This window comes from Sulfurimonas sp., assembly GCF_041563035.1.
Classification (GTDB): domain Bacteria; phylum Campylobacterota; class Campylobacteria; order Campylobacterales; family Sulfurimonadaceae; genus Sulfurimonas.
This window is the reverse complement of sequence record NZ_JBFFNS010000012.1, coordinates 1-57,671: the sequence shown is the minus strand read 5'-3', so window position 1 is coordinate 57,671 and position 57,671 is coordinate 1. Positions and strand designations below refer to the sequence as shown.

Here is a 57,671-nt window from a genome sequence, read left to right as displayed (position 1 = left end):
TGTACTATATCTATTAATATCGTTTTATAATCTTGACTAAATGAAGCATGTTCTAAAAATAATATTTCAAACAGTTGCTTATCATCTATGAAATTTGCTATAAATATATCTTCTTCTTTAAAGAGTAGATCATCAAATGATTTGATTTTATCATTTACATTTCTTAACTTTTCTATATTACTATATATGGTCTCTTTATTATTACTTCCTTTATCAAATGATCCAGAATGTAAACTAAAACTACTTTGACACATATCTTTCTGCCCTACTTTTAAACAACTCTCCAACATCCATTGCTTGCTGATCAAAAAAACCTCTTGGCCAGTCTGTTAGATCACTCATAATATCTATTTTTATACAATTAATATTTGGTTCAATCTTATCTTCATTAGACTCGAAGAAATTAATAGTTATTTCACCTTGATCTACATCATCTTCTAGTGTAGCTAATCTAATACCATTTATAATATGCTCACTATGCGTTTCAATTATTATTTGTACATGATTAGACATTTTTGCTAAGAAATAACCTAGTTTAGATTGTGCTGCTGGATGAAGATGAGCTTCTGGATTTTCTATTATTACCATTTCATTTTCTTCTTCTGTTGGTTCATAGTCATCAAATAATCTATCTTTAGGTATTTGTCTTACTAAGCAACTTACAATAATTGGGAGCAAGTAACTAACTCCATAAGGCATGTTTACTGGGCTTTCATGATTATCTAACAGTGGATGATTCTTAACTTTTAACATAGCAATATTTGCTTCTTTAATAAATGTTGTATCAATGTCAACATAACCAAAGATTTTACATAGCCAAGAGTTTACATTTACTATTAAACTACCTTTTCCTAGTCCTAAAGTTTTAAACTTATGATTATGTAAAATTAGAGCTGTATATTCTCCTAGTTTACCGACATTTATTCTTGAAAAGTTACTATCAGTATGATGAAATGATTTTGGTCCAAATCTATCAGCACCAATAAAATCAAAATATTCTACAAAACTCAATGCACCTGTAGTTGATGAAGGTGATCTAGTATCAAGTATATCTTCTATATTTAATATATTAAGATCATTTTGATCTTGACTCATAGTAAGTTTTACTGAGCTTCCATGTTTATCAGTGAATTCAAACTCTATAATATCGTTATCTGCACCATAATGAAGTAATCTATCAGAACTTCCTAAATTGCAGTAATAATCATTTAAATAGAGTATTCTTGGAATGTTCTCAAGATCTTTTTCATCGATACTTTGTGCAAGAAGTAAAAAAGTTTGGATCACGGTTGACTTCCCTGCTCCATTTCCACCTGCTAAAACAGTTAAGTTTGTAAAGTCTATAGTTTTATCTTCAAAACATTTGAAGTTTTTTATTCTTAATGATCTCATTTAGTGTCCTATTACTTCTTTAAAAATTTCTTTAAACTTATCAAATCTATATTTTACTTGAGGAGGATTATTTGTTGCAAGTGAAGTTTTTAAAATAAATTCATCATTTTTATATATTTCATAAATTTTTTCTAATAATAAAGCTTGATTTTTCTCAATTTCATTAAAACTATATTTATCTAGTGTATAACAAATAGATTCAAAAAGTGTTTTACTTATTTGATTTGTATTTTTTTCTCTTTTAGATGGTTTTAAAAAATGTTCTTTATCAAATAGAATCTGTGCTTTTTTCATACAATCTAAAAATGTATTTTCTAATGATTTAATTTCAAGATCACCCATATTATTTATTCTATCCATAGTATCTTCTAAAAACTCATTCATATCATTTTTTCTGTACTCTAGATAATTAGTAATTTTAAATGATAGATATCTAAGGATTATGGCATGATCTTCCATTCTATTGGAATAGCCTTTGATTCTTTTTCTAGTAATTATATTAATAAATTCGTTTGATTCGGCCATTTTTTTCAACAATTTAGTTGACTTACCTCTAAACATTGCATTTCTAATTTCTTGAACTTCTAATTTTGTTCCTAATGTATTGATTCTTTGAAATATATTGGAAGCTATTTTTGATGGTGTATTAGGTCTTACTAGATTGCATAATAATGAAAATTTTTCTATTTTTCTTTGATATTTTCTATCTAAATCTTTCCATTTTTTTCCATTTAGATGAGTCAGATATTGTAAATTTATTAATTTATATTCATTATCAATATAGGTAAAGATTGAAGTCAGTCTCTGTAAACCGTCTATTACTATCCATTGATCTTCGTTTCTAGTATCGATATAAAAAGTTGGTAAAGGAATCCTTATTAAAATTGATTCTATTAACTTACTTCTTTGTCTTGGTTTCCAAACAAAGTTTCTTTGATAATCTGGTGATAGTTCTAGCTCTTTTGGTTTTAGCTTGTACATTCTATAAAGAGATTCTATTTCTAAAGGTTGGTTTATGATATCAATCTTAGATATATCATATGGTTCATTACTCTCATTTTCTCTTTCTTTATTATTATCATCTTTATATTCTGTTTCATCATAAAGCCAATCAGGTAGTTCTTTTTTTAGAAAAAGATATATTATTTCTGCTTGCTCTAGAATATCCAATTTATTAAAAGTACTAGAATCATATAAAAATTCTTCATAAAGTTCACTAGCATCCATTAAAAATATTTTTAAGAAATTCTCAATATCTTCTATTTTAATATTATACTCATTTTTCTCATCTATCAATTCATTTATATATTCCTTTGTGCCTGCAAATATAAATGTAATTTCTGGCTCTTCAAGTATTTCTTCCGCAAGTTTATAGTACTTATCTATTGGTAGAATATCTATATCTTTATATTTTACTTTTAGACGAGTTAATTCAAGATTACGCTTTTCTTTTTCTTCTGTTAATACTTGTTCAAATATGCTCATATAACTCTCCCCTACTTCAACTTAAACTTACCGCTACTAGCTTTCGCTTTTATAGCTTTCAAGTTTTCTAAATGTCTTTCTGTCGCTTCTATACTTTCATCAAGTGCAAATCCTTGATTTATTAATCTAACCAGTTCTGGTTTATCTTTTTCCCAATTTGCTAAAGTGTTTCTACTTACATTTAACAGCTCTGCTAATTCTTCTCTTTTCATATATTGAGCCTTTTTATACTTTTTTGCATAATTATTGATATATTTAAGTTTTGTTTAATATCAACTGTTGTATCATTTTTATTAATTAAGCACAATTATTGTGCAAAAGGAAGTGGCAAATGCAGATTCGAATTATTCAAAGACCAGCTTTATTTTCTGATTTCTTCAATTTGGAAATAGACTATAAAAACGATTTTTTAGAATACATAAACACAAATAATCATAAATTTGACACTTCTTTGCTAAATACTACCAAAAAAAGACTTAATAAAGAACTATTAGAACTATTTAAAAAGTTGATTTTGCATAGAGCATATAGGAATATAGACAGAGATAAGAAGCATTACATTAGGGTTGATAATCAAATGAGCCTTTTTGTGCCACGTGAACATATCAAACCTCTTGTAAAAGCTATATTTAGCATACAAAAAACCGCAATCACGTAATGATATATCAAGTTTGATGTAAGGCGGGGACGTCCTAAAGGGAGCATTGAGTTAGAACTCCACTAAAAAAATTAAAGCTAATCTCCCCTCTTTCAGTCACTTCTAAGAGGGTCAAAAAAAATAGTAAGTGAAAACAAAGGATTTATAGATGTTAACAAACCCTTATCTTTATATTTTTGCTTTTTTGTTCATGATATTTATGAATTTAGTAATAAAAAATTCTGTAAATAGAGATAAATAGTTAAGTTCATAGAGCATAAACAGTTATGTTTTTTAAACTTAATTAATGACAGTTGGTTAAGTAAAATTTTCTTCACTGAGGAGTGACACAATGAGTATTATTAAACAAGGTTTTTCTATTAAGAATGAGGTTTTAGAAATCTCTTCTATTAAGCCCGGCGGTAGTGGAAATATAAATGGAACTGATTATTCAGCTTCTACTAAATTTAGAACACTGAACATACTAGAAGAACCTTTTGAGGGTACTGTTAAAGAGATTGAAGAAATAGTGGAATATCAAATTCCTTGTTCAAGTAATAAAGAGGCTGAGGATGTTGCTAATCTTCTTCGAGGTCTTCGTTCTAAAAAACAACCAGTTTTTGTAAACACTTCAATTCCTAAACTTTATAGTGGTAGTCAAATTTATACTGCTAAAAGTCTAGATTTGGGTCATGTGTTTTTAGAGCTTAACGGTTTTAAAGCAAAAGCTTAAAGGTGTAGAAGATGTTGATCAATAATCTAAAAATACTACAAGCAAATATCACTTATCTAGCTAGTCAAAAAGATACACATAACAAAGCTAAATTAGAGTGCTTAAGAAATACAAGAGATTTCATGCTTAGTTGTTTAGGTTAACGGTTCAACATCTTTCCAAGCCTCGTCATAGTGAAACGATAGAGGTAACAAACGATAGAGCGTTAGATTCTTCCGTAGTAGTTCTGCACTAAGTAGTCGTAATATTATTTAATGCAGAGTTATTACGGACTCTAGCTCATTTTAAGGGGAATGACGATGAAAAAGTTATTTCAAGGAACAAAAGAAAAAGTAGTTGCGTTAGGTACTGCGGGTGTAGTATTAGCGGGTGATTTAAGTGCTGCGGTTATTATGCCTACTGCTGACTATACAGATATTGAGGGTGCGGCGGTTATCGGTTTTGGTATCGCTATCACGGTCGGTCTGTTAATGAAAGCAAAAAGATTCTTCGCTTAGAAGTTCAACCTAAAAGAGGTTTGATTTATTCTTTCCTCTTTTAATATTTCAAAGGTTTAAAAAATGAGAAAATTATTTTTATTGTCTTTTTTATTTTTTAGCTCTTTAGTTTCTCTTCAAGCTTCTGGCACTTATAGCGGTATATATTTTACTGATTATGAGGAGCAAGCTAGTTTATATTTTTGTAATTACTACTCTGAAAAAGATTTTTTAGACATTGGTTTAAGCAATACAGATATCACTTCTTTAGTAAATAATAGAATCAATCTTTTTATTTCAATAACTGAAATTGATAATTTATCTGCAATAGACAGTTTAGATTTAGACAAAATCAAAAAACAAAGTCATTTGATTGATTGGAATGTTTACAGTGATGATTTTGGAATGACACTACATCAAACTAATTTTCTTTATGGTCTTACTGGTGTGCTAATTGGCTTTGTATTTCTTTTCGGTTTTATACAAATCATAATAAGCGAGGAACACAAATAATGAGATTAATATTAATGCTAATAGCTTTTAATATATCGGTTTTTGCAATGGAATGTCTGCCGGTTTTAAATATCCCTAGCTTTGATTGTTTCTTTTCAATCTTCATATATTTCACTCTATTTTTAATGGGAATCTTCGGAGCTGGAAAGCTTCTTAGAGGATAAGAATATGCGTCTAAAATCCCTTCTACTATATAGTTTACTACTTAGTTATTCTTCTCTTTTTAGTGCTAATGTATCAAATGTTAATGGTTTTGTTCATTATGGCGGTATATATTTTCAGGATGATATGAAAGTAACAACTTTTATTGAACATTATGACAGTTCTGGCGGATATTTAGCAAATATAGGAAGTTATCCCTCTAAGTATTATAGTATGGCTTCTTCTAATATAATTCAGTTTACAACAAAAGGTGAATGTGGTGGAAGTTATTGCCATTATACATATGATAAATATGTTGTTACTACTGGTTCATGTCCTGTTGATACTGTTTTAAATCCTGAAACATACCATTGTGAAGCACCTCCTGCTCCTTCATGTAATCCTGATACTGAATATCTTAATGAAAATAATGAGTGTGTGCTTTTAACTTCTGCTATACCTCCTGATTTTCCTGATAATAATACTTCAAATGGTGTTACTTCTTTTGGTACAGTTCCTACAACTGAACAAGGTTGTAAGGATATGGAGCGTTATAACTCTTCATTGGGTATTGTTGAAGTTATTGGATGGGATTATGGAACTCAAACTTGTAAGGTTGTTGCTTTTAAATGTAACTCTGGTCGTGTATTCGACCAATCTACTAATAAATGTATTATCCCTCCTGATAATACTAATTTTGGAAGTAATAGTGGTTGTATAAATGATAATTGGGCTAGACGTTGGACTCATGATTATTGTGAGGATTGTGTTGGTCAAGCAGGAATTTGGCTTCCTCCTATTGGTCATGAAGAATCTGGTATGGAATGTAATAAAGCATATATAGAGTATCAATGTGTGAAAGATTATAGAATTAAAAAATATGTAGAAGTTTCATGTGGTGAACCAGTTCCAACTGATCCAGAGAATCATAATATTGATATGGATAATCTTACTCCATCGGAAGTAACAGACCAAAATTTATCTAATCTTCCAACTATAGACCCTACAAATGCCAATCTATCAACTATAGAGGGTTTAAGAGCTATTGAGTCTGCTATCAAAGATAATCTAAATCCTAAAATTGACACTATTAATGAAAATTTATTAACTACTAACAGTAAGCTTTCTAATATTGACAATAAGCTTACTTCTTCCAATACTAAACTAGATGGTATTAAATCAAGTTTAGACAATATAAATGGTGTTTTAAATACTACTGGTGATGGTATTGACCCTTCAAACATGGATATAGATGTAACTCCACTTGATACAACTAAAAGTATTATGGATAATCTAACGGACAATGTATCAGAGCTTACTGATGGTATGACATCTATTAAAACTAAATTTGATGAAACAAAATCTTTATTAAGTGGTCAGCAACCAGTTTTAAATATTGGTGGTGGTTCATGTAATGATGAACACTTAGCAAAGTTTGCAGGTTATATATCTCCTTATTCTTCAATATTTTCTCTCGTTGTTTATGTTGGATTTATGATTTCAATTTTTAAAATGATATTTGCTTATTTTGCTAGAGGAGAATAGAGATGCCTTTAATTATAAATTTAGTTACTGCTATTGGTACTGGGTTAATGTTTATAATCCAAAAGTTTTTCCCTTTTCTTATAAAAAAGTTTGGCTTAGGTGCTGTTAAGTTTGGTCTTCAAAAGACTGCTTCTGTAGCTGTTGTACTAATATATGTTGCTTTCTTTGGTGCAGTTGTAATATTTATTTCTGAGACATATACTCAATTCAATGTTGTTATTGATTTGATAAATAATCCTACATCTAGTATGAGTGGAGATTCTGCAAAGTATTTTAGTTGTTTTTTATATCTTTTAAATGTCAGTGGTATAGCTTCTGGTTTCAATTCTGCATTTAGCTTTTTTATATCTGTAATGATTTTCTTTTTCACTCGTGGACTCTACTCTATAGCTACAAAGTCTATGAAAGCTGTTTCAGATGAACTAAACAAAGTTTGGAGAGTAGTATGAGTGATTTAACAAATACTACAGAGTTTATTATAGGTGGTACTGGTGTTGGTAAATCATACTTAGCAAGTATGTTTATGAAAGAGTCATATGATAAAAAAGAGCGTTTAATATACACAAATGTAAATCTAAAAAATGGTTTTAATGATTACATAAAAGACTTTGACAAAGATGATTTATACAACTTTGCAAAAGCAGAGCTAGAACTATATAAAAAGTTTCAAAAACTATCTAAAGAATATAGAGAAAAATTAGAAGCTAAAGAAGATGATATTTTTCCAATAGTTCATGAAGACGAAGATAATACTAAAGAAATAGAGACAGATAATGATATATCAAAATATCATGGTAACTATGATAATTATTTAAAATCTTCTGGGCTTCTTGATAAGTTTGGCGGTTCTATGATTGTATGGGATGAGTGTCAAGAAGATTTAGTGGATGAAGATGGTAAAGCTTATTTTGATTTAGTTTGGGGTCGCTTTTTCTCTTATCGTAGACACTTTGGAATTTATCTTATTATGATTACTCAGGATTTAGATTTAATACACCGTAAATATAAAAAACATGGAAATAAATTTTATTTTGGTCAAAACTCGGCTAGAAGATATATTTCAAAAATGCTTCGTTATGAGGTTTATTTTAAGTCTCAAGAATTTAAAAAATATCATATAGAAACAAAAAATATTTTAATGAAAAAAGATATACAAGACTTCTATGATACTGGTGAAAAGAATGTTGGTAAATCTGTATTTGCTAAATTACTATTTATTCCAGTAATTCTTATTTTTGTCGTTTATTTTGGCTTTCAAATTTTCAACTCTAAATATTCAAATGACTCACAAACTATCTCTTCTTTAGAAAATAATGATACTACACAAAGCAAACAATCTAAACTTTTAGATAATGACAAAGAAGATTATTCAAGAGAGGATAGTGAACATTTAATATTTTTCAATTGTAATTTAGACAACTGCACTATGAAAAATAGTTCTTTTACTGTTCCGCTTAAAAAAATGCAAACATTTGCAACTGCTGTCAATATGGAAATATTGTTTAGCTCTAAGATTAATGATTATTACTCTTTGGTTGTTGTTAGTGTTGAAGAGTCTTTATACAACGATTTAATGAGTTTCAATTTAGAAAAAAGAGGTGACAAACATGATAAAGGCAAAATGGACTTTACTGCTCCTGTTTCTTTTACAAAGTAATATTTTAGCTGTTGATATGAGTGGGACATCATTCGTAGATTACATACGATTTGTATCTAACACTTCAAATATCAATATTATTATAGATGAAGAGATTGATACTAAATTTAGTTTGATACTTCCAAATGATTACAAGTCTAAAGACTCTTTCAAAGTATTAAAATCTATTCTTCATAAGAATGATATGTATTTAGTTCGTTATGGTTCTGTTTATTATATCAAGAAAACAAGTAAAGATAAAAAGTATCATAGTGTTAAATTAAAGTTTCTCTTACCAGATAAAATAATTCCTATTATAAAGATGTATCATAAAGACATCATAGTCTCAAAATCTAAAAAGACTATTATTTTTAAATCTGACAACAAAGAGTCTAAAGAAATTAAAAATCTTATAGATCTCCTGGACAAATCTACTAAGAGCAAAAAAGTAAAAATTACTTTGATTAGTTTTCAAGATGATGATTTAAAAGAGTTTGGTTTAAATATAGATACTAAAGCTTCTGATGGTCTTAATAGTCTTGAATATAAAACACTTATCAAAGGTCTTTCTAGTTCACAAACTCTATTTTTAAATATTCCAAGTTTTTCTTTAGATATGTATCTAAGTGATTTAAAGACTAGCTCAATTATAGATTTTAAATTTTCCCCTATTCTCTCATTGTTTGATAATGAAAAAACAGATTTTCAGATTACAAGTAATATTCCTTATCTTAGTGAAGATAGAGCTATAAATGGAACTAACGACATAGAATCAAATAGTTTTCAATATAAAGATGTAGGCTCAAAAATCAATATAGATAAAGTAGCTGTAACAGATGAAGATGTTTATTTTCATATAAATATGCAATATGAAATCATACTAGATAAAACTCTTACTCCTACTACTGCTAAACGCTCCATAGATAACTATATAAAGCTTAAAAACGGTGAGTCTATCATGATAGCAGGGTTAAAAGGTACAGAGGCTAGAACACTCCATAGAGAGATTCCTATACTCGCTGCAATTCCATTACTTGGAGAGATATTTAAATGGGATTCTGATTCTATTAAAAAAGAAACATTCGCCATATTTATATCAAATGTAGACAATAATGAATCATTTACTGAGCCGACGAGTGAGCCGACACTGGGGGTACCCCCACGAAGTGGGGGAAAAGTCGGCGAAAAGAAGTAGGCTCCTTGTCTATTTAACAAAAGTTTACGGACATTTTAAAATTAGGAGTGACACATGTTTGGATTAACCAAAAACGATTTGAAAACAGTACAAAATAAACTTGACAATCAAAGTAGTTATTTAGATAATAATTATTTTACTACCTCTTCTGGTCAAGTAAAGACACTTAAGGATGTTAGCTATAGTGCGAATCATTCAGTTAGGTATTATGCTCAACTTAATAATAAGATTGACACTATGACTAAGATTGCTTCTACTCAGGGTCTTCACAGTTGTTTTTTAACTATGACACTTGATGGTTATTTTAGAGATTTATTACATGGTGATTATACTAGGTTTGACAAACTATCCGATAAAGAAAGATTTATAGCTTTGAGAAGTACTCCAACAAGTGAGAAACTTGGAGAAGTTCGTCAAAAGATAAAAGCTAGAAAAACTTTAACAATTAAAGACTTATACAACATACTTAATCATCAAACTGCAAGATATCAACAAAGTTACGCATTTAAAAAATTAAAAAAAGAAAATGCGAACTATATGTACATCAGAACTGTAGAGCCTCATAAGGACGGTGTACCTCACTTTCATGTTATGTTATATATCCCATTTAAGTATATTGAACAGTTTAAAAAGGACTTTATAAAGTCATACCCTGCTCCACAAAACAGACGTATAAAAGACAGTAAAAAATTCATACAAGATTATAAAATTGATAATCAAGAATTAGAGTCTTTTCAAACTGATATAAAAGATACAACTGCATACGTTATGAAGTATATTCTTAAGTCTTTTATGGATGTTAAAAACCAAAAACAAATTGATTATATTCAGGCTTGGTACATTAAACATAGAATCATGCGTTGTGTCACTTCTAAGTCTATAGTACCGCAATGGGTTTACCAAAAGGCTTATGCATTTGAGAATGATTGGTATCACTTGACTGATCTAATGAACGATAGCAATAATCATGTTGAGTGGTCCAGAGAAGATAATTATTTTTATTTTATTGATAACTATACGGGTAGAGAATTAATCTATCAATATGGTAAATATCAGGTAGTTTATCAAGACAGGGTTATTAAAGAGATTGGTGAAGTAAAAGAAAAAAATATTAACGTAAAGGTATACGATAAAACTCCTACCAAGTGGACTAAAAAAGAAAATCCTATTCCTACATATCAAGATTATAATTTAATCGGATATTTTGTTAAATCAAATGGTTTTAAACAGATAGATAAAAAACCATACCAAATGAAAAATTATCAACTAAGACAATATTTTGAAAGTATCACTATTGAAAGTGTTAACCCTGCTCACTATGCAGTTACACACAACTTGATGATTGATAGAGGTTTAATTAAAAGCGAATACATGATTCCATCAGATAGCTATGAAGCTATGGAGGTGTTCCAATGAGTATAGAAAAAGAATTTTTAGCATATATGGACAAACACGAATGTAACGGTCAATATGAAATAGGTTTAGAAGTGCTTCATATTTCATTAGCATTAAATGAAAAAAAGTATTCAAGAATAAAGAGTGAAAAGATATATAACGTTGATATGCTTGATATACACAGTGATAAATATATTTACGAAAGAAATTTCATAAAGTACAGACATGCAAAAAAAGCGTATAAAAAACTTAAGAGAGGTATCTTAAAATGACACAATCAAATATTACTAATGAAGCTAAAAACAAAGCTAAAGAATTTAATTATTTTAGTCCAAATATATTTAGTTGTACTATTTCTAAAGAAACTAATTCTATAAATTTTATTACTATCAGATATGTTGGTAATGATTCTATTAGAGGTGATGTAGTCTTTTTATTAGATAGTAAAAAAGTTTTACGTATATCTCCATATGAAAAACAATATTTAAAGGGTTTAAAATGAGCATATGTCATACATGTGGTAATGATTTCAATGATGATAGTACATCAAAGCCTAAATCATATTGCTCTTTAAATTGTCGTAACTACATGAAGTTTAAAAATGCTTTAGAAAGAGTTTTATTATCACTTAAACCTACTCAGGAAGCAAAGAAGATAATTAAGGGCGACATGTTCGCATTATCTAACTTATTAAGAAACGGTACCGTTTTACCGGAAGCAAAAAAAAGAGGTTTAAGATGAAAGAACTACCTATGTATTTAAAACCAAGTCAAGTTCAAAGTAATCTAGGTATCTCTACAAACACGCTTAGAGACTTAAAAGACAAGGTATTCAAGAAAGGTATACACTATTTCATTCCAATTGGTCTAACACATCCATTGTGGAATAGAGACGCTCTTTTAGAATGGATAAACGGTAATGAAAGCGATGAAATCTCAACGCTCGTAAATGATATATTAAACAATTGAGTATAATAGCAATCGCTATAAATATTGCTGATTGTATAAAGGAAAATATATGATTAGTATTGTCAAAAAAAGTACAAGTAAGAATCTGTATGTACAGTTCTACTTAGACGGAAAGTGCGTCCAACGTAGTACCAAACTCGAAGACACACCAACAAACCGTAAGTTCATTAAAAACAGTATTATACCACCCATGACAATCAAAATTTTAAACGGTGAGATAGATACTAAAAAACAAAACAAAGACTTTGATTTCTTTTCTAAGAAGTATCTTGCTTCTAAAGATAAGCTAAAGACTTATGACCAAGTGTCTAATATAGTCTCAAATCAGATTTTACCCATCTTTACTAAAAGAGATGTGACATCTATAAAAAGATATGAGATTAATCATTTTGCTGAGTCTAAGATAGCTAATAAAGTAACTCCAAAGAGGGTTAAGATACTTACGAACACTATAGCAGCTATATTGGATATAGCTATAGAATATGAAGTAATTACAGACAATATTGCTAAAGGTATTAAACTACCTAAACATGTCAAAAAAGACTTAGAACCATTCACTCAAGAAGAGGTTAATTTAATCCTATCAAATGTAGACTTTATTTGGTTTAGAACATTTCTTGCTATTAGTTTTTATACGGGTATTAGAACAGGTGAAGCATTAGCACTTAATTGGAATGATATCAATCTTGATGATGGTTTTATATCTATTACTAAAAGCCTTAGAAATGGTAAGATAGATACACCAAAGACTAAAAGCTCTGTTAGAGATGTACCAATATTTGAACCACTGTATAAAATCTTGAAAGAGTATAGATCTATTAGTAAAAGTATTCCGCTTTTTCTAAACCCTCATACGGGCAACATGTTCTATAAATCAGCGAAGCTTACACAGTTTTGGAAAGAGTTACTTACTAAATGTAACATTCAGTATAGAATATTATATAGTACAAGACATACTTTTATAACTACTATGCTAAAATCCGGTCAATTTAATATGCTTGAAATTGCACAAATGGCTGGTCACTCAAATACTGAGATGATAGTAAGAAATTATGCGAAATTCATCAAAGGTGAACACCTTAAAATAAACCGTAGTTTGAACATCTTTACTGATGATTCTACTGATAGTAGCTCGAAAGAGTCCACAAATTAGAATGACTGTGAGTATCCCCTCTCTGGTACCACACAACCCATAATACCCTACAAATAGGGCTACAGATGATACATATAGACTTCACGCTTAGCTACTTAGAAATATATTTAATATTAATCAACTTAATCACTTTTATGCTCTACTCTTACGATAAAGTACAAGCAGTTAAAAATTTAGATAAAGTACAAAGAGTATCCGAGAAGAAGCTGCTATTTTCTACCCTCATTGGTGGTACACTTGGTTCTATAATCTCTATGCTTATATTTAGACATAAGATTAAGAAAGCATCATTTGTGATAAAGTTTACTATTGTAGCAATAATACAAGTATTAGCAATATTTTTTTACAACTAATGATTTAGCTTTTTCTTCTAAATCATAAAAATCCAATGTATCTATTAATGTTGTAACTTCTGTTTGAAATTTATTCTTTGCTGTCTCAGCTAAACGCGTATACTCATCTATATTGCAATCTTCAACATTTTCCATTTCTTCAATGCAAGAGCTAAGGTCATTTTCTGATTCTTCTAGTAAGCTGACAAAATCGTCTGAACTATGAAAATTTTTCACATCATGCAGTGCTCCACTTCTAGTAGCATTCAGTCTATCGTGTAATGTTTGCTCAAGCTCTTTTAGTAAATCTTGTAATTCTTCCAATTTCTTACCTTTTAAGTAATGTAAAATAGATTTTATCAAAAAGCACTTGAAAATCTTGTGCTATAATCCGATAAAAAGAGAAGGAATATTTTATGGAAATAGCTAAAAACAGACTTGTGTACCTCCAATACACACTACATAATGCTGATGGGGAGCATCTTAATCCAAATGAGGGAGAACTTATCTATCTGCATGGAGGATATGGCCATATATTTCCAGAACTTGAAAATGCTGTCGAGGGCAAGGTGGTTGATGATACTTTTAAAGTAACATTTTCCCCGGAAGAAGCTTTTGGCGAGTATGATGAAGAACTTATTGTAAAAGAACTACTTAGCGATCTTCCAAAAGACATTTACGTTGGGATGGAGCTTGATGGAAGTACCGATGTAGCTCCAGACGAAACTGTAATATTTACAGTCATAGATATCCAGGATGACCATGCTACACTCAATGGAAATCACCCACTTGCTGGAAAAACACTCACTTTCGAAGGGGTTGTCAAGAAGATTCAAGAACTAGAAGAAAATGCAATTAACAAAATTCTCGAACACGGCACTCAACACCTCGACTAAGTCTAAAGAGTAATAACACAAGGAAAAGAATGCAAATAGTTACAGAAATATTATTAAACTTAGGTGTAGATGAAGGCAAGGAGATAAACGAGTCTCAACTTGTTTTACTCGACATCAAAGAAGATGAAACATCTCTATGGAGAGACTTATCAATGAATAAGCAACTCTCAGATGCCAGAGCTGAACTATTTGTTTTACTAAACGGCGTTGAGAACAAAGAGATTCAAGACAAAATCATTTTTAACTACAAAGCTTTGCAAAAGTTCCGAAAAGAAGAGAGTGACAAAGAGATAACAGTTGAAGAGACAAGAGGTGATGTAACAATATATTGTGATGGTGGCTGTACTCCTAACCCAGGTAAAGCAGGTTCTGGAGTAGCCGTTTATAGAAATGACAAACTATCAGAACTTTGGTACGGACTATATGAAGAGATGGGCACGAACAACACAGCCGAACTTGGAGCACTTTATAAATCTCTGCTACTCGCTCAAAAAGAAGCAGAAAATGGAAACACGGTTGAAATTAAATGCGACTCTATGTACTCTATAGACTGCATAAAAACATGGGCCATATCGTGGGAAAAAAAAGGATGGACAAAAAAAGGTGGAGAGATTAAAAACCTAGAAATCATCAAACTCGCATACCATTTATATAATTCCATAAAAAAAGATGTAACACTCTCCCACATAAAAGCGCATGCAGGTTTTGAGGGAAATGAGTTAGCTGATAGAATGACAATGTATACAATTCAAAAAAAATGTCAATCTTTTGTCAAGTATGACAAAGAGATAATTATTGAAGATATTTTGAAGATGAGAGCTGGATAAAATCTTAAAAGAGTTACAACAAAGTATAACTTAGAGTATAGAATATAATAGTACTAGACATACTTTTATTACAACTATGCTAAAATAGACAAAAAGTGTTTATATGCCTACAAAATTTATATTTTTTATCCTACTTTCTGCAATGCTCTATGCAAACAACACCCTAAGAGACACTTATTATATAACTTCTGATGACATCTACATTTCCCACATTATAAAAGATGCTCCAAATAACAAACAAATATATAAAATTGAACTAGGTAAATATACAAAAAGAGTAAAATCAAAAGAGTTAATTGAAATACTTAAAAAGAATGGATACAGGGGATATACTTCCAAAAGCAGGTATATAAAGTTTATAAAGAAAAGTCCAATAGATACTTCCAAAATTGCTTCTTATATTAAGGAATACTATTTGAAAAGTTATGATCAAATAGATATACAGAGTGTTACAGTTGAAACTAGAGGGTACATAACATCCTTACCAAAAGAGTATGCTATTGAAATTAACAATAAGAACTATCTCTCAAGAAGTGGTATTGTAAATATAAAAACTCCAGATAACAAGAAGATATTCTTCAACTATGATATAGTTGCGAATATTTGGATATATCTTTCAAGAAAACAAATCAAAAAAGATGTTGAGCTATCAAGTGTAAACACCCTAAAAAAGAGTATAATTTTAGATAGATTCATGTCAAAACCTATTGAAAATCTAAATGCTAAGAGTCTTCAGGGCAAGCATCATATAAAAGAAGATAAAATTATAACAACAAGAGATGTTGAGATTCTAAGTGTTGTTAAGAAAAACTCTTATATAAATATTAGTCTAAATAACCAAAATATGTCTATTAGCTTTAGTGCGAAAGCTTTACAAAATGGAAAACTTGGTGATACTATAACAGTTCAAAAAGCAAGTGGGAAAAGACTAAAAGTAAGAGTAACAGGTAAAAACAGAGCGGAGATAAGATGAAGATAATTATTGCCACTAGTGGTGCTAGCGGAGTAAACTTGGGATTAAAAACTCTTAAGTTACTTCCAAAAGAGATAGATAAACATTTTATTATGACGAAAAACTCTGAGATTGTTTTAGATAAAGAGAATAATCTGACAACTCATGATAATGAAGATATATCTGCCAGTATTGCATCTGGTTCATTTGGTACAGATTCTATGATAATAGCGCCATGCAGTATGAACACTCTGGCTAAGATCGCCTGTGGCATCTCAGATAACTTAGTTACAAGATGCGCGAGTGTAATGATTAAAGAACAGAAGAAACTTATCATCGCTCCAAGAGAGATGCCTTTTTCTGCCATAGCTTTAGAAAACATGCAAAAGCTTGCTACTTTAGGAGTTATTATAGCTCCCCCTGTAATGGCTTACTACTCAGAGCAGCAGACCCTTGATGAGATGGAAAACTTCATTATAGGCAAGTGGTTTGATCTGCTAGGTATTGAAAACAACTTATATAAAAGATGGGAATAAAATTGAAAAGAATTGCGCTTTACCCCGGTACTTTTGACCCTATTACAAATGGTCACTATGATATTATAGAAAGAGCTTTAGGACTATTTGATGAAGTAATTATTGCAGTTGCTATATCAAGAGATAAAAAGCCTATGTTTACACTTGATGAACGTATAGAGATGACTAACAAAGCAATAGGACATTTAGATAATGTAAGTGTAGTTGGTTTTGACAATCTAACAGTAGAACTTGCAAAAACTCATGGAGCAACTATTCTTATCCGTGGACTTAGAGCAGTAAGTGATTTTGAATATGAGCTGCAACTCGGATATCTAAACAACTCTTTAGATGACTCCATAGAAACTGTTTATCTGATGCCAAAACTAAAACATGCTTTTATCAGTTCATCAAGTGTAAGAAACTTATTAAAGTTCAACGCTAAAACTGAGCATCTACTTCCGAAAGAAGTTCAAGAGATTATAGGGAGTATGGATTCATGTACATTGCAATAGAAGGCATAGATACTGCAGGAAAGAGCACACAGATTCAAAAACTAAAAGACAACTTTCCAGATGCGATCATTACTAAAGAACCAGGTGCAACTGCAATAGGAAAAGAGATAAGAGAGATAGTTCTTAGCGCAAAGGCTCAAAGTAAAAAGGCTGAATTCTTACTTTTTTTAGCTGACCGTGCCGAGCATATAAAAGAAGTAATCGAGCCTAATTTAAACAAAATGATTATCTCTGATAGAAGTGCAGTAAGTGGTGTAGCATACGCTTTGATTCAAGGTGAGATAAGTGAGACAGCTATAGTTCACTTAAATAGATTTGCAACGGGCGGTATATATCCTGAGAAAGTTTTTCTTCTTAAACTTACAAAAGAAGAACTCCAATTCAGACTATCTCAAAAAGAACTGGACGGTATTGAGCTAAGAGGCGCAGAATATCTCTTAAGCATACAAGACGCTATCATAAAAGCTACTGAGCTTCTAAACTTGGAATTAGTAACCATAGATGCTACAAAAAGTAGAGAAGAGATAACTAAAGAGATACTCAAGAATATTGAGTAACTCTTTTATTTAGCTTGTTACTCTGTCTCCATTTTGGAGATCATCAAGTATCTGACAAAAAGGATCGTGTATATCATTACACACTTCTGTCCCTATAAAAACATCATTATCTGTTTTTTCATATGCTTCTCCTGCAAAATCCCAATTAATATGATTCCAAAACTCTTCCAAGTATTTCGGACGTAAGTTTCTGTAATCAATATAATAAGCATGTTCCCAAACATCACATACAAATAATGGTACCAATCCTGAACTTATAGGTGTATGAGCATTTTCGGTCTTCTTGAGCATCAACTGCCCTTTTGGCTCTCGAACCAACCAGATCCAACCTGAACCAAAAAGTGTTGTTCCAGCCTTTATAAACTCTTCTTTTAGAACCTCTAAAGAGCCAAAGTCATTATTGATCTTTGTCAAAAGCTTTCCACCTGGATTTAACTTTAAATCAGTAAGGCTATTCCAATAAAAAGTATGATTAAATACTTGTGCAGAATTATTAAAAATTGCTCCATCAGAATCACGAATAATTGATGAGAGTGACATCTTATCAAACTCAGTTCCTTGAATTAACTCATTCAACTTATTTACATAAGTAGTATGGTGCTTATAATAATGATACTTTATCGTCTCCTCGGAGATAAAAGGCTCAAGGGCATTGTCAGCGAATGGTAATTTTGGTAATTCAATCATAGCTTTTCCTTATCTAATTTAAATATATCACTATTTAACAATTATAAGATTTTTTTATTAAACTGCATTGAATAATATTATTTACTTTTAGATATAAAATAATAATACTGATTTTATATCTAAAAGTACGTTCATTGTTGTAAAAAAACAGCTTCAATAAATCTTATATAAGCAAAAAATGGTATCCTTTCATATTAATAATTATTACGCTAATAGACATAATTCAAGGATACAAATGATTAAATCACTCAGGGGAATGAACGATATTTTAAGTGAAGATTATAAGAGATTTACTCACTTCATTAACACAGCTACAAAGATAGCTCAAAAGTATGGCTATCACTTCATAGAAACTCCTTTGTTGGAAGAAACTGCTCTTTTTAAGCGTTCTGTTGGTGAATCAAGTGATATCGTCGGTAAAGAGATGTATCAGTTTATCGATAAAGGTGAGAATGATGTCTGTCTTCGTCCAGAGGGAACTGCCGGTGTTGTTCGTGCATTTATTCAGAAGAAACTAGACAAAGCCGGAGGAACACACAGATTTTTCTATCATGGTCCAATGTTCCGCTACGAGAGACCACAAAAGGGAAGACTCAGAGAGTTCCATCAATTTGGTGTTGAGAGTTTTGGAGTAGATAGTGTTTATGAAGATGCTACTATGATTATGATGGTTAGTGACATTCTAAAAGCTCTTGGAATCGGGTATAGACTTCAGTTAAACTCTTTAGGTGATAACAACTGTATGCCTGACTATCGAAATCAATTAGTAAAATTTGTAAAAGGGTGTGGAGATGAGATTTGTGAAGATTGTGTTAGACGACTAGACACTAACCCTATCAGAGTACTTGATTGCAAAAATACTTCATGTCAAACTCTTTATGAGGGTGCACCAAAATTAATCAACTGCTTATGCCAAAACTGCGAAGATGATTTCAGTGCTCTGAAAAAGATTTTAGAGGATAATGGCATTGATTATGAAATAGATACAAACCTTGTTCGTGGCCTAGACTATTACTCAAAAACCGCATTTGAATTTGTAAGTGATAATATCGGCTCACAAAGTGCCATCGCTGGTGGTGGTAGATATGACAGACTTGTAGAGTTTCTAGATGGTCGCCCTACTCCAGCTGTTGGTTTTGCTATGGGGATAGAGAGACTTATGGAACTGATAGTAATGCCTGAAGTATCAAGAGATGGATACTATATGGGAGCTATGGACGATGAAGCTGTTAATCTTGTAATCAAACTTACTCAAGATAAAAGAAAAACAGATAAGGCAACTGTTGATTATAAATCTAAAAACTTGCAAAAGCACCTAAAAGCTGCTGATAAAGTGAATGCTAAATTTTGCTGTGTAGTAGGTTCTAATGAACTCAATGATGGTACGATATGGGTAAAAAACCTAGAAGACAAGACAGAAAGAACAATTACTTTAAAGGAGTTTTAAATGGATACACTGCATGCTGTGTGGGCTTTATTTGTAGATTTTATTGAGTTTTTTCTGCTTGCTGGTCTTATTGCCACAATAATGCTCTATGTATATGATAAATATGTACAAAGAAAACATGCCTTACTAATAAACTATCCTGTTATTGGTCGTGCTAGATATCTGTTTGAAGCGTTAAGAGAGCCTCTTCGTCAATACTTTGCAGAAGAAACATTTTATGATTCAAAAGACAAGGTTGACTGGGTATATACGGCAGCAAAAAATAAACCAAATTACAAGTCATTTTCTGTAACTCAGCCATTTTCAGGTTCAAGATTTATTATCAAACACGCTACAAATGTACTTAATGATGATGAAGTTGATGATGACACGTCAGTAGTGTTTGGTAAAGACAGAGAGATTCCATTTGTTTCTCACACACCAATAATTCGCTCTGCGATGAGTGATGGCTCTCTGAGTCCAGAAGCTATAAGAGCATTCTCTATTGCTGGAGTAAATTCTAAGTTAACTATTAATACTGGTGAGGGCTCTTTAACTTCTAATCACCTTTTTACCCACAAACCTGATTTAAATAATGCTAATTATCTTGAAATTGTAAAAAGCAAGCCTCTTGCTGAGTTTCTTTTTAAAATTGGAGATAAGTTCTTCAACAGACCAATAGCTCTTAAATGGTACAGAACTACATTACTACACAAGAAAACTCAAAATACATATATCTATGACACAACCTCTCATGTTTTATTTCGAGTAAACTGGAAAGCACCTATTGAAGCTTTTCCAAAAGAAGTGCCAAACGATATACCAAACACTATTTTTCAAATGAGTTCAGGACTCTATGGTGTAAGAGATGAAGATGGTAATTTTGATGAGTTGAGATACCAAAAAGTAATGAAGTTTTGTCGAATGACAGAAATTAAGATTGCACAAGGGGCAAAGCAAACTGGTGGAAAATTAGCAGCGGCAAAAGTTACTGCTGATATTGCCTACTACAGAGGTGTTCCAGAAGGTCAAAATATATTTTCTCCAAACAGATTTCCTTTTGCAGATTCAACTGAACATCTACTTGATTTTGTAGAAAGATTACAAAAGCTTTCCAAAAAACCTGTTGGCTTTAAAATAGTTATCTCAGATGCAAATTCGGTTGATGAAATGGTTAAAGAGATAGCAAAAAGAAAAGCACAAGGCAAAACAATACCAGACTTCATTACTGTAGACAGCGGAGAAGGTGGAAGTGCAACAGCACCGTTAGAACTGATGGAGTCAGTTGGACTTACAACAAACAACGCTCTTTATGTATTGGATACCATGCTTAAAAAGCATGAAATACGCCAAGATATTAAGATCATTGCCAGCGGGAAAGTATTAACACCTGATGACGCAATTATTACACTATGTATGGGGGCAGATGCTGTCGGCATTGCCAGAGGATTCATGATGAGTGGTGGATGTATTCGAGCACGAATGTGTTCGGGCTTTGGTTCTCACGTTTGTCCTGTTGGATTAGCAACACAAGATAAGAAAAAAAGAGCTTCTTACTTAGTTAAAAAAGAAGGTGAAGAGATAGGTAATTACCATACGAACCTCATAAAAGGAATGAAAATGGTCGCTTCTGTTATGGGTGTTAAAAATATTAATGATGTAAACAAATCACATCTTACATTTAAAAATCAAAATGCTGAAATATACTTTGATATAGATAAATATTTTCATAAAAAACTACACATATAGGTGCAACAATGAACAACTACGGCTTAGACATATGGTCAAACAATAATTTCATAATAGAAAATGGTCAAATAAAGTTAAACTACAAAAGTATGCCGGCTCTATTATCTATAATAGAAAAAATTCGTATAAATAACGTCAAAGGGCCTATTTTACTCAGATTTCCTCACTTAATTAAAAAACAGATCACAACTCTTTACTCTTATTTCGATAAAGCTATAAAACTAAATAACTATAAGGGAAATTTTAATGCTGTTTTTCCTCTTAAGGTAAATCAATACCCTCACGCTGTTAAAGCCATAACAGAGCAAGGCAGAGAGTTTGGCTATGGACTTGAAGCAGGTAGTAAGGCAGAGCTTATACTAGCTATGAGCCAAACAACTCATGGAGCTCCTATAACCGTTAATGGTTTTAAAGATAAAGAGATGATGACACTTGGGTTTATAGCTGCTCAAAGTGGACATAATATTACTCTTACTATTGAAGGTCTTGGTGAACTTGAAACAATTATAGAAGTAGCAAATGAGTGTAATCTTAAAGTTCCAAATATTGGCATTAGAGTAAGACTGCATAGTGCTGGAACAGGAATTTGGGCTAAAAGTGGTGGAATGGATGCTAAGTTTGGCTTAACATCAACAGAAATCATAGAAGCAATGACACTTCTTAGAAATGAAAACATGTTAGAAAATCTTACAATGATTCATTTTCACATTGGCTCACAGATGGAAGATATAGCTCCACTTAAACGTGCGCTTAGAGAAGCTGGAAATATTTATGCTGAACTTAAAAAGATGGGTGCTAATTCGCTTAACAGTATTAATATCGGAGGTGGTTTGGCCGTTGAATATGACCAACATACACATTCTAAATCTCGTAACTACTCAGTTGATGAGTTTTCAAGTTCTGTTGTATTTTTAATTGGTGAAATCATGAATGCTAAAAATGTATCACATCCTGATATCTACACAGAATCAGGTAGATTCATAGTGGCTTCTCATGCTGTGTTGATTACTCCGGTTCTCGAACTATTCACTCAAGATTATCAAGAAAGACTACTAAACTTTAAAGTGGTTAATCCGCCTCTATTGGAAGAGTTAAAGTATCTGTCTAAAAATCTAAATAATAAAAATTCTATTGAGTATTTACACGATGCACTAGATCATATGGAATCTTTACTGACACTGTTTGATTTAGGTTATATAGACCTTCAAGACAGATCAAATGCTGAGATTTTGGTGCACAGTATCATTAAAAAAGCCTTATATCTAACTAATGCATACTCAACAAATGAATTTGAACAACTTCAAGTAAGACTTCAAGAAAGATACTTAATAAATGCATCAATATTTCAAAGTTTGCCAGATTACTGGGGCTTAGATCAGCATTTTCCGGTAATGCCGCTTCATCATTTAGATGTTGTTCCGCTAAGAGCGGCTTCACTGTGGGATATCACATGCGACAGCGATGGAGAAATAGGTTTTAATCCTGACAAACCACTGTACCTGCATGATGTAAACTTGGATGAAGAAGAATACTTTTTAGGATTTTTTAATGTTGGTGCTTATCAAGAAACATTAGGGATGAATCACAATCTTTTCACCCATCCAAATGAATATACTATAGAAATTGATGATTCTTCATATATTATTAAAAATGAGGTAGAATCAAAAAATATTTTAGATATTCTAGAGTCAATCGGGTACAATAAAAGTGATATTTTAAACAAACTTAAACATGATTTGAAAATCAGTGATTTTATCACAGAAAAAGAAAAACATGATACACTTGCAAAACTTGAAACTTTTGTAGAACAAAATGGTTATTTACGAACAACAAATTAAGGGTTAATATGGGACTTTATACTGATATAAAAGAAGACTTTTCAAATGCTTATAAGAATGACCCTGCCCTAAACTCAAAACTAGATTTTATCTTTAATTATCCTGGAGTTTGGGCAATTGCTTGGTATAGAGTAGCACATAGACTTCATAATGCCAATTGCAAAAGACTTGCAAGAATTATTATGGGTTTCAATCAAATGGTTACTACTATAGATATTCACCCAGCTGCAACTATTGGAAAAAGAGTATTTATAGATCATGGGGTTGGCGTTGTTATCGGGGAAACAGCTATCATAGAAGATGATGTACTAATATATCAAGGTGTAACTCTAGGCGGTGTATCTTTAACTCATGGTAAACGTCATCCAACTATTAAACAAGGTGCAGTTATCGGTGCAGGTGCTAAAGTACTTGGTAATATCACTATTGGTGAGTATGCTAAGATTGGTGCTAATTCTGTTGTTGTTAAAGAAGTTCCAGATTGCTCAACTGCCATAGGTATTCCTGCGCATGTAATTGAAAAAGGAAGATGTAAAGATCCATTTATGCATAATATGCTTCCAGATATCAACAAAGAAATGTTTGAGTACCTACTTAAAAGGGTCGCAGTTTTAGAACACATATTAGTTGAAGACAACAAAAATGTACTTGAAGAAGATTTAGAACTAGAACACATCTATGAATCTTTTATTAAAGCTATGAAGAGTTAAACCCTAAAACTACTTGTATAAACTAATATATACTATTTTTTTAGTATAATGTCACCAATATTTTATTGGAGGCTTTTATGCTAACTGACCGCGTTAACACACTATCTGAATCTATTACAATTGCTATTACAACTTTGGCACAGGAATTAAAAGCAGAAGGAAAAGATATCCTAAGTTTTTCTGCAGGAGAGCCTGACTTTAATACACCTCAGGTAATTAAAGATGCTGCTATTGAAGCAGTAAATGAGGGCTTTACAAAATATACTGCTGTTGATGGGATCATTGAATTAAGAGAAGCTATTGCTGCAAAACTAAAAAGAGATAATAACTTAACTTATGCTCCAAACCAAATTATGGTAAACAATGGTGCTAAGCACTCTCTTTTTAATCTTTTTTCAGTAACTATTCAAGATGGTGCTGAAGTTATTATTCCTGCTCCATACTGGGTTACTTATCCTGAGTTAGTTAATTACTGTGGTGGTACAGTAGTTGAAATTGAAACTTTTGATGAGACTTCTTTTAAAATAACTCCTGAGCAATTAAAAGCTGCAATCACACCTAAGACGAGAATGCTTATCCTGACTACCCCGTCAAACCCTACAGGTTCTATCTATACAAAAGAAGAACTAATTGAACTAGGAAAAGTTTTAGAAGGAACTGATATTATCGTAGCTTCTGATGAGATGTATGAAAAACTCACTTATGAGGGTTCATTTACTTCTTGCGCAGCTGTTAGTGAGGATATGTACAAAAGAACCGTTACTATTAACGGTCTAAGCAAATCAGTAGCAATGACTGGCTGGAGATTTGGTTATATGGCAGCTGCAGATACAGATCTTATCAAAGCAACTAAAAAACTACAGAGTCAAAGTACTTCAAACATCAATACAATCACCCAAAAAGCCGCAATAGCCGGCTTGGACGGTAGAGCTGATGCTGATATAGAGATGATGAGAAAAGCGTTTATAGAGCGTAGAGATGAAGCCGTTAAGCTTATAAATGAAATAGATGGCTTAAGTGCTGTAAAGCCTGATGGAGCATTCTATTTATTTGTAAATATTAAAGAAGTGAGTTCTGATTCACTTACATTCGCAAAAGAGTTATTAGATAAAAAACTTGTTGCTGTAGTCCCAGGCGTTGCTTTTGGTAGTGAAGGCTACTTCAGAATGAGTTTTGCAACAGATATCGATACTATTCGTACTGGTATTGCTAGAATTGCTGAATTTGTAGGTGATTTAAAATAATTAGATTTTAAAGTAGGTTTATCCTACTTTAAAGCTTGTAACGCTTCTATAACTTCATCCAAGTTATCCAGAGGAAGATGGACTTTCCACTCAGGAGCATCTACGTTTCCGGATAAAGAAATACCGATACTAGCCACTGTACCGCTATCTTTTCCATACGGCTCTTCTAGCTTAGCAATCGAAATAACACCTTTTTTAGTTCCACTTAATGCAATCGTTGTTGACATTATATATTCCTTTTATTAGTTATTTCAATAGTCTAGCTATTTTAACCTGAAGTTTCAACCATAACTTGTGATCCATCAGAGGGAAACCAGCAAAAGTTAAGCCGCTCTCAGTAATATTCTTTGTAATACCACTTCTTGCAGCAAATGTAGAAAATGGTGCTATCTCCAAGTGTCCTGCAAATGCAGACTGTCCACCAACTACAACATTACGTCCTAGTTTAGTTGAACCGGCACTACCTGATTGTGCAACAAATACTGAATATTCGCCTATTTCACAGTTATGACCTATTTGAACAAGGTTATCGATGCGAACACCTTTTTTAATAAGAGTCGATCCAAATACAGCACGATCAACACTTACGTTACTTCCTATTTCTACATCATCTTCTATGACTACGTTTCCATTTTGGTATATCTTTTTGTGTTCGCCTTGTGCATTTGTAGCAAAACCAAAACCATCAGCACCTATAGCCGTGTTTGCATGTATCATACAATCACTACCAACGACACAGTCTCTGTAGATTGTTACATTTGGATAAATTACAGTGTTGTCACCTATAACAGCCTCAGCACCAATATAAACATGAGCCAAAATTGTACAGTTCTTGCCAATTTTAGCACCATTTGCTATTTCAGCTTTCTGAGAAACTTTACTACCTTCGCCAATCTCAGCAAGTGGAAGTTTATCATCTTCAATGAGAGGTGCAAAATGTTGCGAGAGAATAGCCATTGACCAGTAAGAATTTTCTACAACTAAAGCAACACATCCTGAAGGAACGTGTTCCACTAGCGATGCAGGAACAATTACAGCAGCAGCTTCTGTAGTTTGTATATCTTTTATATATTTAGAATTAGCAACAAAAGAGACTTCCGTAGAAGTAGCATCTTTTAGTGCATTCATACCAGTTATTTCTATATCATTAGAGTCAAATTCAGTCTCTAATATTAATGCTATAGAACTAAGAGTCATAACTTATCTTTCTAGTGCTACAGCACCACTTCTAACTATTTCTTTAGGATTATATCTCTTAATAATCTTTAAAAAGTTTTCAACACGTTTCGGTTCATCTGCGACCATCGCAATAATTATATTTTCACCAACATTTACAATCTTTCCATTATAGGCTTCACACAGAGTATTGATATCTGTAATATTTTCAGTTACAGGAAATTTTATCATTGCCATCTCTTTTTCAACTAGATCAGCATGCTCATAAACTCTATAAACCGGAATAAGTTTATGAAGTTGTTTAGTAATCTGCTCAATAACTCTAACTGACCCAGAAGTTACGATTGTCAATCTTGAGTATTTACTCTCAGGAATAGGAGCAACTGTCAATGAAGTTATATTATAACCTCTAGCAGAGAAAAGATCCGTAATACGGGATAAAACACTAGACTCATTAACAACAATAACTGAAATAACTCTTCTTTCACTAATCTCAGTCATCACTTCTCCTTTTTCTCTAATAACATCATGTTAAACAGTGATCCGCCTGCAGGAACCATTGGCATAACATTTTCAAGTCTCTCAACAACAACATCTATAAATGCGACAATATCTTTCTCTACTGCATCTTTTAAAGCTGCATCAAATTCTTCTTTAGTAGTAACTCTGTATCCTATACCGCCAAATGCCTCTGCTAGCTTTACAAAATCAGGCTGAACACTCAAATCTGTTTCACTATGACGTTTATCATAAAAAAGTGTTTGCCACTGACGAACCATTCCAAGATAATTGTTATTTAAAATAATATTGACAACCGGTAATTTTTTCTCAACTGCTGTCATTAATTCTTGACAATTCATCAAAATAGATCCATCACCTGTAAAGTTAATACTAGTTTTTTCAGGAGATGCTGCTTTAACACCCATTGCTGCAGGAAAACCAAATCCCATAGTACCAAGTCCACCAGAGCTTATGAATTGTCTTGGACGACTAAATGGATAGAACTGTGCACTCCACATCTGGTGCTGTCCAACATCAGTAGAGATGTTTGCATCATCTCCAAGTAGTTCACCAACTCGCTCAACTACCCATTGAGGTTTAATTCTATCTGTATCTTCATGATATGTTAAAGGATGAAGCTCATTAAAGTTCTTAATGGTATCTCTCCAACCCTCATACTTAGCCGCATTTATCTTTGAAGCTGATTCCAGCATCTCAATAACAACATTTTTAACATCGCCGACAATTGGGTAATCAGCATTAACAAGCTTAGAGATAGATGCCGGATCTATATCTACATGTATAACTCCAGCATTTTTAGCGAACTCTGAAAGCTTACCTGTAACACGATCATCAAATCTTGCACCAAGACCTATAACTAGATCTGTTTCGCTCATGGCCATATTTGCAGCATAAGAACCATGCATACCAAGCATAGAGATTAGTAGTTCATCGTCGTGGCTAAGTGTTCCTCTTGCCATAAATGTCTCAACAGCAGGAATCCCGGTACGCTTTACTAAATCCCTAACCTCATAAGCAGCATTTGCATTGATGATACCGCCACCAAGATAAAAAAGTGGTCTCTTTGCCTTTGCAATAGCTTCCATAGCTTTTTTAATCTGACGCGGGTTGCCTTTTACATGAGGTTTGTAAGTCTCTAAATCAACTTCAACAGAGTAATCAAACTCTGCAATCTCTGCTGTAACATCTTTTGGAATATCAACATGGACTGGACCGGGACGACCAGTAGCTGCTATATGAAATGCTTCTTTTAGTACACGAGGCAAATCGCTTGCATTAGTCACTAGATAGTTATGTTTGGTACATGAACGACTTATTCCAACTGCGTCTATCTCTTGAAATGCATCTGTACCGATAAGACTCATAGGAACCTGCCCGCTAATTACAACTAGTGGAATAGAATCCATATAAGCATCTGCCAAACCAGTTACTGCATTTGTAAACCCTGGACCACTAGTAATCATGGCAACGCCAACCTTACCGCTAGCCTTTGAGTAACCTTCTGCAGCGTGTACTGCAGCCTGTTCATGTCTTGTCAAAATATGTTGAAAGTTATCTTGTTTATAAATCTCGTCGTAGACATTCATAATCGCTCCACCAGGGTAGCCAAATACTGTATCTACTCCCTCCGCGATTAAAGCTTCAATGACCATCTGTGCGCCACTAATCTGCATAAAAGTCTCCTCTAATAAAAAATTCGCCAATTATACAAAAAGGGAGCTATATTAGAGGTTAAATGGAGTGAGATTTTAAGAGATTAAACCTAATCTAAGATAGACTTCACAATCATAGATGCTCTCCACATGCTTATAGAGCCCTTAGTCTGGAGATCAAGAGTAAGCTTTGTACGTGGATATTTTTGCTTGAAAATATGAAAGAAACTCTCTATTTGTTCTTGCAATCCGAAGTATAAAATGTAGTTTTTTATTCCGTTTTCAATAACAGCTTGATCTTTTTTACTCTCTACGGCATGTTCTAATTGAGCCATATAGCACCAACCATATATATTTGCCAAAGCATTATTTTTAGAGCTAATCTTCATATATTTTTTCAAAACTTCATTTAACTTTTTAACATTACCCTCAAGTGCATACTCATTTGCCTTTAGAAGATCATCATTCCATTCTTTTTGCAACATTTTTCCATCTTCAGATTCCTGTAGTTCATCATCAATTGATAAAAGGTTATACGCGGCAGATGAGTCACCATCTTCAATAGCATTGTAAAATTTTTGCTTGTTTTCTATATCTCTCATTAACGCTTTTACTTCTTCAGTAAAATCACTAAAATCAACTAATACTCTAAGGATTTTTATTGCAGAATGAGTATCTCCTACCTGAAGTAGTTTTTGACTATTGATATAAAGAGAATCTGCATAGCTGATTAGTGCTTCATAATCAGAAAATTCTTTCAAAAATGGATGTTGTTTAATAAGCTCAAATGCTATTATAAAATCTTTTTGACCAATTGCTATTCTAAAACGTTTATATACTTCACTTTTTGTTAAGAGCTCTTGTATAAGTTTTGTTTTTTGTGTTATCCCTCTATATGGAGCTAATATTTCACGTGCTATATCTGCACCTTTAGGGTCTATAGCTTGTTTTTGTGCTGCAGCAAATGCTTTTTTCCAAGCAGCTTCAAGAGTTTTATAAACTTTTGAGTCCTTATACATTGGATGCTTTAGGGCCAAAGAATAAGCAAGCGCAAGTTTACCCTGCTTTGCAAGCATAGCAAATCTGTCAAACTCTTCATACTCAAGCATAACTTTTTGCATAATAGAGTTTTTCGAAGGTATATTTTTAAAATGTTTAAAAAGATTTATAGCTGTCTGCTTATCACCTGCCTCTAATGAAAGCTTTGCTTTTTTCAAAGTTGTATCCCATAAGTTTATAACAAGCTGATAGATCTTTGTATATGCTAAAAGTGGGTTTTGCTCAACATATCTTTGAATAGCTTCGTAATCTTTTACTTTTAGTTGTTCTTTTATATAGTCTACACCTTCGTAGATACTATAAAAAAGAAGGTCACCACTTTGAGTTCCAACAATCAGGTGATTACTGTTTTTATCAAAGCTCAAGGCAGTAATAGGTGATGTAAGTTTAATATATTTTTTTGATAGAATCTTATAGCTCTCAAGCTCATAAACTAAGATATATCCTAATTGCGTTCCTAAAAATAAAAACTTTCCATCTCGATCTGTTGTAATATGCAGTACATCATCATGGATGCCTTCAAGTCTTGTAATCACTTTACCACTGTAGTAGTCCCAAATTATTGCACTACTTTTTTTATCAATACTAACAAGTCTATGTTCACTTAAAAAATGAACTTTCATAACAGGGTTTGCATGTGCTACAAGTCTATGCTTTCTAGCCATCATTGTCATATTAAATATTTGAACTTTTTTATCGTAACTAGCAGTGGCTACCCACTGTCCATTTTCACTAAATGCTATATCATTTACTGTATCAACGTGAACTGGAAGAGTGAAGGCAATTTTTTTATTTCCCATATCAGTGGCGTAAGTCTTTCCATCATCACCACCTGTGAACATATATTTATTCTTAGGCTCAATAGCAACACAGCTAACTTCACCGTGATGTCTATCTATTTTTGTGAGAACTTTTTTGCTTTTAGTATCAAAAAGAAGAGCTTCGCTGCAACTTTCATTTAATACCACGAACTTACTTGCATCACTGCTAAAGTCAACGACATGATTTTTAAATCTAAGGTGAGATATACCTCCCTTAAACCCAGAAATTGTACTAAGAGTATTTAAGTCTAAAAACCGAACTACAGTCTTAGAATCAACAACTAAAAGTTTACCATCATCAAGAATCTTAATCTTAATAATAGCCTCTTTAAAATTCATTTCTTTTGTTGCTTGCATAATCAATAATCTCTAAGATACCCTTCATTTTTTAAAACATCTTTAATCTCTTGTTGATGTGCCTCGCCTTTTGTTTCCATATGTACAGTCACGTTAGCATCACCATAATCTAGGGAGATTGAAGTTCTATCATAAGCAATATGTACAATATTTGCATTTAGCTCTTTAAGCAACTCTGTAAATCTCATCAATGAACCTGGTTTATCTATTAATGTAACTGTTACTTTCATTTTTCTGCCAGATTTCAAAAGACCTTTTTCAATAATGACAGAAAGTAGAGTTACATCCATATTTCCGCCACTAAGAACTAATGCTACTTTTTTACCTCTAAGATGATCTAGTTTTCTGTGAAGCATTGCGGCTACAGAAGCAGCTCCTGCACCTTCAACAACAAGTTTTTGCTTCTCTAGTAAAAATAAAATTGCACTTGCTATCTCTTCATCATCAACACTCACAAAAGTATCTACATTATCAAGAGCATACTTGAGTGTTATTTCAGATGTATCACGAACAGCTATACCATCCGCAATAGTTCTAACACTTAGGCTGTCAACAGGTTTTTTAAGCTCATATGAATTCTTAAAAGCTGGAGCACCTTTTGCACTTACCCCGATTACTTCTATGTCTGGATTGATACTTTTAATAGCCGTTGCCATACCTGCGATAAGACCACCGCCACCTACTGGAATAACTACAGCGTCTAAATCATTGCAACTATCTAATATATCAAGAGCTAAAGTACCTTGACCAGCCATGACCTCTTCATCTTCAAACGGATGAACAAAAGTTAAAGAGTTATTTTCTCCATATGCAAGTGCATAAGCATATGCTTCATCATAATTTGCACCTGCCAAGATAACTTCTGCACCGTAGTACTTAACACCATCAATTTTAGTAAGTGGTGTTGACTCAGGCATTACGATTACTGCACGTATTTTAAATTTTGAAGCGGATAAAGCGACTCCTTGAGCGTGATTCCCGGCACTTGCCGCTACTACACCGCAGGCTCTTTGAGCTTCTGTAAGAGAAGCTATTTTATTGTAAGCACCTCTTATTTTAAAAGCACCTGTTACTTGAAGATTCTCTTTTTTAAGATAAACCTCACTCGATGACATCTCACTTAAGTATGGTGCGTATGCAAAAGGTGTCTCAACAATAACATCTTTTATGCGTTCTCTTGCTTCGTAAATTTTATTTATATTTAACAATATTATTGACCTTCATTTAGTGCTGCATGTTCTATCATCGTACACATGTTTTGTACGGCTTTCATCCCAGCATCTTTGGCTTTTTGTGCTGCAGCATTATTTACTATCTCTTTTTGAGCCCAAAAAACCTTTACATCACCTCTGGCTATACATGCGTCTGCTACAGCATCTAGAGCTTTAGCTGCTCTGAATATATCTACCATATCGACAGGAAATGGGATTTCGGCAAGTGACCTGTATACTTTTTCACCTAAGATAGTAACTTCTTTAGGATATACAGGAACTATTTTAAAGCCCTCTTCTTGCAAGTATTTAGCGACTCTATGACTTGGCTTTTCCGGATCTGGGGACAAACCTAAAACAGCGATAGTATTAACCTCTTGAAAAATTTCTTTTATCTCTTGTTTGTTTGAATTAACTGAAGGAAATTCACATTCCATATCTTATCCTTTATCATAATTATTAATATATTAAAATAGTAGTGTACTTTTGAAGAGATTATATCGAAAATTCATAAAGTAATTTATAAATCATACTTATCAAAGCCCGAAAAAACTTCTTATATCATCAAAGTATCTATCAATTCCAACAAAGCTATGATTACCACTATCCTCTGCATATATATTGGCATCTGGAAGTTTAGCCACTGCTTCTTTATAGTCAAGAAGCTCATCACCTTTTTGAACCAAAAGCATAAAGTCACTCTGGTTTTGTACTTTTGTTTCATACTTTTTTAGCATCTCAATATGAGATTTTGTCCACGTAAAACTACTGTCATCATAAAAACTTGGAGCACTGCCTAGCACTTGTTTAAGTGTCACATATGGGTGTATTGAGGGGTTTATAAGAACTGCTTTTAAATTATACTTATTAGCTAAATAGATAGAGTAGAAACCACCAAGAGAAGAGCCGATAAGCTTTACATCTCTGCCATATGACTCAATTAGTTCTTCTAAAGTTTTTATAGTCAAGTCTGGAACATAAGATAAAGATGGAGCAATATAGCTATCACCTTGATTTTTAAAATACTCTCTAAAAGCTCTGGCTTTAACACCTTCTCCACTTCCACTAAAGCCATGAATATAAATAATCATTATCTACTCCTTGCATCTACTAACTAAGGTCTTTTTTAAACTCTTCAGATAGAGTTTTCTGATCTTTTTCTCTAATATTTTCAATATATTTTTCACTAACACCAAGACCAAGCTGTGTATCTTTTAAAATATCACTTTCAAGGATATCTTCTTTTAACGTTGCTCTTTTGACCTCACTCAAGATCATAAAGTCATCGCCCTCTATTCTAAATACAACAGTATTATCGTAAAGATTATCTATAAAATTTGCGAAAGAGATAAGAAATTTATCGCCATTTGACCAGCCAAGCGTTCTGTTGTATTGAGTAAAATTATGAAGTTTAACACTGTATAGATATACAGAGTCAGAATTTAAATGGTATCTTAAAATCAAAGAAAGGTAGTCAATAATAAAAAGATCAGTAAGTCTGTCTTTGTAAAAGTAAGAAAATCTATGCTCTTCCATGGATGTCTTAGGAAGCTGAGAAGTATCATCGCTTACATCTATATTAGCTAATGCCTTTAAAGAAGCCTCAACTACTTCTGGATGAAAATGCTCAGCGCTAAGATCTTCTAATTCTTGAAGTGCCACTGATAGACTTTTTTTAGGTTTATAAACCCTATTAGTTGTCATGGCATCAAAAGCATCTGCAACTATCATGATCCTGCTTAAAGGCATAATAGTATCTGCCTTTAAACCTCTTGGATATCCACTTCCATCGTACTTTTCATGATGCTCTCTCATAATATCTGCAATAACTCTATAGTCATCTATCTTGCTTAGCATCTCATAACCACTTGATAAATGTTCTTGAATAAGTTTATATTCTACTTTATTTAATTTGTTTGGCTTAAGAAGTACACTGTCAGGTGTAGATATTTTTCCTATGTCATGTAACCAAGCTGCTTTTTTTAAGAGATTTATATCATCTTTAGAGTATTGCATCTCGGTTGCTATAAGCTCACAATAGTGTGCAACTCTTTTTGTATGACCGGCTGTATAAGAGTCACGAGACTCAATCATATCAATCATAGAATGAATAATCTGCTCTTGATTTTTAATCTTTTCTTTTTCTAGTGTGAGAATCTTTTCTTTTTCTGTGTTATCTCTAAAGACCGTAACTGATCCAACAATCTCATTGTCTATATGAAGAGGTGTAGCAAGGACAGAGACAGGTAAAAAGCTACCGTCTTTTTTTATAAAATATTCATTGTCATCTTTATAAGCTTCTCCACTAATCATAGCTTTATGAATTTTACACTCACTGGATTTTATAGCTCTGTTATTAATATCTTTATAGTGAATATAATCATGAATCTCTTTTCCCATAAGTTCTCTATAGTCAAACCCAAGCTTATTAAGTGCCTGATTATTTATAAAAGTGGCCTTATTGTTTAGGTCTAGAGTATAAATACCGTCACCAATACTCTGAGCTATATCAACAAACTTTTTCTCACTCTGCATAATCTTATGATTTTTTTCAAATATCTCTAAGTAAAGCATTATCTTATTTAGTAGTTGGTTATCATCTATAGGCTTAGTTAAATAATCAACAGCTCCTATCTCAAAGCCCTCTTTTATGAACTCTTCACTTTTAAAGACGGCTGTTACAAAAATAATAGGGATATCTTTTGTTTTCCTGTTTGCTTTTACAAGTCTTGCTACTTCAAAACCGTTCATCTCAGGCATCTGAACATCTAGTAAAATAAGGTCAATTTTTTCTAAAAGTAGCTTGTCAAGTCCTGCTTTTGCGCCCAAAGCTTCTATGACATTAATATTGCCACTATTTTCAAGCAGTGCGCTTAGTGTAAAAAGGTTATTTTGATTATCATCAACACACAGGATGTTGTAGTTATTTATTAGCTGACTATGCATACTGTATTTCTTCCAGCATCTTTTGCTCCATAAAGAGCTGTATCTGCCCTTTTAATGATACTGTCTATACTATCCACATCTTTGTAACACGTAACACCAAAACTACATGTAATACTGCCTATTTCTGGAAACTTATCTGCTTCTATTTTAGCCCTTAAATAATTCGCTATTTCCTCAGCCTTTTTCAAATCTACATGTGGAAGAAGCAGTACAAACTCTTCTCCACCCCATCTTGCAAAAATGTCACTATCTCGAATATGCTTTTTTATAAGGTTTGTCATCTGTATTAAAACTGCATCTCCGACTAAGTGTCCATGATTGTCATTAACAGACTTAAAGTAGTCAATATCGAGCATAATAAAGGCAAAAGTATCATTACTGGCTTTTGCTTTTTCTATATGCTGATAAAATAGATCATTTAACTTGGTTCTATTGTATATATTTGTCAAACTGTCATAAGAAGCTTCATGTTCATTATATTTTGACTCGGCATCAAATGATGTTATATCTGTCAATGTAACAAGAAAATCTTTTCCAAAAACTTTTGCTTTTATATCAAATGAGTTTAATTGTGAATTTTCCATATCATTGATTAAGACGAGGACATCTTTTGATTTTAATTGTTCTAGTAAAACATCTATCCAAAGCTCATCATCATTTACTAAACCTAAATGAAAATATCCATCTTCATGTACAAAGGTGTGACAAATACATGTATGTTGAGCTATAAAGTCATCAATGCTTTTAAGACAAAAAAGCTTTGTTACAGCTCTATTTATCTTTACAACCTTCTTCCCATCTGAAATAACGACTAAATTATCTTGCATATCCAAGATATCTTGAGTAAATTTTTTTTCAACTTCTAAAACTCTTTTATTTTCAACCATATCAAGATGAAACTTTATTCTTACAAACAACTCTTGCTCATTATATGGCTTACTCAAATAGTCAACGCCACCAACATCGTAGCATCTAGAGATTGTATCTTGATCTTTTTTCGCTGTTATAAAGATAATCGGGATTTCTTTTGTCTTTTTATTGCTAAGAATAAGTTTTGCAGTCTCATAGCCGTCAAGTTCTGGCATCATTACATCAAGCAGTATCATATCTATTTTTTGAGAAAGTAAAATCTCTAGTGCTTCTTTTCCGGACATCGCTGTAATTACAACATATTTATCACTTTGATGAGTCTCAAATAAAGCTTCTAAAGTAAAAAGATTTGTTTCTATATCATCAACACATAAAATTCTCTTCATTAAGCCACTTTCCTATATATCTTATTTATATCATCACATGCTTCAAACCTGTCTTCAAAATTTACAGGTAGTTTCTCACTTGGTCCTAAAAGTAGATGACCGCCAAACTTTAGTGAATCGTAAAACATCTTAAAGATATTTTGCTTTAGTTCTTCGTTAAAATAAATCATTACATTTTTGCACTCTATCATATCAAACTCATTAAACACACTGTCCTTTTCTAAATTATGTACAAAAAACAGAACATTCTGTTTTACATACTCTTTTACTTTTACAAATTTTGTATTTATCTCAAAATAGTTCTCTAGCGGCATCTTAAAGCCAAGCTGCCCGTAAGCTTTTTTTGCCTTGTTAAAGCGCTCTATTGAGTAAATAGAATTTTTTGCTTCTTCAATTACTATTGGATTAAAGTCTGTTGAATACAGTATGCTCTTATGCAGTAGTCCCAACTCATTTAAGATAATAGCCGTAGAATAAACCTCTTCTCCACTGCTGCAACCTGCACTCCATATTTTTATATTGTAACGATTTTTGTGCTCTTTTTTGATGATTTCAATCATTTTTTTAGAAGATTCTACATCTCTAAAAAACTCTGTTACATTTATGGAAAGGTCTAAAAAAAGAGATTTAAATGCAGACTTGTCAAAGATAACTAATACTACAAATGTCTTTACGTCAACTATTCTATGCTTTATCATAAACTGCTCAACTCTTCTCTTCACAGAATCTCTTTGGTAAAGTCTAAAATCGTACTCATATCTAATGTATATTTCATCAAAAAGAAAAGTTATCCACTCATCAAGAGTATCATATTGTAGACTCATGCATCTTAGATAAAAAGCCATATCTCTTGTGTCAAATACAAAGTTATATATTTTTTGATTCTTTGCCTGTTTAGGTATTGAACTGGCCTCACAATCATCAGGGTTCTGAACTAGGATAACGGAGTTGTTCCTTTTTAGAGTTGCAAGAGAGTCAACACCGTCTGTTGCATATCCGCAAGTAATAATTCCACAAAAGTTCTCTTTATACTCTTGACTCAAAGATTCAAAGCTAACAGATATAGATGGTCTTGCTCCATTTTTAAGAGCAGAATCTTCTAAATGTATTTTAGAATCTTTAACTGTCATGTGTCTATCTTTAGAGGCCAAATATATCTGCCCTACTTTTACATCCATTCCTTGAGATGCATAAAAGATATTACTCTCTACGTAGCTTTCTAATATCTCATCAAAGATGCCATCTTTTAGAGGATCAATATGCTGGATTAAAAAAATTGCAAACTTTGTTGTATCTATATTTGATAGTATCTCTATAATCTTTGCACTGCTATTTGCACTTCCGCCAATAGCTATTACATCAATATTTGGATTTGTACTTTGTCTATCTTTTATCTTAGATACAAATATACCATTGAGACCTATATAGTTCAAATATTTAGAGAGTCTACTTTTATTTACGACTATGTTTATATTTTTTTGTAGAACTTCTGTGTATTCATAAAGTAGTTCAGAGAGAGAAGCAGGAATATTATATATACGAGTAAAGTTTATGCTAAAGAGATAAAAATCTTCATCTAAAAGCTCTTTAAGCTGTAGAACTTCTTCACTGCTTACATTGTCATATATCTCTATCTTGCACTCTCTGCCCTGCTTTACAAACTTTAACAACTACTTGCTCCACGCTTTTAACATAGATATCAGAGCATTTTGATCTATCGGCTTAGCAAGATAATCATTTGCACCCGCTTCGTAGCACATTCTCTTATCTTCTTTCATTACTTTTGCAGTTACTGCGATGATAGGAATATGTTTAAATCTCTCGTCTGCTTTAATCTTCTCAATGGTTTTTAATCCGTCCATAATAGGCATCATAATATCCATAAGAATAACATCCATATTTGCTTCTTCCTCTTCTAGAAGTTTAAATGCATCTTCACCGTTTAAGGCACTGTATGTATCAGCTCCAAGTTCTTGAACTACTGAAGAGAGTGTAAAAATATTTCTACTGTCATCGTCTACTATTAGGATGTTCTTAGCCTTTAAAAGTTCTTTGTCAAATAACTCTATCTCATCATCTGCAAGAATAATATCTGTGATTTCTGCCTTGCTTGGAGTTTCTTTCTCAGAGTCAACTCTTTCAATTGGAATAATTATTAAAAAGCTGGAGCCTATGCCTTCTTTTGAATCTACTTCTATACGTCCACCCATCATGTTTATGAATGTTTTGCTTATAGAAAGACCAAGCCCTGTTCCGCCATACTCTCTGCTTATACTTCCATCAACCTGCTTAAACGCTTCAAAGATAAGGGCTAGTTTAGCTTCTGGAATACCTATACCTGTATCTGATACCTCAAAAACTATATCTCTATTTTTCTTAAATATAGAAAGAGAAACTTCTCCTGATTTTGTAAACTTAAATGCATTAGAAAGAAGGTTTTTAATAATCTGAAGCAGTTTTGTCTTATCGACTATAAAACTTCTATTAAAACTATCTCTTATCTCAAAATTTAGATTTTTTTCTTTTGCTACTTCAGAGAAAAGACCTTCAATCTCTTCTCTGATTTCGCTAGTGTCCAATTCACTCTCATTTAGTTCCATATTTCCAGATTCTATCTTACTTAAATCCAAAATATCATTGATAAGAAGTAGTAAGTCATTACCGGCTTTATGTATAACCGAAGTTTTTGACACATCACTATCACTTAATGTCTCTTTCTTATTTTGAGTAAGAAGTTTTGAAAGTAATATAATCGAGTTAAGTGGGGTACGAAGTTCATGCGACATGTTTGCCAAGAACTCACTTTTATATTTACTAGCTTTTTCTAAATCGTCCGCTCTCTTATCAAGGTCTTCTTTAGCCTGAAGCAGTTCATCGTTTTTAATTTTCATACTTTTAGCTTGAAGAGTAAGTTGTTGCTGTTGCTCTTCCATCTGAACGTTTGATTCCTGAAGCTCCTCACTCTGCACTTGCAGTTCTTCATAAGCTCGCTTAGAATCTTCAAGTAAGACTTTTATCTGCATATTTTGAGTAGCAGCAAAAAGTGATGTTGTAAAGATTTCAGAGGCCTTTTTAAGATAATCTTTTTGCACCTTGCTGAAACTCTCAAAAGTCATAAGTTCTGCAACACCAAAGAGTTCTCCTTCATGAATAAGAGGAAGAACAAATACTTCCTTGGGCTTTGATAGAGTTGTACCGGTTTTCACATCATAGTGCTCATTTTCTACGTTTTTAAGAAGAATGGATTTCTTCTCTAATCCAACTTGCCCAATTACTCCATTTCCTAGTTTAAATATATTTGAAGAACTGTCTTTTGGATTAAATGAGTAAGATGCAATAAGCCCAAGTTCACCTTTTTCTTTATCATAAATATATGCGACACCACTACAAGCATCTACATATCTGCTTGCCATTGTTATAGCTTTTTTAGAGAGTTCCATAGTATCGCTAATACCTGTAAGTTTATCACTAAACTCACCAATACCTTCACTAAAATATATCTCATTTTTATTTTTTGTGTCATTCTCTTGTAGTATATCAGTCATGACGCCAAGAGCAATACCGAGTTCATCATTTTTTGATTTAACTTCAATACTCTGAGAAAAGTCATTTTTAGTTATGGCATCAGCTTGAGATACTATTCCTCTTAGGTAACCAATCATTTCAAGCATTGCAATACCTAACCTGTCTTCCTCACCGACTATCTTGTAATCTACATCAATCTTACCTTCAGCAATAGACTCAGCGACACTCGCTACTACTTCAAGATATTTAATCATATCGATTAATGCCATGCCAAGTCTGTCCTCACCGCTTTTTGCGATGATTTTTGTATCATAGTTGCCGGTAGATAGCTTTTCTGCAAGGCTGGTAATCTCTTTTAATCTTTTTGTCATATCTGTAATTGCAAGACCAAGCTGATCATTCTTACCAAGAAGTTCTATCTCCTTAGAGAAGTTACCATCTGCAACTGCATTAGCTTGGGATATTGTTGTCTCAATAGCATCTATCACTTTTTGAGTCGAATTTACAATCTCACTTATTTCATCATTACCTTTATAATTGATCTCTTCTTTTTTAATTTCACCCCTTGATAGTGCTTTTAATTGAGAAGTTACCTGAGCTAATGGAGTTGTTATTTTTAATAGATAAAACTTAATAATAAAGAAACTAATAATTACTACAAATAGTAAGATTAAAATAAATAACTGTTTAAAATTATCTAACTTCTCAAGTGCTATATCCGTATCCACGCTTGAAATTGCGTACCAATAGTTGTCACTGTTTTGCTTCAGTGGATGAACTGCGCGATAGGAGTAAATCTTATTGTTATGTATAAAAGTTCCTTTTGATTTGTCCTTCATAAGCTTCTTTAGATTAAAATGATCATCATTAAAGTTTGTCTTTCCTTTTATCTGAGAACCCCATATTTTACTCTCGTCTTCATTAAAGAGATAATTCCCGTCTTTATCTATCAAAAAATAAGAAAAACCTTTTTTAGCGCTATTAATAGACGCTTGCTTAACAATATCAAGTATATTCTGCGCATAGATATTTGCTACAAAGACTCCTATCATATTTCCATTATCACTGATAATAGGGGTAGAATATCTAACAACCGGTATAAAAGGTTGTTCAACTTTTCCATATTCAATATTTAGATTCATATCTGATATAAAAAACTCATCTTTTTTCAGTGTCTTAGGTACTTCCAAATAGTCCATTCCACTATTATTTTGAAGCTCTGAATCTGCCAACAGATAAGCACTATTACTCTTTTCATCATATTTGACTACAAGCAATTCCTTTCCGTCTAAATCAACTACTCTGATTTTATAGTAGTCTTTTTGTGCTTTTAAAAAGTCCAGCAGTGCATCTGAGAATACATCTTTCCACATTTGTGCTTTTGTACCTACAGACATTGATTTCCAGATCATATATCTTTTAAGGGCATAAAACTCTTTTATATAGAGTGCATCTTTTGTAACATGCCCCAAGTTTCCTTCTATCTCAATAGTAAGATTATTTGTATCACGCTCACTAAGCTCATAGGCACTTTCAATATAGCCATCAGAAGCAGTTTTATAACCATACCATCCAACAAAGCCAATACCAATAATTAACACAACAATAAAAATAGAAAATATCTTATTTTGCAGTGACATGTTTAAATTCATATTATTTCCCTGCTTTTATATCAATAAGCGATACTTTTCTAAGGTTCCAATTCATCAACTGCTCAACATCTATAGGTGTTTTACCTGTGTAAGTTGTAGCAGCAGGTGTTATATAGTGCTCTAACCCTATATATGCCTTAATAGTTTGAAGTTCGGCTATAATCATTTGGCTCATAGTAAAGACATCACTTGGTGTTAGCTCATCTTTTTTAAAGACTGAAAAATCAACGCTCTCTATCCCCATAGAAAACTGTATCTGTTTTATCATTGTTAAAACATTCATAGATACTTTAAATGTGTCTTTTGGCGTCGCTTTATCATTTCTGGCTGTTGGAACAGTATTATCTTTTATTTTTAGATGCGCCAGAATTTCGGTTAGATCATCATATACACGCATTGTTTCACCAAATACATAAGATGGTGTAAACTCTGCTTGATTTAGTTCATCAAAAGAAGCACTGATTTTTCGAAGAAGATTAAAAACATCCAATGGTGTTTTATTTGTATATATTTTTTCCTTTAACTCTCTGTTTTTTATGCCCATTCTATATTTAAATATCTTTATCTCAGTCAATATTCTTTGTGTCTGTTCATATACCAGATCAGGGTTTAAATTAAGTACAGGAGGCATATTAACCGGTTCTATAACAGGTAACTTATGAGCAGTCCTAAGAATATTAATCTTAATAGCTATCTCATAAGTCATCTGCCAAACATTGCGTGGTTTGAGTTGTGTTTTTATAGCAGTACGACTTACAATGCCATCATGATCATGCTTGATGCCATAATGTTTAAGTAAGAAATGTGTTTCATCTGAAATAAGCATTGCCTCAGCATAAACTTCATTTGGAGTTATCGTTTTGGCGAACAGGCCAAGGGTAAGTAAAAAGATTAAAACAATCTGTCGCATAAATGTCCTTTAACTTAATATACACATATATTAATTAACAATTAATAAAAGTAGCTAAAAAGTCTCATTTATCTTATATAATCTTCTCTTGTCCTATGCGATAGAGTGCAAAGTCGTACTTCAAAGGGTCTTCTTTATCGAAACCTCGCAGTGTCTCTGTAAGTTCTATGGCAGCTTGAAGATCATATGTTTTCCTCTGTAGTAATCCAAGTTTTTTAGAGACATTAAAAGTATGAGTATCAAGAGGCATAATCAGATCTTTTTTACTAACGTCACTCCATAAACCCATATCTATATTGTCTTCTCTAACCATCCATCGAAGAAACATCATCCATCTCTTTAGAGCACCTGCCCCTTTTGTCTTTGTTGTAACTTTTGAGGTTAAGAAGTTATACCCTTGTGTACTATGAGGATAGAGAGATATTAGCATCTCTATAAGAGCGTTAATCCCATCTATAACGTTAGAGTTTGTGTTATAAGCATCTACAAAAACTTCTTCAAGAGTTGTAGTCTCATTTAAGCGCTTTAGGGCGATAAAGAGAGCTATAACATCTTCACTCTTTTGAAACCTGTAGTAGTGATTTTTCAGAGCTTCTTTTATTTCATCATCACTTTTTTGAAGCAGTGAAAAATCCAAAGAGTCTAAGAACTTAACTATCTGTTTGACATTTCCATATGCAAAAAGTGCACAAATAAGTGAAATGGTTGGGTCTTTGTAGCGATGAGCAACTAAAATTGGGTCTAATTTGTCGACGGATACTTCATCTGCGTTATTACGCTTTTTTGCTTCTTCGTCCAGTCTTTTTTTAATGTAAATGATAGAGTTTTTTCCTTTCACTTGAGCCGGCTATATTTAGCTGTTTTCTGTACTTAGCAATAGTACGTCTAACCATTTTTACTTTGAATTTATCTTGAATCAAATCTAGTAGTTTCATATCGCTGAGAGGTTTTTCACGACTCTCTTGTTTTACCAAACCAACAAGGAACTCTTTAATAGCTGCATTTGAGACATCTTCATCTATTGCTGTTGTAAAGAACTCTTTCATAGCAAATACACCTCTGTCACAGGCAATATACTTATTAGCGATTGCACGTGATATAGTCGATGGGTTATGTCCAAATTCATCAGCCAGAGTCTTTAATGTAAGTGGCATAACTTGCCCGCCTGTAAAAAACTCATACTGATATTCAACTATCATAAGTCCGACTTTATATAGCGTAGCACGTCTCATATCCAGTGCATCTACCAAGCTTTTAGCCTCTTTTATCTTTTGAGTAATAAACTCATGTTCAACTGCATAGTTAGTATCTATTTTTATAGTCGGATAATATGCATCATTAAGTTTTATCTCTATAGAGTCTTCATCATTAAAAAATATCATAAGATCAGGAACTACATGAGCGGACTCTTCTTGATACTCAATGGATGGAGGGTTTTTAAATGTCCCAAGGACTCGCATAACTTCACTAAAATGTTCTTTGTCTGAAAAGTTATGTATAGCCTGTATATCTTTTATAATTTCCACACATAGTGGATAAGCTTCATCAGTTATATCTGAAGAGTCTAATTGAAATAAAAAAGATTCTGCTAAATCTTTTGCAGCAATACCAACAGGTTCTAAATGAGCGAATCTAAGTCGAATTTTTTCAAATTCATCTACTGAGATGCCTTTTTTACTGCAAAATGATTCACTGTCACCTTCGTAGTAACCATTTTCATCTAGATTTTCCACAACAAAAAATGCCACTTCCTGAGAGACTGGAGTTGGGAAAAGTGGTTTGCCTATCTGCTCATCCAAAACTTCATAAAGAGATTTTTTCTGTACAGTTAAAGCTTCTATCTGCTCGGTACGTGAGTTGCTTACTTGACCGCTTATGATTTTTTTAGGGATTTTTTTCTCAAAATCTTCTTCATAACCGGATTCTACTTCTACAACAGGGTTAGACTCTACAAAAGGAGCCATTGCCTCACCAAGATCACCGAGACTAGAGTGCAAAATAGGCAGCCAGTTACGTAGAGTATTTGAGAGTTTGTGCTTTGTCTCTACGCTGGTATTTTGTCTTAATGCTGCCATTATTTACTTAAGCCCTAAAGCTTAAATTCCTCACCCAAGTAGTGTGTACGTACATCTGCATTTTGCCCGATTTCATCACTTGTTCCAGATGCCAGAAGCTCTCCTGCTTTAATTACATATGCTCTATCACATACTGCCAAAGTCTCACGAACATTATGGTCGGTTATAAGAACGCCTATGTCGTAAGATACAAGCTGATGGATGACTTTTTGGATATCCATAACTGCAATAGGGTCAACACCTGCAAAAGGCTCATCCAGAAGTAAAAACTTTGGTTTGTTTACCAATGCTCTTGCTATCTCAACACGACGTCTCTCACCACCACTAAGGCTAATACCCTTACGGTAACGAATCGGTTCAATATTAAACATATCTAGAAGTTCCAAGATTCTTGCTTCTTGTGCCTCTTTTCCTTCAATACTAACTTGTGCAGCTACCATAAGGTTATCTTCTACTGTTAAGTCTTTAAATATAGAAGCTTCTTGGGGAAGATAGCCTATACCCTTTATAGCTCTTTGATGAAGTGGCATATCCGAGAGGTTTTCGCCATCAAAGAACACTTCCCCAGCACTGGCTTCTACAAGCCCACAGATCATGTAAAATGTCGTAGTCTTACCCGCACCGTTTGGTCCAAGAAGTCCAACAACTTCTCCACTGCTAACTTCCAGACTCATACCTTTTACTATTTCTAAATCTTTTATTTTTTTCTTTAAATCAACTGCTTTAAGCGTGTGCATAATCTACCTCATAATTTCTACTATTATCATCTAGTTTTTCAATTCTTATCGTTAATGTTTTGATACCGGCAGAATCTAAAATCTCAACCAACTTATCATCACCCCACTCTACCAAGTGAAGTCCGTCTTTATCTAACTCTTCTAGCATACCCAAAGATATAAAATGATCTATACCATGGTTGTAAATATCATAGTGAAAAATTCTATTTCCATAACATTGTTGAAGAGAAAATGTAGGTGAAGTCACATCATCATCTACACCTAGATGCTTTGCAAGAGCTTTTACAAAAGTTGTCTTTCCTGCAGCCAAGTCACCCCTTAAAATAATGATCCCATTTTGAAATTTCTTGCTAATTTCCTCCACTAAAACGTGAAGTTCTTCTAAATTTAGTTGATAACTTATCATAATTTATTTGAAATCTCTATGATTTGTTTTAGTTTCTCTTTGGCTTTTCCTTTTTTTATCACTTCACGTGCAATTTCAAGACCATCTTGAATATCACGAGCCATTCCATCTACCATTAGAGCAGAAGCGGCATTAATCAGTACGATATCTCTTTGTGCATCTGTAGCCTTTGAATCAAAAATATTATGTAAGATACCAGCATTAAAAGATGCATCTCCACCAATTATAGCTTCTAGCGGAGCTCGTTTTATTCCATACTCCTCTGGGTCTATTTCAAACTCTTGTACTTGTCCGTTATGCAGTCTTGAGGCGTAACTAATATCAGAGATGCTAATCTCATCCATGCCCTCTTTTGAGCTTACTACCATCGTTGATTTTGCACCGTTTATCTTAAGTGCTTCTGCCATCTTTGGTACAAAGGCTTTATCAAAAACACCAAGCAAAGACTTCTCGACTCCAGCTGGATTTGTCAAAGGTCCAAGTATGTTAAATATAGTCTTGTCAGGGATGCTTTTTCTAACGGGCATAATAAACCCCATTGCAGGATGATGGTTTTGTGCGAACATAAAAGTAAATCCTGATTCTTCTAAAAGTCTGGCACTATTCTCAATGCTGAGATCAAGCCTCACTCCAAGCTTTTCAAACATATCTGCACTGCCTGATTTTGAAGTAACAGAACGGCTGCCATGCTTTGCTACATAACTTCCAGATGCAGCAACAAGAAGTGCAACAGTAGACGAGACATTAAAACTTCCTATCTTATCTCCGCCAGTTCCAACTATATCTATAGCTTTAAGGCGAAGTTCTTCAGATATAGGCAAAGGGATTGCATTGCTTCTCATGACTTCAGCTGCTGCAGCTATTGCTTCTACAGAAGTATGCTCGTCAAGTTTCATGCTTACTAAGAAATCACGCATATCAGAATCACTCATCTCATGATTGAAAAGTGAACTGAATTGCTTTTTTGCTTCGTCATAAGTCATGATACTTCCTTTATATATTCATTTTGCAAAGATTTTGGTGTTGATTTTGTTGTAGGTATTTGCAGTACTTCGTATTTTTTCGTCTCGTTTAAGTAGTTAATACTTATAATACTGCCAACTTCTACGTTTTTACTTGACTTTACTACAACCTCATTGATTAGGACAACCTTGTTACTAATCATATCCTGTGCCACAGAACGTCTTTTGGTTATATTGACTGAATTTAAAAATTTATCGATTCTCATTTTTCATACTTTTTAGTTATTTATGGGTATTGTAGAATATTAAAACTGAGAGCAATGTAAGAGTTGGAACAATTTTTGCATTAATTATGTCCCTGATGTATATTCTAAGCATATTAACTCAACAATCATATAAATTAACTTATTATAATTTAATCTTTAACTTTTTCTGTTAATTAACATTATATAATTAAATTAAGAAAAGTTATATTAGAATCCAAAAGATTAATAATTATAGATTTGTAAATAGGAGTTGTTATGGCTTTACAGACAGATAGCAAGAGTTCAAATGCGATTGAACTTGACAGCGTAAGATGTATACTAAGTACAACAGACCTCAACGGAAAAATTAAGTATGTTAATCCATATTTTAGTGAAGTTAGCGGATACTCGAAAAATGAGCTTCTAGGATCACAACATAACATCATCCGTCATCCAGATATGCCAAAAGTTATATTTAAGCTAATGTGGGATCGACTTAAAAATAATGAAAATGTCTTAATGCTTGTAAAAAATCGAGCTAAAGACGGAAGACACTACTGGGTTCAAACATTCTTTGAGACAAAACATCATGCTGTAACTAAAAAATCCAATGGCTATTTAGCAATCCTTCATGCCGCTCCAAAAAATGCTATAAGAGAGATAGAACCTCTCTATAAAAGATTACGTAATATAGAAGCCAAATATGGAATACATGCTTCACAAGACTATCTAATCAAATATCTCATGAAAGAGGGTAAAACATACGACGAATATATTCAAGAGATAACCAAAGATAAGAACATAGTTATTAACTTTTTCAAAACTATGAAAGGACTAACTTTTTAACTATATCTAAGAAGCAAAGCCACTTGAGAAACAATCTTTTTTAACTACGATCTGCTTTTGCTTCTCTTTTCTTTTTGTATCTTTTTCAACAAAGATTTTCTTGCGGGTCTTTGGGTCTAACTCTGTGTAGTACATAACTGCGGAGTATGTTCCTGGTGTAGGTGTAAATACCTGAGCCTGTTCAGGATTCATCTTAAGTTCATCCGTAGTGAACCTTTTTAACTCATGCATATCTTTCTCTTCACATCCAGGATGCGCTGCAATAAGATAGTAAGTTAAGAACTGCGGTTTCCCTGATTCTTTATTTAACTTATCGTACATCTTTTTAAAGTCAACCAGTGTCTCTTTACCGGGCTTACCCATAAGTTCAAGTACGTGTTGCTGGGTATGTTCAGGTGCGACTTTCATCTGTCCCGAGATATGATGATCTACCATCTCTTTAAGATAAGAGTAACCATGCTTCTTATCTGCAGTAATAAGATCATATCTGACACCGGATGCCACAAAGGCTTTTCTAACACCCTCTACTTCTCTTACCTTTCTAAGCAGGTTTATGTTTCTTCCATGGTCTACATGCATAACCTTACACAAACGCTCAGCATCTACACAACGTATATCATCACATGTGCCCTTCTTGAGCTTCTTACCACACTCATACCCGTACATATTTGCAGTTGGACCTCCAACATCACTTATAATGCCTTTATAGTCCTTATATTTGTTAAACTCTTTTGCTTCTTCTAGTATATTTCCCTCTGTACGAGTACGTATAGTTCTACCTTGGTGAACACCGATAGCACAGAAATTACACTCTCCCCAGCATCCGTGGTGAGTCATGATAGAGAACTTTATAGTCTCCAGACACTTAACTTTACCCATCTTTGCATAGTAAGGGTGCAGTTCTCTTGTAAAAGGCAGGTTTGAGTTGGCGTCCATCTCTTTTTCATCCAAGTAGTCACAAGGAGGATTCTGGATTAAAAAACGTGTATCTACAGGCTGACAAAGTCCTTTTGCACTTATTGGGTCATTGTTATCATAGAAGTCGTCAAAAAGGTCTATATACTTCTCTTTATCGTCTAAACACTCTTGATGCGATGGTAGTTGTATATACTCATAGTTAGGCTCTTTAGATATATAACAAACACCTCTTATGTCTCTGTAGTCAGTTCCATTGTCCAAGGCATGTGTTAACTGCTCCAGAGCTATTTCTCCCATACCGTAGATAAGGATATCAGCTTTTGAGTCAAAAAGTACAGGTTTTTTAAGTTTATTAGCCCAATAGTCATAGTGAGTGACACGCCTAAGAGATGCTTCTATACCGCCAAGTACCAAAGGAACCGTACCTTTGAAGTGTTGTCGTATAAGATTACAGTAAACACTCAGAGCACGATCAGGTCTTTTGTCATTCTTTCCACCCGGAGTGTAGTCATCTGAGTTTCTAAACTTCTTTGTAGCTGTATAGTTAGACACCATGCTGTCTACACTGCCGCCACTTACACCCCAGTAGAGTCTAGGCTCACCAAGTCTTTTAATATCTGAATCACCCTTGATATCAGGCTGACCTATCATACCTACTCTATATCCCATACGTTCAAGCATACGACCAACCATAGCTACACCGATGAATGGAGAATCTATATATGCATCTCCACTAACCAAGATAATATCACACTGATCCCAACCTAATGCATCCATCTCTGCTCTGGTTGTTGGCAGAAAATCTTTTTCACTAAATGTAATGGTGTTTCGCGCTGGTTGTTTTGTTTTACTTCTTCTGCTCAAGCTAATCCAATTTTTGTAATATTTATGTATAATAATACTAAATCAATTTAAAATAAGAGATTAGATATGAACTACCCCTATGAAAACTTAGAAAATTTTACACTTCCAAAACTTTTCGATAGATCAGTAAATTTATTTGGTGAGGAGCCTTCTTTAGCTAAAGTAGGACAAGAGCCTATGAGTTATAATCAACTCAATGAAAAAGTTCAAGCGACAGTACAACTACTTCAAAAAAGCGGTATTTCTAAAGGTGATAAAGTTGTACTTCTAAGCGAAAATATGCCTAACTGGGCAGTAGCATATTTCTCTGTAACATATTTCAACGCAGTTATTGTACCCGTTCTTCCAGATTTTCACCCCTCTGATGTACACCATATAATTAGACACTCAGAAGCTAAAGCCATTTTCGTATCGGATAAATTTCTAGCGACTATAGAAGATGCAAATGATTTAAACTTACAACTTGTAATAAACCTAGAAACATTAGAGATTATAGAGGAAATCAGCAATCAAAGTTATATATCTCAATTAAAGCAAAAAATATCAAAATCTCCTATAAAAATCACAGAACCTAAAGATGATGACTTAGCAGCTATAATCTATACTTCCGGGACAACAGGACACTCTAAAGGTGTAATGCTCTCACACAAGAACCTTGTTACAAATGCGCTATCATCATTTTCAAAAATACAGATACTAAGAAGTGATATATTCTTATCTATACTACCTTTAGCACATACACTAGAGTGTACAGTCGGTTTAATAGTTCCTATACTTCACGGCAGTAGCGTACACTATATAGATAAAGCACCGACTCCAAGTGTGCTTTTAAAAGCATTTAGTGTTGTACGACCAACAATGATGCTTAGCGTTCCTCTTATTATAGAAAAGATATATAAAAACAAAGTTCTTTCTAAATTCAACAGCTCATTCATTCTAAAGCATCTATACAAAATACCTTTCTTTAGAAGAATGCTAAATCGAGCAGCAGGTAAAAAACTCATTGAAACCTTTGGAGGAAGAGTTAGGTTCTTTGGTATTGGTGGAGCAGCACTGTCTCCGTTCGTAGAACAGTTTTTAATAGAAGCAGAGTTCCCATATATCATAGGTTATGGATTAACTGAAACATCTCCACTTATAGCAGGTGGTTCTATTATAGACGGTATTGTTAAAGTAAAGTCTACAGGAACAGCTTTTTATGGAGTTACTATTAAGATAAAAGATAAAGATCCGGTTACAGGAGAGGGAGAGATAATAGTAAAATCTCCTAGTGTAATGTTAGGTTACTACAAAGATGAAGAGAAGAGTAAAGAAGTCATGGAAGATGGATGGTTCTTAACCGGAGACTTGGGTTACATGGATGAAGATGGCTTTTTATTTATCAGTGGACGAAGCAAAAATGTAATAGTAGGCTCAGGTGGTGAAAATATATATCCAGAACAGATAGAAGCAGTTATAAATCAGAATGAAGCTGTTCTAGACTCAATCGTGATGGAACAAGACTCTAAACTAATAGCAAGAGTGCATCTAGACTATGAGATGATAGATGAGATGTTTCATGCCAATAAAACTACAGATGCAAAAGTAAAAGAAGATATAGCAAAATTTTTAGAAGAGATAAGAGTTGAAGTTAATTCACAAGTTTCATCATTTTCGAGAGTACACAAGTTTGTTGAACAGATAGAACCTTTCATAAAAACTCCAACTAAAAAAATAAAACGATATCTTTATGTTGAATAGGAGTTAATGGTGTTTGAAAAAGTCGTTAAGATACTTATTGGAATTATAATTACACTTATTATAGTACTGCTACTTGCATACGGAGTCTCAAAATCAGACTTTAACAACCTTAAAAAATATGATGAAAATGACAATAGTATTAGTGATGTCAGAAGTAGAATGAAGTCGCCTTCAAAGCAAAAAGAGAAAATGGCAGAAGAGAGATATTACACTACAAAAGTTAGAATAAAAGATGGAGGCATGGCTAGCTTAGGGGATTTTACAGTAAATATATCAGGAGGCAGAAAGCTAACTGCAAACATATCTCTAAAATTCAAAGAGAAAAAAAGTAATAGCTGGTTGGGTGGAAATAGTGTCGAAGATGAAATTGTAGCTAAAGGTGATATCTTAAGAAGTGCGGTAATTAATACTATCTCTGGAAGTAAGAATGCTAGTGTAGCTAATAATCTTATGAAAAAACAATTGGTAAATAATATAAATAACTATCTTGCAGACGGGGAAGTTGAAGAGGTATACTTTAACAAGTTTATTGTTCAGTAAAAACTATAGTTTATTTTTATCTATGCTTATACCATTTAAACCAAGGGTGTAGATAACATCTACTAGATCTATCTTATCAAAGTTCTCCATAAATAGTTTCTTTAAGTATGCTCTTTCTGATTCTTCAGACTTTAGCAGACTTGACAAAAATCTACCTTTTCTGTTTATGACAAGATCAGTTATATCTCTATCAAGTTTTATATCGCCTATTATCTCTTTATTTGTACAATCAAAAAGTGCACCTATCATAGAAAACATTCCAGCTATATAAGCTTTATCTTTTTCAGCTTCTTCGGCATATTCTTCCATATTTTGAGCTCTGTTTGTAGCTATTGCAAGAATTATCTCAGAAACTGGACTATTTGACATCTCAGAATAGAGGTATAGTAACAACCATCGCAACAACTTATCTCTTCCAATAAGGGTTATTACTTGAACGATAGACTCTACTTTTGTCTCAAGTCTATCTTTATTATTTAAAAATTTAATTAACTTTAGAGATAAATCTGGTCTTTGTTTAATATATGACTCAATTACTTTTGTACTGGCATCTTCTTTTATCATCTGAATGAGATTTAAAATAATGTACTGTGTAATATCTTTACTTCTATGTATCTCTACCGTCTGTGGCTTATCAAGATAATAACCCTGAAAAAGATCAAAACCCATCTCTAAGCACATTTGATACTCTTCTTTTGTCTCTATCTTTTCAGCAAGTAGCTTTAAGCTTTTTGTCTTCATTTTAGTTACGACATTTTTAAGATTTTCCGGATGTGAAGCTTGAATATCTATCTTGATAAGATTGATATATTTAAATATGGGAGTAAATTTTTTAATCATTTCTAAACTACAATCAAAATCATCGACTGCAATTTTATAACCTTGTCTTTGGTAACTTCTTATTTTAGAAACAACTTTATCACTTAAGTCAGTTGTTTCTAATATTTCTAGCATGAATTTGCTTTTATCTAAAATATCTACAAGTCCTGAGAGTAAGAACTCTTCATCTACATTTATTAGCACAACGCCTGGTTCATTAAGAACATGGTTGATATTTGTTAAAACATTGATAAGTACATGAGATGTTGCTTTAATATTTGTTGGAAAAATTCTTATTCCATACTCATAATCTCTAAACAACAACTCATAAGCAAATTTTTTATTATTTTTGTTAAAAACTTTTTGTTTTGCTAAATATACCTTATCTAAGTTTTCAACATTCATCTTTCTTAGTCAGCCTAAAACTGGGGCTGCAAGAATGGGATCACTTGCTTCTTACGACTAAGTACACCGTCTAGCCATACTTGAGAGTTTTCAAGATTACATTCAAATGCACTCTCTATCTTACTCTCATCATCACTAATAACAAGAAGTTGAGATCCCTCTTTCATGATGTCTGTTAAAAGAATGATTACACTGTGAAGTCCACCCTCTTCTTTTAATTTTTTCATATCTGCAAAAAGATCATCTTTCATGTTATCAAACACACTTAAATCCACTACTTCAAGTTGTCCAACACCCAGTTTTTCACTGCCCATTGCAAACTCTTTATAATCACGAGTAGTTAACTCACGAGCAGTAGCTCCTTGTACGGCAGACTTAACGATAAACATCTCCATACCAAGAGCTTTATAGTCTTCCACACCAGCTATAACAGCTAATTCTTTAACTGCCTTAGTATCTATTTTAGTACATGTAGGAGACTTGAAGATTACAGTATCGCTAAGTATTGCACACAGCATCATACCGGCGATATCTTTTGGTATTTCTACACCGTGATAATCATATGCTTCTTTAATAACAGTGTTTGAACAACCAATAGGTCTAATCCAGCACTCTAATGGAGTAGAAGTAGTCAAGTCTCCAAGTTTGTGGTGATCGTAGATTCCAAGAATGGTAGCGTCCATGATATCAGCAGGAGCCTGACCTAAATCGGAAAAATCAACTATATATACATTTTCACCGGCATAAGAAGTCTTAAGTTCAGGTACTTCTGCACCGAACTTGTTCAGTATGAACTCAGTTTCAGGAGAGATCTCACCTTGACGTGTCGGTATACACTCTTCACCAAGTTGATTTTTAAGGTATGAAAGAGAGATAGCTCCAACTATAGAATCAGAATCAGGATTTGTATGTCCAAAAACATATGTTGACATTTAATGACCTTTATAAATTTTTTCGTATTATACTGTAGTTTTTAAAACTATAATTTAGATTTCATATCATTTGTCACTATTGCTTGCAAATATAACTCTCTTAGTTCAAGTTCTACAACAGAAGTAAGGTTTCAAAATAAGTCATATGATTAATATCAAATAATAGGTTATATTATCGATTCTTTTTGTGCTATCTTGTTTTTATTATTCTTAGCAAAATGATATAATATTTACTATGGAAGAGCTACTTAGCAAAAACATTATTTTATATCACGGTCTGATTATTGTCGGTGAGCTTTTAATTATTTTTGTACTTATTCATATGCTTTATAAAAGGCGTACACCAACAAGTATTATTGCGTGGCTTCTATCGATGATCTTAATACCATATATTTCAATTTTACTATATTTTATTTTTGGTTCAAGAAAACGGACAAATAGATATAAAAAAGAACATATAAAACTAAAGAAACGTAAACATAGATACGATAAATCAAATCCGATAAATGAAGTCTTAAGAAGCTACGGTATTGCAGATGCAAGTGAAAATGAGAATTTTGAGCTATATACAGACTCTACTGAAGCCTATATAGCTTTTATGAACTCTATTGAAGAAGCAGAAAAATCAATCTATATAAGTACCTATGTGTTCAAGTATGACAATACTACAAAAAGTATCCTAGAAGCTCTTACAAAAAAGGCTAAAAATGGTCTTGAGATAAAAGTTCTTATAGACTCCATAGGCTCTCTTAGTTTATATCTATTTGGATACAAATTAAAAGCTCTACAAAACGCAGGGGCAAAAGTAGAATTTTTCATGCCTATATTTCGTATGCCGTTAAGGAACTATATAAATCTTAGAAATCATAGAAAGATCTACATCTTTGATAATAAAAAAGTTTTTAGCGGAGGAATGAATCTATCAAATGAATATCTAGGCTCGAATGAAGATAGATCGAGATGGGAAGATATACTGTTTTTAGCACAAGGCTCTTCTGCGGAACTCTTTTTTGAACTTTTTGCCTCTGATTGGTTCTATGCTTCTCATGAAAAACTCAGTTTTACAGGCATCAAACAAAACAACATCAATGGAAGCACCTTTATTCAAGTTGTGCCATCTGGACCGGATATGCCCAATGACGCTCTCTATGAAGCTCTTCTTTGTGCTATTTATAATGCAAAAGAACGTATTTGGATTGTCACTCCATACTTCATACCTAACAGTTCACTAATTCAAGCACTTATCATTGCTAAACATAAAGGGGTAGATGTTAAGCTGATTACACCAAAAGAATCAGATCATATCCTAGTTAACTTAACAAGAAGCTCATTCATGAGAGAGCTTGAAGAAGTAGGTATTGAGGTTTCGCTTTATAATGGTGCGATGCTCCATGCGAAAGCAATATTGTTTGATAATCTAGGAGTAATGCTAGGCAGTGTAAACCTTGACAATAGAAGCCTATTTTTAAACTACGAAGTAGCTACATTCGTTTACTCGGACAAGACCGTAAAAGATGTTCAATCATGGATGAACAGACTGCTGTCTAACTCAACAATATCCAAAGAAGAAATCAAAGCACCTAGAAGAATCGCAGAAAATCTGATGAGAATTATAGCTCCACAACTATAGAGGAAAATATGTTTAAGCCTAATAGATATATAAAACATTTAAAACATCAAGATATTATTTGTAAAAACAACTTTAAAGTTTTATGCTGGAATGTGGCAAAACTTACACTTAATAAGTCTTATATAGAGTATATAAAGTCAATTATAGAAAAAGAGCAGATAGATATATTACTATTGCAAGAAGTTAAAAAACAGTTGGCTGAGGAGTTGAGCATCTGTGATTTCTCTTACATTTTGTCTCCCAACATCCAGACAAAAAAACATATTTACGGTGTTTTAAGTGCTTTTAAAGTCTCTTGTCAAGATGAGTTATCACTACTTACAAGAAACAGGGAATTGTCTTATGCAACACATAAAGCTTCCCTTATTACAAGACATAAGATATCAAAACACGATACACTTCTAATGGTAAACCTTCACGCTATAAACTTTGTAAAAAACAGTGATTTCTACTATGAACTTCAACAGATAAAATCAAGTGTAAAATCTCATAAAGGGGCTATGATAGTTGCTGGTGATTTCAATACATGGAACACAAAAAGAGTAGGTATGCTAAAAGAATTCAGCAGTGAGTTATCGCTAAAAGAAGTAAAGTTTGATGACAACTCAAATATAAAAAAGTTTTTTACAAACTCATTAGATTATATTTTTTATAGAGATTTAGAACTTATAGACTCTAAAGTAATAGACAGTAAGAAAATCTCAGATCACAACCCTATAATTGCTTCATTTAGACTACAGCATTGACTCTAGTTGCATTATTTTGTTCTGACTAACGTTATGAAACAATTTAAACATCATACATTGCACCTACTCAACAGCTCTATCAACTTGAGCAACTCTGTTTCCGTCTTTTATGATTTTCACACGATCACCTGCTTTGAAGCGATTTCCTTTAATTACTACGACAACTTCTTCACCATCATCCAGTTCTACCGTAAGCTCTTCTCCGTTTGCTTTTCCGATTTCACTTCCTGCATAATAACCGCCAAGACCACCACCAAGTGTTGCTAAAGTTTTACCACTGCTGCGACCGACCAATGAACCCAAAACAGTACCGATCAATGCACCAAAAAACTTACCTGAACCATCATCTTTTATAACAACCGGTCTTGATTTAATTACGGTACCTACCTCATACCTTTTTATCTGATTATAATTTCTGCCGTCATATTCAGGACCTTTATTTGTTGCACAGCCGGCAAAGACAATGATGCTTGCTAATAATGTATAAATAAATTTAGTAGTCATCACTTCAATCCTTTTAATATAAATTATTCAATAACCTATGATTATAACTAAAATGAACATAAATATGATATTTTTAGCTAATAAATTCAACTACTTCATCAAAATTCAGTCTTAGCTGTGAAGACTGCTCATTTATTCTATATCCAAAAGGTATCATCATAGAGAGTCTAAACTTACTCTTATCAATATTTAAAATCTCCTCAACCTGATTCTTATCAAAACCCTCTATAGGACAAGAGTCGACACCTCTGACTGCGGCTGCACTCATCATGTTTGCACCTGCGAATGCGGTCTGCTTAGCTGTCCAAGCATAGATATTCTCATCACTGCTTAGAGTCTCTGCAAGATGATCAGAATATAATTTTAGGTAAAACTCTAGGTTTTCTTGCGACATATCACGTCTAGCAAATCTTTTTTCAACAATTCCGGACTCAGGTTTTACTGATTCAATACCGGCTAAAATAATCACAAGATGAGAACATGTTGTGATTTGCGCCTGATTCCAACAAGCAGGTCTTAGTTTTGCTTTTAAATCTTCGTTTGTAATAACTAAAAACTTCCACGCTTCCATCCCGAACGACGATGGAGCTCTTCTTCCGGCATCAAGTATAAATCTTATATCTTCATCAGATATCTTTTTACTCTCATCAAACACTTTACACGCATGTCTAAATCCCAATGACTCTTCAAATGTTTTT

General features: G+C 32.9%; 62 protein-coding genes (1 of these 62 running past the window's edge). 32 read left to right on the top strand and 30 right to left on the bottom strand.

Annotated elements, in window-relative coordinates; translation table 11 throughout:
• The 4 genes in view from ABZC13_RS09060 to ABZC13_RS09045 are tightly spaced (at most 11 nt apart) and all read right to left on the bottom strand, a layout consistent with a single transcriptional unit that may run on beyond the window.
• Window positions 1-254: the start of a hypothetical protein gene (locus ABZC13_RS09060; RefSeq protein ID WP_373002631.1), read on the bottom strand. Its footprint begins 580 nt before the window's first position; 254 of the gene's 834 nt are visible here — the first part of the coding sequence; its start codon is at window positions 252-254; the stop codon falls past the left edge of the window.
• The gene (locus ABZC13_RS09055; protein ID WP_373002629.1) at window positions 241-1,392 is read right to left on the bottom strand and encodes an AAA family ATPase; all 1,152 of its coding nucleotides are present in this window, start codon (window positions 1,390-1,392) and stop codon (window positions 241-243) included. The genes ABZC13_RS09060 and ABZC13_RS09055 overlap by 14 nt, the downstream gene beginning before the upstream one ends.
• Window positions 1,393-2,877, bottom strand: a complete 1,485-nt coding sequence (locus ABZC13_RS09050; protein ID WP_373002627.1) for a DUF262 domain-containing protein — start codon at window positions 2,875-2,877, stop codon at window positions 1,393-1,395.
• 11 nt (window positions 2,878-2,888) lie between these two features.
• A complete protein-coding gene (locus ABZC13_RS09045; RefSeq protein WP_373002659.1) occupies window positions 2,889-3,128 on the bottom strand; it encodes a helix-turn-helix domain-containing protein in 240 nt (79 codons plus the stop codon).
• Between the two features lie 80 nt (window positions 3,129-3,208).
• On the opposite strand from ABZC13_RS09045, the gene ABZC13_RS09040 reads away from it, so the two are divergent.
• The 16 genes from ABZC13_RS09040 to ABZC13_RS08965 all read left to right on the top strand — a co-directional run bounded on the left by ABZC13_RS09040 (window position 3,209) and on the right by ABZC13_RS08965 (window position 13,622).
• Window positions 3,209-3,535, top strand: coding sequence for a hypothetical protein (locus tag ABZC13_RS09040; protein WP_373002625.1), 327 nt, complete (start codon window positions 3,209-3,211; stop codon window positions 3,533-3,535).
• A 331-nt stretch (window positions 3,536-3,866) separates the two neighbouring features.
• Entirely contained in the window at window positions 3,867-4,247 is a 381-nt protein-coding gene (locus ABZC13_RS09035; RefSeq protein ID WP_373002623.1) for a hypothetical protein, read from the top strand.
• An 11-nt stretch (window positions 4,248-4,258) separates the two neighbouring features.
• Window positions 4,259-4,390, top strand: a complete 132-nt coding sequence (locus ABZC13_RS09030; RefSeq protein WP_373002621.1) for a hypothetical protein — start codon at window positions 4,259-4,261, stop codon at window positions 4,388-4,390.
• Between the two features lie 156 nt (window positions 4,391-4,546).
• Complete coding sequence (locus tag ABZC13_RS09025) at window positions 4,547-4,744, top strand: hypothetical protein (RefSeq protein WP_373002619.1); 198 nt, start codon at window positions 4,547-4,549, stop codon at window positions 4,742-4,744.
• A 63-nt stretch (window positions 4,745-4,807) separates the two neighbouring features.
• On the top strand, window positions 4,808-5,236 hold the full coding sequence (locus tag ABZC13_RS09020; protein ID WP_373002617.1) for a hypothetical protein: 429 nt from the start codon (window positions 4,808-4,810) through the stop codon (window positions 5,234-5,236).
• Between the two features lie 168 nt (window positions 5,237-5,404).
• On the top strand, window positions 5,405-6,922 hold the full coding sequence (locus ABZC13_RS09015) for a hypothetical protein (protein WP_373002615.1): 1,518 nt from the start codon (window positions 5,405-5,407) through the stop codon (window positions 6,920-6,922).
• A 2-nt stretch (window positions 6,923-6,924) separates the two neighbouring features.
• A complete protein-coding gene (locus tag ABZC13_RS09010) occupies window positions 6,925-7,371 on the top strand; it encodes a hypothetical protein (protein ID WP_373002613.1) in 447 nt (148 codons plus the stop codon).
• A complete protein-coding gene (locus ABZC13_RS09005; RefSeq protein ID WP_373002611.1) occupies window positions 7,368-8,579 on the top strand; it encodes a hypothetical protein in 1,212 nt (403 codons plus the stop codon). Before ABZC13_RS09010 ends, ABZC13_RS09005 begins: the two co-directional genes overlap by 4 nt.
• Window positions 8,530-9,753, top strand: a complete 1,224-nt coding sequence (locus ABZC13_RS09000) for a type II secretion system protein GspD (protein ID WP_373002609.1) — start codon at window positions 8,530-8,532, stop codon at window positions 9,751-9,753. Before ABZC13_RS09005 ends, ABZC13_RS09000 begins: the two co-directional genes overlap by 50 nt.
• A 54-nt stretch (window positions 9,754-9,807) precedes the next feature.
• Window positions 9,808-11,169, top strand: coding sequence for a replication endonuclease (locus tag ABZC13_RS08995; protein WP_373002607.1), 1,362 nt, complete (start codon window positions 9,808-9,810; stop codon window positions 11,167-11,169).
• Window positions 11,166-11,420 carry a hypothetical protein gene (locus tag ABZC13_RS08990; protein ID WP_373002605.1) on the top strand — a complete coding sequence of 85 codons (255 nt, stop codon included), beginning with the start codon at window positions 11,166-11,168 and terminating at the stop codon, window positions 11,418-11,420. Before ABZC13_RS08995 ends, ABZC13_RS08990 begins: the two co-directional genes overlap by 4 nt.
• Window positions 11,417-11,650 (top strand): hypothetical protein, encoded by a 234-nt coding sequence (locus ABZC13_RS08985; RefSeq protein ID WP_373002603.1) that lies wholly within the window; start codon window positions 11,417-11,419, stop codon window positions 11,648-11,650. The genes ABZC13_RS08990 and ABZC13_RS08985 overlap by 4 nt, the downstream gene beginning before the upstream one ends.
• On the top strand, window positions 11,647-11,889 hold the full coding sequence (locus tag ABZC13_RS08980; RefSeq protein WP_373002601.1) for a hypothetical protein: 243 nt from the start codon (window positions 11,647-11,649) through the stop codon (window positions 11,887-11,889). Before ABZC13_RS08985 ends, ABZC13_RS08980 begins: the two co-directional genes overlap by 4 nt.
• The gene (locus ABZC13_RS08975) at window positions 11,886-12,116 is read left to right on the top strand and encodes a hypothetical protein (RefSeq protein WP_373002599.1); all 231 of its coding nucleotides are present in this window, start codon (window positions 11,886-11,888) and stop codon (window positions 12,114-12,116) included. Before ABZC13_RS08980 ends, ABZC13_RS08975 begins: the two co-directional genes overlap by 4 nt.
• Before the next feature lie 49 nt (window positions 12,117-12,165).
• A complete protein-coding gene (locus ABZC13_RS08970; protein WP_373002597.1) occupies window positions 12,166-13,269 on the top strand; it encodes a tyrosine-type recombinase/integrase in 1,104 nt (367 codons plus the stop codon).
• A 65-nt stretch (window positions 13,270-13,334) separates the two neighbouring features.
• Window positions 13,335-13,622: a DUF1294 domain-containing protein gene (locus ABZC13_RS08965; RefSeq protein WP_373002595.1), complete on the top strand. Its 288-nt coding sequence runs from the start codon at window positions 13,335-13,337 to the stop codon at window positions 13,620-13,622.
• Here the strand turns inward: ABZC13_RS08965 and ABZC13_RS08960 are convergent.
• The gene (locus ABZC13_RS08960) at window positions 13,599-13,925 is read right to left on the bottom strand and encodes a hypothetical protein (RefSeq protein WP_373002593.1); all 327 of its coding nucleotides are present in this window, start codon (window positions 13,923-13,925) and stop codon (window positions 13,599-13,601) included. The genes ABZC13_RS08965 and ABZC13_RS08960 overlap by 24 nt on opposite strands.
• A gap of 92 nt (window positions 13,926-14,017) precedes the next feature.
• On the opposite strand from ABZC13_RS08960, the gene ABZC13_RS08955 reads away from it, so the two are divergent.
• The 6 genes from ABZC13_RS08955 to tmk all read left to right on the top strand — a co-directional run bounded on the left by ABZC13_RS08955 (window position 14,018) and on the right by tmk (window position 17,863).
• On the top strand, window positions 14,018-14,497 hold the full coding sequence (locus ABZC13_RS08955) for a peptidylprolyl isomerase (RefSeq protein ID WP_373002591.1): 480 nt from the start codon (window positions 14,018-14,020) through the stop codon (window positions 14,495-14,497).
• 29 nt (window positions 14,498-14,526) lie between these two features.
• Window positions 14,527-15,324, top strand: coding sequence for a ribonuclease HI (locus ABZC13_RS08950; protein WP_373002589.1), 798 nt, complete (start codon window positions 14,527-14,529; stop codon window positions 15,322-15,324).
• Window positions 15,325-15,427: 103 nt separating this feature from the next.
• Entirely contained in the window at window positions 15,428-16,297 is an 870-nt protein-coding gene (flgA, locus tag ABZC13_RS08945; protein ID WP_373002587.1) for a flagellar basal body P-ring formation chaperone FlgA, read from the top strand.
• Window positions 16,294-16,812: a UbiX family flavin prenyltransferase gene (locus tag ABZC13_RS08940; protein WP_373002585.1), complete on the top strand. Its 519-nt coding sequence runs from the start codon at window positions 16,294-16,296 to the stop codon at window positions 16,810-16,812. The genes flgA and ABZC13_RS08940 overlap by 4 nt, the downstream gene beginning before the upstream one ends.
• A 2-nt stretch (window positions 16,813-16,814) precedes the next feature.
• Window positions 16,815-17,306 (top strand): pantetheine-phosphate adenylyltransferase, encoded by a 492-nt coding sequence (coaD, locus tag ABZC13_RS08935; protein ID WP_373002583.1) that lies wholly within the window; start codon window positions 16,815-16,817, stop codon window positions 17,304-17,306.
• Entirely contained in the window at window positions 17,291-17,863 is a 573-nt protein-coding gene (gene tmk, locus ABZC13_RS08930) for a dTMP kinase (protein WP_373002581.1), read from the top strand. The genes coaD and tmk overlap by 16 nt, the downstream gene beginning before the upstream one ends.
• Window positions 17,864-17,872: 9 nt before the next feature.
• Here tmk and ABZC13_RS08925 read toward each other — a convergent pair whose 3' ends face one another.
• Window positions 17,873-18,550 (bottom strand): superoxide dismutase, encoded by a 678-nt coding sequence (locus ABZC13_RS08925; protein ID WP_373002579.1) that lies wholly within the window; start codon window positions 18,548-18,550, stop codon window positions 17,873-17,875.
• 235 nt (window positions 18,551-18,785) lie between these two features.
• Between ABZC13_RS08925 and hisS the strand changes: the two genes are divergently transcribed.
• The 5 genes from hisS to ABZC13_RS08900 all read left to right on the top strand — a co-directional run bounded on the left by hisS (window position 18,786) and on the right by ABZC13_RS08900 (window position 25,517).
• A complete protein-coding gene (gene hisS, locus ABZC13_RS08920; RefSeq protein ID WP_373002577.1) occupies window positions 18,786-19,997 on the top strand; it encodes a histidine--tRNA ligase in 1,212 nt (403 codons plus the stop codon).
• Window positions 19,998-21,725 carry a glutamate synthase-related protein gene (locus ABZC13_RS08915; RefSeq protein ID WP_373002575.1) on the top strand — a complete coding sequence of 576 codons (1,728 nt, stop codon included), beginning with the start codon at window positions 19,998-20,000 and terminating at the stop codon, window positions 21,723-21,725.
• Between the two features lie 8 nt (window positions 21,726-21,733).
• The gene (gene speA, locus ABZC13_RS08910) at window positions 21,734-23,563 is read left to right on the top strand and encodes a biosynthetic arginine decarboxylase (protein WP_373002573.1); all 1,830 of its coding nucleotides are present in this window, start codon (window positions 21,734-21,736) and stop codon (window positions 23,561-23,563) included.
• Between the two features lie 8 nt (window positions 23,564-23,571).
• Window positions 23,572-24,273, top strand: coding sequence for a serine O-acetyltransferase (gene cysE, locus ABZC13_RS08905; RefSeq protein WP_373002571.1), 702 nt, complete (start codon window positions 23,572-23,574; stop codon window positions 24,271-24,273).
• Window positions 24,274-24,350: 77 nt separating this feature from the next.
• A complete protein-coding gene (locus ABZC13_RS08900) occupies window positions 24,351-25,517 on the top strand; it encodes a pyridoxal phosphate-dependent aminotransferase (RefSeq protein ID WP_373002569.1) in 1,167 nt (388 codons plus the stop codon).
• A 23-nt stretch (window positions 25,518-25,540) separates the two neighbouring features.
• Here ABZC13_RS08900 and ABZC13_RS08895 read toward each other — a convergent pair whose 3' ends face one another.
• The 19 genes from ABZC13_RS08895 to ABZC13_RS08805 all read right to left on the bottom strand — a co-directional run bounded on the left by ABZC13_RS08895 (window position 25,541) and on the right by ABZC13_RS08805 (window position 47,050).
• Window positions 25,541-25,744, bottom strand: a complete 204-nt coding sequence (locus tag ABZC13_RS08895; protein ID WP_373002567.1) for a hypothetical protein — start codon at window positions 25,742-25,744, stop codon at window positions 25,541-25,543.
• 19 nt (window positions 25,745-25,763) lie between these two features.
• Window positions 25,764-26,714 carry a UDP-3-O-(3-hydroxymyristoyl)glucosamine N-acyltransferase gene (gene lpxD / locus ABZC13_RS08890; RefSeq protein WP_373002565.1) on the bottom strand — a complete coding sequence of 317 codons (951 nt, stop codon included), beginning with the start codon at window positions 26,712-26,714 and terminating at the stop codon, window positions 25,764-25,766.
• 3 nt (window positions 26,715-26,717) lie between these two features.
• Window positions 26,718-27,194: an acetolactate synthase small subunit gene (gene ilvN, locus ABZC13_RS08885; protein ID WP_373002563.1), complete on the bottom strand. Its 477-nt coding sequence runs from the start codon at window positions 27,192-27,194 to the stop codon at window positions 26,718-26,720.
• Window positions 27,194-28,888: an acetolactate synthase large subunit gene (locus tag ABZC13_RS08880; RefSeq protein ID WP_373002561.1), complete on the bottom strand. Its 1,695-nt coding sequence runs from the start codon at window positions 28,886-28,888 to the stop codon at window positions 27,194-27,196. The genes ilvN and ABZC13_RS08880 overlap by 1 nt, the downstream gene beginning before the upstream one ends.
• 89 nt (window positions 28,889-28,977) lie before the next feature.
• On the bottom strand, window positions 28,978-31,104 hold the full coding sequence (locus tag ABZC13_RS08875) for a WD40 repeat domain-containing protein (protein WP_373002559.1): 2,127 nt from the start codon (window positions 31,102-31,104) through the stop codon (window positions 28,978-28,980).
• A gap of 2 nt (window positions 31,105-31,106) precedes the next feature.
• A complete protein-coding gene (gene ilvA, locus ABZC13_RS08870) occupies window positions 31,107-32,312 on the bottom strand; it encodes a threonine ammonia-lyase (protein ID WP_373002557.1) in 1,206 nt (401 codons plus the stop codon).
• A 2-nt stretch (window positions 32,313-32,314) separates the two neighbouring features.
• Complete coding sequence (locus ABZC13_RS08865; RefSeq protein ID WP_373002555.1) at window positions 32,315-32,752, bottom strand: CoA-binding protein; 438 nt, start codon at window positions 32,750-32,752, stop codon at window positions 32,315-32,317.
• A 99-nt stretch (window positions 32,753-32,851) separates the two neighbouring features.
• Window positions 32,852-33,406: a YqiA/YcfP family alpha/beta fold hydrolase gene (locus tag ABZC13_RS08860; RefSeq protein WP_373002553.1), complete on the bottom strand. Its 555-nt coding sequence runs from the start codon at window positions 33,404-33,406 to the stop codon at window positions 32,852-32,854.
• A gap of 19 nt (window positions 33,407-33,425) precedes the next feature.
• Window positions 33,426-35,261, bottom strand: a complete 1,836-nt coding sequence (locus tag ABZC13_RS08855; RefSeq protein ID WP_373002551.1) for an HD domain-containing phosphohydrolase — start codon at window positions 35,259-35,261, stop codon at window positions 33,426-33,428.
• On the bottom strand, window positions 35,246-36,517 hold the full coding sequence (locus tag ABZC13_RS08850) for a diguanylate cyclase domain-containing protein (protein ID WP_373002549.1): 1,272 nt from the start codon (window positions 36,515-36,517) through the stop codon (window positions 35,246-35,248). Before ABZC13_RS08850 ends, ABZC13_RS08855 begins: the two co-directional genes overlap by 16 nt.
• Window positions 36,517-38,187 carry a CheR family methyltransferase gene (locus ABZC13_RS08845; RefSeq protein ID WP_373002547.1) on the bottom strand — a complete coding sequence of 557 codons (1,671 nt, stop codon included), beginning with the start codon at window positions 38,185-38,187 and terminating at the stop codon, window positions 36,517-36,519. The genes ABZC13_RS08850 and ABZC13_RS08845 overlap by 1 nt, the downstream gene beginning before the upstream one ends.
• A complete protein-coding gene (locus tag ABZC13_RS08840) occupies window positions 38,188-41,694 on the bottom strand; it encodes an ATP-binding protein (RefSeq protein ID WP_373002545.1) in 3,507 nt (1,168 codons plus the stop codon).
• A 1-nt stretch (window position 41,695) separates the two neighbouring features.
• Window positions 41,696-42,604 carry a hypothetical protein gene (locus tag ABZC13_RS08835; RefSeq protein ID WP_373002543.1) on the bottom strand — a complete coding sequence of 303 codons (909 nt, stop codon included), beginning with the start codon at window positions 42,602-42,604 and terminating at the stop codon, window positions 41,696-41,698.
• Window positions 42,605-42,677: 73 nt separating this feature from the next.
• Complete coding sequence (locus ABZC13_RS08830; RefSeq protein WP_373002541.1) at window positions 42,678-43,442, bottom strand: TIGR02757 family protein; 765 nt, start codon at window positions 43,440-43,442, stop codon at window positions 42,678-42,680.
• Complete coding sequence (locus ABZC13_RS08825; RefSeq protein WP_373002539.1) at window positions 43,411-44,679, bottom strand: RNA polymerase factor sigma-54; 1,269 nt, start codon at window positions 44,677-44,679, stop codon at window positions 43,411-43,413. The genes ABZC13_RS08830 and ABZC13_RS08825 overlap by 32 nt, the downstream gene beginning before the upstream one ends.
• Before the next feature lie 14 nt (window positions 44,680-44,693).
• Window positions 44,694-45,416: an LPS export ABC transporter ATP-binding protein gene (gene lptB / locus ABZC13_RS08820; protein ID WP_373002537.1), complete on the bottom strand. Its 723-nt coding sequence runs from the start codon at window positions 45,414-45,416 to the stop codon at window positions 44,694-44,696.
• Window positions 45,403-45,822: a tRNA (adenosine(37)-N6)-threonylcarbamoyltransferase complex ATPase subunit type 1 TsaE gene (gene tsaE, locus ABZC13_RS08815; RefSeq protein WP_373002535.1), complete on the bottom strand. Its 420-nt coding sequence runs from the start codon at window positions 45,820-45,822 to the stop codon at window positions 45,403-45,405. Before tsaE ends, lptB begins: the two co-directional genes overlap by 14 nt.
• The gene (gene trpD / locus ABZC13_RS08810) at window positions 45,819-46,805 is read right to left on the bottom strand and encodes an anthranilate phosphoribosyltransferase (protein WP_373002533.1); all 987 of its coding nucleotides are present in this window, start codon (window positions 46,803-46,805) and stop codon (window positions 45,819-45,821) included. Before trpD ends, tsaE begins: the two co-directional genes overlap by 4 nt.
• On the bottom strand, window positions 46,802-47,050 hold the full coding sequence (locus ABZC13_RS08805; RefSeq protein ID WP_373002531.1) for an RNA-binding S4 domain-containing protein: 249 nt from the start codon (window positions 47,048-47,050) through the stop codon (window positions 46,802-46,804). Before ABZC13_RS08805 ends, trpD begins: the two co-directional genes overlap by 4 nt.
• Before the next feature lie 255 nt (window positions 47,051-47,305).
• On the opposite strand from ABZC13_RS08805, the gene ABZC13_RS08800 reads away from it, so the two are divergent.
• Window positions 47,306-47,875 carry a PAS domain-containing protein gene (locus ABZC13_RS08800; protein WP_373002529.1) on the top strand — a complete coding sequence of 190 codons (570 nt, stop codon included), beginning with the start codon at window positions 47,306-47,308 and terminating at the stop codon, window positions 47,873-47,875.
• Between the two features lie 6 nt (window positions 47,876-47,881).
• Here the strand turns inward: ABZC13_RS08800 and ABZC13_RS08795 are convergent, their stop codons facing one another.
• On the bottom strand, window positions 47,882-49,615 hold the full coding sequence (locus tag ABZC13_RS08795) for a YgiQ family radical SAM protein (protein WP_373002657.1): 1,734 nt from the start codon (window positions 49,613-49,615) through the stop codon (window positions 47,882-47,884).
• 108 nt (window positions 49,616-49,723) lie between these two features.
• On the opposite strand from ABZC13_RS08795, the gene ABZC13_RS08790 reads away from it, so the two are divergent.
• On the top strand, window positions 49,724-51,397 hold the full coding sequence (locus ABZC13_RS08790; RefSeq protein ID WP_373002527.1) for an AMP-binding protein: 1,674 nt from the start codon (window positions 49,724-49,726) through the stop codon (window positions 51,395-51,397).
• 9 nt (window positions 51,398-51,406) lie between these two features.
• Window positions 51,407-51,937: a flagellar basal body-associated protein FliL gene (gene fliL / locus ABZC13_RS08785; protein WP_373002525.1), complete on the top strand. Its 531-nt coding sequence runs from the start codon at window positions 51,407-51,409 to the stop codon at window positions 51,935-51,937.
• A gap of 3 nt (window positions 51,938-51,940) precedes the next feature.
• On the opposite strand, the gene ABZC13_RS08780 is transcribed toward fliL, so the two are convergent.
• Entirely contained in the window at window positions 51,941-53,161 is a 1,221-nt protein-coding gene (locus tag ABZC13_RS08780; RefSeq protein ID WP_373002523.1) for an EAL and HDOD domain-containing protein, read from the bottom strand.
• Window positions 53,162-53,175: 14 nt separating this feature from the next.
• Entirely contained in the window at window positions 53,176-54,093 is a 918-nt protein-coding gene (locus ABZC13_RS08775) for a manganese-dependent inorganic pyrophosphatase (protein ID WP_373002521.1), read from the bottom strand.
• Window positions 54,094-54,328: 235 nt separating this feature from the next.
• On the opposite strand from ABZC13_RS08775, the gene cls reads away from it, so the two are divergent.
• Window positions 54,329-55,723, top strand: a complete 1,395-nt coding sequence (gene cls, locus ABZC13_RS08770; RefSeq protein WP_373002519.1) for a cardiolipin synthase — start codon at window positions 54,329-54,331, stop codon at window positions 55,721-55,723.
• Between the two features lie 8 nt (window positions 55,724-55,731).
• Window positions 55,732-56,469 carry an endonuclease/exonuclease/phosphatase family protein gene (locus tag ABZC13_RS08765; RefSeq protein ID WP_373002517.1) on the top strand — a complete coding sequence of 246 codons (738 nt, stop codon included), beginning with the start codon at window positions 55,732-55,734 and terminating at the stop codon, window positions 56,467-56,469.
• Between the two features lie 63 nt (window positions 56,470-56,532).
• On the opposite strand, the gene ABZC13_RS08760 is transcribed toward ABZC13_RS08765, so the two are convergent.
• The gene (locus ABZC13_RS08760) at window positions 56,533-56,973 is read right to left on the bottom strand and encodes a glycine zipper 2TM domain-containing protein (protein ID WP_373002515.1); all 441 of its coding nucleotides are present in this window, start codon (window positions 56,971-56,973) and stop codon (window positions 56,533-56,535) included.
• A gap of 73 nt (window positions 56,974-57,046) precedes the next feature.
• The coding region (locus ABZC13_RS08755; protein ID WP_373002513.1) for an NAD(P)H-dependent oxidoreductase at window positions 57,047-57,671 on the bottom strand (625 nt) is incomplete at its 5' end.

What these genes read in the sequence shown, in the direction of transcription:
- ABZC13_RS09055 (WP_373002629.1), bottom strand. Translation starts at nt 1,392, where the DNA reads ATGAGATCATTAAGAATAAAAAACTTCAAATGTTTTGAAGATAAAACT.
- ABZC13_RS09050 (WP_373002627.1), bottom strand. Translation starts at nt 2,877, where the DNA reads ATGAGCATATTTGAACAAGTATTAACAGAAGAAAAAGAAAAGCGTAAT.
- ABZC13_RS09040 (WP_373002625.1), top strand. Translation starts at nt 3,209, where the DNA reads ATGCAGATTCGAATTATTCAAAGACCAGCTTTATTTTCTGATTTCTTC.
- ABZC13_RS09035 (WP_373002623.1), top strand. Translation starts at nt 3,867, where the DNA reads ATGAGTATTATTAAACAAGGTTTTTCTATTAAGAATGAGGTTTTAGAA.
- ABZC13_RS09030 (WP_373002621.1), top strand. Translation starts at nt 4,259, where the DNA reads ATGTTGATCAATAATCTAAAAATACTACAAGCAAATATCACTTATCTA.
- ABZC13_RS09025 (WP_373002619.1), top strand. Translation starts at nt 4,547, where the DNA reads ATGAAAAAGTTATTTCAAGGAACAAAAGAAAAAGTAGTTGCGTTAGGT.
- ABZC13_RS09020 (WP_373002617.1), top strand. Translation starts at nt 4,808, where the DNA reads ATGAGAAAATTATTTTTATTGTCTTTTTTATTTTTTAGCTCTTTAGTT.
- ABZC13_RS09015 (WP_373002615.1), top strand. Translation starts at nt 5,405, where the DNA reads ATGCGTCTAAAATCCCTTCTACTATATAGTTTACTACTTAGTTATTCT.
- ABZC13_RS09010 (WP_373002613.1), top strand. Translation starts at nt 6,925, where the DNA reads ATGCCTTTAATTATAAATTTAGTTACTGCTATTGGTACTGGGTTAATG.
- ABZC13_RS09005 (WP_373002611.1), top strand. Translation starts at nt 7,368, where the DNA reads ATGAGTGATTTAACAAATACTACAGAGTTTATTATAGGTGGTACTGGT.
- ABZC13_RS09000 (WP_373002609.1), top strand. Translation starts at nt 8,530, where the DNA reads ATGATAAAGGCAAAATGGACTTTACTGCTCCTGTTTCTTTTACAAAGT.
- ABZC13_RS08995 (WP_373002607.1), top strand. Translation starts at nt 9,808, where the DNA reads ATGTTTGGATTAACCAAAAACGATTTGAAAACAGTACAAAATAAACTT.
- ABZC13_RS08990 (WP_373002605.1), top strand. Translation starts at nt 11,166, where the DNA reads ATGAGTATAGAAAAAGAATTTTTAGCATATATGGACAAACACGAATGT.
- ABZC13_RS08985 (WP_373002603.1), top strand. Translation starts at nt 11,417, where the DNA reads ATGACACAATCAAATATTACTAATGAAGCTAAAAACAAAGCTAAAGAA.
- ABZC13_RS08980 (WP_373002601.1), top strand. Translation starts at nt 11,647, where the DNA reads ATGAGCATATGTCATACATGTGGTAATGATTTCAATGATGATAGTACA.
- ABZC13_RS08975 (WP_373002599.1), top strand. Translation starts at nt 11,886, where the DNA reads ATGAAAGAACTACCTATGTATTTAAAACCAAGTCAAGTTCAAAGTAAT.
- ABZC13_RS08970 (WP_373002597.1), top strand. Translation starts at nt 12,166, where the DNA reads ATGATTAGTATTGTCAAAAAAAGTACAAGTAAGAATCTGTATGTACAG.
- ABZC13_RS08965 (WP_373002595.1), top strand. Translation starts at nt 13,335, where the DNA reads ATGATACATATAGACTTCACGCTTAGCTACTTAGAAATATATTTAATA.
- ABZC13_RS08955 (WP_373002591.1), top strand. Translation starts at nt 14,018, where the DNA reads ATGGAAATAGCTAAAAACAGACTTGTGTACCTCCAATACACACTACAT.
- ABZC13_RS08950 (WP_373002589.1), top strand. Translation starts at nt 14,527, where the DNA reads ATGCAAATAGTTACAGAAATATTATTAAACTTAGGTGTAGATGAAGGC.
- flgA (WP_373002587.1), top strand. Translation starts at nt 15,428, where the DNA reads ATGCCTACAAAATTTATATTTTTTATCCTACTTTCTGCAATGCTCTAT.
- ABZC13_RS08940 (WP_373002585.1), top strand. Translation starts at nt 16,294, where the DNA reads ATGAAGATAATTATTGCCACTAGTGGTGCTAGCGGAGTAAACTTGGGA.
- tmk (WP_373002581.1), top strand. Translation starts at nt 17,291, where the DNA reads ATGTACATTGCAATAGAAGGCATAGATACTGCAGGAAAGAGCACACAG.
- ABZC13_RS08925 (WP_373002579.1), bottom strand. Translation starts at nt 18,550, where the DNA reads ATGATTGAATTACCAAAATTACCATTCGCTGACAATGCCCTTGAGCCT.
- hisS (WP_373002577.1), top strand. Translation starts at nt 18,786, where the DNA reads ATGATTAAATCACTCAGGGGAATGAACGATATTTTAAGTGAAGATTAT.
- ABZC13_RS08915 (WP_373002575.1), top strand. Translation starts at nt 19,998, where the DNA reads ATGGATACACTGCATGCTGTGTGGGCTTTATTTGTAGATTTTATTGAG.
- speA (WP_373002573.1), top strand. Translation starts at nt 21,734, where the DNA reads ATGAACAACTACGGCTTAGACATATGGTCAAACAATAATTTCATAATA.
- cysE (WP_373002571.1), top strand. Translation starts at nt 23,572, where the DNA reads ATGGGACTTTATACTGATATAAAAGAAGACTTTTCAAATGCTTATAAG.
- ABZC13_RS08900 (WP_373002569.1), top strand. Translation starts at nt 24,351, where the DNA reads ATGCTAACTGACCGCGTTAACACACTATCTGAATCTATTACAATTGCT.
- ABZC13_RS08895 (WP_373002567.1), bottom strand. Translation starts at nt 25,744, where the DNA reads ATGTCAACAACGATTGCATTAAGTGGAACTAAAAAAGGTGTTATTTCG.
- lpxD (WP_373002565.1), bottom strand. Translation starts at nt 26,714, where the DNA reads ATGACTCTTAGTTCTATAGCATTAATATTAGAGACTGAATTTGACTCT.
- ilvN (WP_373002563.1), bottom strand. Translation starts at nt 27,194, where the DNA reads ATGACTGAGATTAGTGAAAGAAGAGTTATTTCAGTTATTGTTGTTAAT.
- ABZC13_RS08880 (WP_373002561.1), bottom strand. Translation starts at nt 28,888, where the DNA reads ATGCAGATTAGTGGCGCACAGATGGTCATTGAAGCTTTAATCGCGGAG.
- ABZC13_RS08875 (WP_373002559.1), bottom strand. Translation starts at nt 31,104, where the DNA reads ATGCAAGCAACAAAAGAAATGAATTTTAAAGAGGCTATTATTAAGATT.
- ABZC13_RS08865 (WP_373002555.1), bottom strand. Translation starts at nt 32,752, where the DNA reads ATGGAATGTGAATTTCCTTCAGTTAATTCAAACAAACAAGAGATAAAA.
- ABZC13_RS08860 (WP_373002553.1), bottom strand. Translation starts at nt 33,406, where the DNA reads ATGATTATTTATATTCATGGCTTTAGTGGAAGTGGAGAAGGTGTTAAA.
- ABZC13_RS08855 (WP_373002551.1), bottom strand. Translation starts at nt 35,261, where the DNA reads ATGCATAGTCAGCTAATAAATAACTACAACATCCTGTGTGTTGATGAT.
- ABZC13_RS08850 (WP_373002549.1), bottom strand. Translation starts at nt 36,517, where the DNA reads ATGAAGAGAATTTTATGTGTTGATGATATAGAAACAAATCTTTTTACT.
- ABZC13_RS08840 (WP_373002545.1), bottom strand. Translation starts at nt 41,694, where the DNA reads ATGAATTTAAACATGTCACTGCAAAATAAGATATTTTCTATTTTTATT.
- ABZC13_RS08835 (WP_373002543.1), bottom strand. Translation starts at nt 42,604, where the DNA reads ATGCGACAGATTGTTTTAATCTTTTTACTTACCCTTGGCCTGTTCGCC.
- ABZC13_RS08825 (WP_373002539.1), bottom strand. Translation starts at nt 44,679, where the DNA reads ATGGCAGCATTAAGACAAAATACCAGCGTAGAGACAAAGCACAAACTC.
- lptB (WP_373002537.1), bottom strand. Translation starts at nt 45,416, where the DNA reads ATGCACACGCTTAAAGCAGTTGATTTAAAGAAAAAAATAAAAGATTTA.
- tsaE (WP_373002535.1), bottom strand. Translation starts at nt 45,822, where the DNA reads ATGATAAGTTATCAACTAAATTTAGAAGAACTTCACGTTTTAGTGGAG.
- trpD (WP_373002533.1), bottom strand. Translation starts at nt 46,805, where the DNA reads ATGACTTATGACGAAGCAAAAAAGCAATTCAGTTCACTTTTCAATCAT.
- ABZC13_RS08805 (WP_373002531.1), bottom strand. Translation starts at nt 47,050, where the DNA reads ATGAGAATCGATAAATTTTTAAATTCAGTCAATATAACCAAAAGACGT.
- ABZC13_RS08800 (WP_373002529.1), top strand. Translation starts at nt 47,306, where the DNA reads ATGGCTTTACAGACAGATAGCAAGAGTTCAAATGCGATTGAACTTGAC.
- ABZC13_RS08790 (WP_373002527.1), top strand. Translation starts at nt 49,724, where the DNA reads ATGAACTACCCCTATGAAAACTTAGAAAATTTTACACTTCCAAAACTT.
- ABZC13_RS08780 (WP_373002523.1), bottom strand. Translation starts at nt 53,161, where the DNA reads ATGAATGTTGAAAACTTAGATAAGGTATATTTAGCAAAACAAAAAGTT.
- ABZC13_RS08775 (WP_373002521.1), bottom strand. Translation starts at nt 54,093, where the DNA reads ATGTCAACATATGTTTTTGGACATACAAATCCTGATTCTGATTCTATA.
- cls (WP_373002519.1), top strand. Translation starts at nt 54,329, where the DNA reads ATGGAAGAGCTACTTAGCAAAAACATTATTTTATATCACGGTCTGATT.
- ABZC13_RS08765 (WP_373002517.1), top strand. Translation starts at nt 55,732, where the DNA reads ATGTTTAAGCCTAATAGATATATAAAACATTTAAAACATCAAGATATT.
- ABZC13_RS08760 (WP_373002515.1), bottom strand. Translation starts at nt 56,973, where the DNA reads ATGACTACTAAATTTATTTATACATTATTAGCAAGCATCATTGTCTTT.